Source organism: Marinobacter guineae, from assembly GCF_002744735.1.
GTDB classification, from domain to species: domain Bacteria; phylum Pseudomonadota; class Gammaproteobacteria; order Pseudomonadales; family Oleiphilaceae; genus Marinobacter; species Marinobacter guineae.
In genome coordinates, this window is record NZ_KZ319339.1 from 1,612,563 (window position 1) to 1,668,983 (window position 56,421).

The 56,421-nt window shown below is 56.4% G+C and carries 57 protein-coding genes and 1 tRNA gene (1 of these 58 cut by a window edge); 20 read left to right on the plus strand and 38 right to left on the minus strand.

Going from position 1 to position 56,421, the window contains the following annotated elements; genetic code table 11:
• The 4 genes from CLH62_RS07520 to CLH62_RS07535 all read left to right on the plus strand — a co-directional run.
• Window positions 1-1,257: the 3' portion of an AsmA family protein gene (locus CLH62_RS07520; RefSeq protein WP_099617469.1), read on the plus strand. It extends 906 nt beyond the left edge of the window; only the last 1,257 of its 2,163 coding nucleotides appear in the window; its start codon lies off the left edge, out of view; its stop codon occupies window positions 1,255-1,257.
• Entirely contained in the window at window positions 1,257-2,324 is a 1,068-nt protein-coding gene (gene mutY, locus CLH62_RS07525; RefSeq protein WP_099617470.1) for an A/G-specific adenine glycosylase, read from the plus strand. The genes CLH62_RS07520 and mutY overlap by 1 nt, the downstream gene beginning before the upstream one ends.
• 75 nt (window positions 2,325-2,399) lie before the next feature.
• Window positions 2,400-2,672 (plus strand): oxidative damage protection protein, encoded by a 273-nt coding sequence (locus CLH62_RS07530; RefSeq protein ID WP_099617471.1) that lies wholly within the window; start codon window positions 2,400-2,402, stop codon window positions 2,670-2,672.
• 121 nt (window positions 2,673-2,793) lie between these two features.
• Window positions 2,794-2,869: transfer RNA gene (locus tag CLH62_RS07535), tRNA-Phe, on the plus strand.
• Window positions 2,870-2,939: 70 nt separating this feature from the next.
• Here the strand turns inward: CLH62_RS07535 and CLH62_RS07540 are convergent.
• From CLH62_RS07540 to CLH62_RS07605, 14 genes are all read right to left on the minus strand, one after another.
• Window positions 2,940-3,122 (minus strand): hypothetical protein, encoded by a 183-nt coding sequence (locus CLH62_RS07540; RefSeq protein WP_099617472.1) that lies wholly within the window; start codon window positions 3,120-3,122, stop codon window positions 2,940-2,942.
• Between the two features lie 33 nt (window positions 3,123-3,155).
• Window positions 3,156-4,130, minus strand: coding sequence for a phage integrase (locus CLH62_RS07545; protein WP_099617473.1), 975 nt, complete (start codon window positions 4,128-4,130; stop codon window positions 3,156-3,158).
• On the minus strand, window positions 4,127-5,392 hold the full coding sequence (locus CLH62_RS07550; RefSeq protein WP_099617474.1) for a hypothetical protein: 1,266 nt from the start codon (window positions 5,390-5,392) through the stop codon (window positions 4,127-4,129). The genes CLH62_RS07545 and CLH62_RS07550 overlap by 4 nt, the downstream gene beginning before the upstream one ends.
• Window positions 5,393-5,509: 117 nt before the next feature.
• Window positions 5,510-6,673, minus strand: a complete 1,164-nt coding sequence (locus tag CLH62_RS07555) for a zonular occludens toxin domain-containing protein (protein WP_099617475.1) — start codon at window positions 6,671-6,673, stop codon at window positions 5,510-5,512.
• Between the two features lie 18 nt (window positions 6,674-6,691).
• Window positions 6,692-6,955 carry a DUF2523 family protein gene (locus tag CLH62_RS07560; protein WP_099617476.1) on the minus strand — a complete coding sequence of 88 codons (264 nt, stop codon included), beginning with the start codon at window positions 6,953-6,955 and terminating at the stop codon, window positions 6,692-6,694.
• A gap of 2 nt (window positions 6,956-6,957) precedes the next feature.
• Window positions 6,958-8,379, minus strand: a complete 1,422-nt coding sequence (locus CLH62_RS07565) for a hypothetical protein (protein WP_143752362.1) — start codon at window positions 8,377-8,379, stop codon at window positions 6,958-6,960.
• Between the two features lie 57 nt (window positions 8,380-8,436).
• Window positions 8,437-8,679, minus strand: coding sequence for a hypothetical protein (locus CLH62_RS07570; protein WP_099617478.1), 243 nt, complete (start codon window positions 8,677-8,679; stop codon window positions 8,437-8,439).
• A gap of 5 nt (window positions 8,680-8,684) precedes the next feature.
• Entirely contained in the window at window positions 8,685-8,894 is a 210-nt protein-coding gene (locus CLH62_RS07575) for a hypothetical protein (RefSeq protein ID WP_099617479.1), read from the minus strand.
• A 20-nt stretch (window positions 8,895-8,914) separates the two neighbouring features.
• Complete coding sequence (locus CLH62_RS07580) at window positions 8,915-9,211, minus strand: hypothetical protein (RefSeq protein WP_048496293.1); 297 nt, start codon at window positions 9,209-9,211, stop codon at window positions 8,915-8,917.
• 404 nt (window positions 9,212-9,615) lie between these two features.
• Window positions 9,616-9,882, minus strand: a complete 267-nt coding sequence (locus CLH62_RS07585) for a hypothetical protein (protein ID WP_048496294.1) — start codon at window positions 9,880-9,882, stop codon at window positions 9,616-9,618.
• Window positions 9,879-10,208: a hypothetical protein gene (locus tag CLH62_RS07590; protein ID WP_099617480.1), complete on the minus strand. Its 330-nt coding sequence runs from the start codon at window positions 10,206-10,208 to the stop codon at window positions 9,879-9,881. The genes CLH62_RS07585 and CLH62_RS07590 overlap by 4 nt, the downstream gene beginning before the upstream one ends.
• Window positions 10,205-10,483 (minus strand): hypothetical protein, encoded by a 279-nt coding sequence (locus CLH62_RS07595; RefSeq protein ID WP_099617481.1) that lies wholly within the window; start codon window positions 10,481-10,483, stop codon window positions 10,205-10,207. Before CLH62_RS07595 ends, CLH62_RS07590 begins: the two co-directional genes overlap by 4 nt.
• Window positions 10,480-10,944 carry a hypothetical protein gene (locus CLH62_RS07600; RefSeq protein WP_099617482.1) on the minus strand — a complete coding sequence of 155 codons (465 nt, stop codon included), beginning with the start codon at window positions 10,942-10,944 and terminating at the stop codon, window positions 10,480-10,482. Before CLH62_RS07600 ends, CLH62_RS07595 begins: the two co-directional genes overlap by 4 nt.
• A complete protein-coding gene (locus CLH62_RS07605) occupies window positions 10,941-11,144 on the minus strand; it encodes a hypothetical protein (protein ID WP_099617483.1) in 204 nt (67 codons plus the stop codon). The genes CLH62_RS07600 and CLH62_RS07605 overlap by 4 nt, the downstream gene beginning before the upstream one ends.
• 94 nt (window positions 11,145-11,238) lie before the next feature.
• Here CLH62_RS07605 and CLH62_RS07610 point away from each other — a divergent pair, with 94 nt between their 5' ends.
• The 3 genes from CLH62_RS07610 to CLH62_RS07615 all read left to right on the plus strand — a co-directional run bounded on the left by CLH62_RS07610 (window position 11,239) and on the right by CLH62_RS07615 (window position 13,410).
• Window positions 11,239-11,514: a transcriptional regulator gene (locus tag CLH62_RS07610; RefSeq protein ID WP_143752363.1), complete on the plus strand. Its 276-nt coding sequence runs from the start codon at window positions 11,239-11,241 to the stop codon at window positions 11,512-11,514.
• Between the two features lie 308 nt (window positions 11,515-11,822).
• On the plus strand, window positions 11,823-12,197 hold the full coding sequence (locus CLH62_RS20950) for an SIR2 family protein (protein WP_143752364.1): 375 nt from the start codon (window positions 11,823-11,825) through the stop codon (window positions 12,195-12,197).
• Window positions 12,198-12,237: 40 nt separating this feature from the next.
• Window positions 12,238-13,410, plus strand: a complete 1,173-nt coding sequence (locus CLH62_RS07615; protein WP_170005765.1) for an SIR2 family NAD-dependent protein deacylase — start codon at window positions 12,238-12,240, stop codon at window positions 13,408-13,410.
• A 39-nt stretch (window positions 13,411-13,449) separates the two neighbouring features.
• On the opposite strand, the gene CLH62_RS07620 is transcribed toward CLH62_RS07615, so the two are convergent.
• Window positions 13,450-14,205, minus strand: a complete 756-nt coding sequence (locus tag CLH62_RS07620; RefSeq protein ID WP_099617486.1) for a DUF2726 domain-containing protein — start codon at window positions 14,203-14,205, stop codon at window positions 13,450-13,452.
• A 114-nt stretch (window positions 14,206-14,319) separates the two neighbouring features.
• Between CLH62_RS07620 and CLH62_RS07625 the strand changes: the two genes are divergently transcribed.
• Window positions 14,320-14,589, plus strand: a complete 270-nt coding sequence (locus tag CLH62_RS07625) for a type II toxin-antitoxin system Phd/YefM family antitoxin (RefSeq protein WP_099617658.1) — start codon at window positions 14,320-14,322, stop codon at window positions 14,587-14,589.
• 43 nt (window positions 14,590-14,632) lie between these two features.
• Here CLH62_RS07625 and CLH62_RS07630 read toward each other — a convergent pair whose 3' ends face one another.
• From CLH62_RS07630 to CLH62_RS07640, 3 genes are all read right to left on the minus strand, one after another.
• Complete coding sequence (locus tag CLH62_RS07630) at window positions 14,633-15,073, minus strand: type II toxin-antitoxin system death-on-curing family toxin (protein ID WP_170005766.1); 441 nt, start codon at window positions 15,071-15,073, stop codon at window positions 14,633-14,635.
• 602 nt (window positions 15,074-15,675) lie between these two features.
• A complete protein-coding gene (locus CLH62_RS07635; RefSeq protein WP_099617488.1) occupies window positions 15,676-16,665 on the minus strand; it encodes an aldo/keto reductase in 990 nt (329 codons plus the stop codon).
• 168 nt (window positions 16,666-16,833) lie between these two features.
• Entirely contained in the window at window positions 16,834-17,274 is a 441-nt protein-coding gene (locus tag CLH62_RS07640) for a universal stress protein (protein ID WP_099617489.1), read from the minus strand.
• Between the two features lie 316 nt (window positions 17,275-17,590).
• Between CLH62_RS07640 and CLH62_RS07645 the strand changes: the two genes are divergently transcribed.
• Window positions 17,591-18,787, plus strand: coding sequence for a capsular polysaccharide export protein, LipB/KpsS family (locus CLH62_RS07645; protein WP_170005767.1), 1,197 nt, complete (start codon window positions 17,591-17,593; stop codon window positions 18,785-18,787).
• 9 nt (window positions 18,788-18,796) lie between these two features.
• Here the strand turns inward: CLH62_RS07645 and CLH62_RS21220 are convergent, their stop codons facing one another.
• Window positions 18,797-18,952, minus strand: a complete 156-nt coding sequence (locus CLH62_RS21220) for a hypothetical protein (protein WP_211285667.1) — start codon at window positions 18,950-18,952, stop codon at window positions 18,797-18,799.
• 197 nt (window positions 18,953-19,149) lie between these two features.
• Between CLH62_RS21220 and CLH62_RS07655 the strand changes: the two genes are divergently transcribed.
• Window positions 19,150-20,118, plus strand: a complete 969-nt coding sequence (locus tag CLH62_RS07655; protein ID WP_099617492.1) for a calcium/sodium antiporter — start codon at window positions 19,150-19,152, stop codon at window positions 20,116-20,118.
• A 3-nt stretch (window positions 20,119-20,121) separates the two neighbouring features.
• Window positions 20,122-20,742, plus strand: coding sequence for a homoserine/homoserine lactone efflux protein (gene rhtB / locus CLH62_RS07660; protein WP_099617493.1), 621 nt, complete (start codon window positions 20,122-20,124; stop codon window positions 20,740-20,742).
• Window positions 20,743-20,754: 12 nt separating this feature from the next.
• On the opposite strand, the gene CLH62_RS07665 is transcribed toward rhtB, so the two are convergent.
• From CLH62_RS07665 to dctP, 8 genes are all read right to left on the minus strand, one after another.
• Complete coding sequence (locus tag CLH62_RS07665) at window positions 20,755-21,198, minus strand: DUF4124 domain-containing protein (RefSeq protein ID WP_099617494.1); 444 nt, start codon at window positions 21,196-21,198, stop codon at window positions 20,755-20,757.
• Window positions 21,199-21,301: 103 nt separating this feature from the next.
• Window positions 21,302-22,510: a glycolate oxidase subunit GlcF gene (glcF, locus tag CLH62_RS07670; protein WP_099617495.1), complete on the minus strand. Its 1,209-nt coding sequence runs from the start codon at window positions 22,508-22,510 to the stop codon at window positions 21,302-21,304.
• A 2-nt stretch (window positions 22,511-22,512) separates the two neighbouring features.
• Window positions 22,513-23,580 (minus strand): glycolate oxidase subunit GlcE, encoded by a 1,068-nt coding sequence (glcE, locus tag CLH62_RS07675; RefSeq protein WP_099617496.1) that lies wholly within the window; start codon window positions 23,578-23,580, stop codon window positions 22,513-22,515.
• Window positions 23,573-25,045, minus strand: a complete 1,473-nt coding sequence (locus CLH62_RS07680; RefSeq protein WP_099617497.1) for an FAD-linked oxidase C-terminal domain-containing protein — start codon at window positions 25,043-25,045, stop codon at window positions 23,573-23,575. Before CLH62_RS07680 ends, glcE begins: the two co-directional genes overlap by 8 nt.
• Window positions 25,046-25,085: 40 nt before the next feature.
• Window positions 25,086-25,511: a GlcG/HbpS family heme-binding protein gene (locus CLH62_RS07685; RefSeq protein WP_099617498.1), complete on the minus strand. Its 426-nt coding sequence runs from the start codon at window positions 25,509-25,511 to the stop codon at window positions 25,086-25,088.
• Between the two features lie 22 nt (window positions 25,512-25,533).
• Window positions 25,534-27,069 (minus strand): TRAP transporter large permease, encoded by a 1,536-nt coding sequence (locus tag CLH62_RS07690; protein ID WP_099617499.1) that lies wholly within the window; start codon window positions 27,067-27,069, stop codon window positions 25,534-25,536.
• On the minus strand, window positions 27,066-27,770 hold the full coding sequence (locus tag CLH62_RS07695; protein ID WP_099617500.1) for a TRAP transporter small permease subunit: 705 nt from the start codon (window positions 27,768-27,770) through the stop codon (window positions 27,066-27,068). The genes CLH62_RS07690 and CLH62_RS07695 overlap by 4 nt, the downstream gene beginning before the upstream one ends.
• A gap of 100 nt (window positions 27,771-27,870) precedes the next feature.
• Complete coding sequence (gene dctP / locus CLH62_RS07700) at window positions 27,871-28,896, minus strand: TRAP transporter substrate-binding protein DctP (protein ID WP_211285709.1); 1,026 nt, start codon at window positions 28,894-28,896, stop codon at window positions 27,871-27,873.
• Window positions 28,897-29,269: 373 nt separating this feature from the next.
• On the opposite strand from dctP, the gene CLH62_RS07705 reads away from it, so the two are divergent.
• From CLH62_RS07705 to CLH62_RS07730, 6 genes are all read left to right on the plus strand, one after another.
• Window positions 29,270-30,028 (plus strand): FCD domain-containing protein, encoded by a 759-nt coding sequence (locus CLH62_RS07705; protein WP_099617502.1) that lies wholly within the window; start codon window positions 29,270-29,272, stop codon window positions 30,026-30,028.
• 153 nt (window positions 30,029-30,181) lie between these two features.
• Window positions 30,182-30,952: an ABC transporter ATP-binding protein gene (locus CLH62_RS07710; protein WP_099617503.1), complete on the plus strand. Its 771-nt coding sequence runs from the start codon at window positions 30,182-30,184 to the stop codon at window positions 30,950-30,952.
• Window positions 30,953-31,053: 101 nt separating this feature from the next.
• The gene (locus CLH62_RS07715) at window positions 31,054-31,806 is read left to right on the plus strand and encodes an ABC transporter substrate-binding protein (protein WP_099617504.1); all 753 of its coding nucleotides are present in this window, start codon (window positions 31,054-31,056) and stop codon (window positions 31,804-31,806) included.
• Window positions 31,807-31,873: 67 nt separating this feature from the next.
• On the plus strand, window positions 31,874-32,578 hold the full coding sequence (locus tag CLH62_RS07720) for an ABC transporter permease (RefSeq protein ID WP_099617505.1): 705 nt from the start codon (window positions 31,874-31,876) through the stop codon (window positions 32,576-32,578).
• Between the two features lie 3 nt (window positions 32,579-32,581).
• Entirely contained in the window at window positions 32,582-33,304 is a 723-nt protein-coding gene (locus CLH62_RS07725; RefSeq protein WP_099617506.1) for an ABC transporter permease, read from the plus strand.
• Window positions 33,301-34,329 (plus strand): succinylglutamate desuccinylase, encoded by a 1,029-nt coding sequence (locus tag CLH62_RS07730; RefSeq protein WP_099617507.1) that lies wholly within the window; start codon window positions 33,301-33,303, stop codon window positions 34,327-34,329. Before CLH62_RS07725 ends, CLH62_RS07730 begins: the two co-directional genes overlap by 4 nt.
• Before the next feature lie 25 nt (window positions 34,330-34,354).
• Here the strand turns inward: CLH62_RS07730 and CLH62_RS07735 are convergent, their stop codons facing one another.
• Together CLH62_RS07735 and CLH62_RS07740 are read right to left on the minus strand one after the other, a co-directional pair.
• Window positions 34,355-37,381 (minus strand): efflux RND transporter permease subunit, encoded by a 3,027-nt coding sequence (locus CLH62_RS07735; protein WP_099617508.1) that lies wholly within the window; start codon window positions 37,379-37,381, stop codon window positions 34,355-34,357.
• A complete protein-coding gene (locus tag CLH62_RS07740; protein ID WP_099617509.1) occupies window positions 37,381-38,460 on the minus strand; it encodes an efflux RND transporter periplasmic adaptor subunit in 1,080 nt (359 codons plus the stop codon). The genes CLH62_RS07735 and CLH62_RS07740 overlap by 1 nt, the downstream gene beginning before the upstream one ends.
• A 166-nt stretch (window positions 38,461-38,626) precedes the next feature.
• Here CLH62_RS07740 and CLH62_RS07745 point away from each other — a divergent pair, with 166 nt between their 5' ends.
• Complete coding sequence (locus CLH62_RS07745) at window positions 38,627-39,262, plus strand: TetR/AcrR family transcriptional regulator (protein WP_099617510.1); 636 nt, start codon at window positions 38,627-38,629, stop codon at window positions 39,260-39,262.
• Between the two features lie 22 nt (window positions 39,263-39,284).
• On the opposite strand, the gene astB is transcribed toward CLH62_RS07745, so the two are convergent.
• From astB to CLH62_RS07775, 6 genes are all read right to left on the minus strand, one after another.
• Window positions 39,285-40,625 (minus strand): N-succinylarginine dihydrolase, encoded by a 1,341-nt coding sequence (gene astB, locus CLH62_RS07750; RefSeq protein ID WP_099617511.1) that lies wholly within the window; start codon window positions 40,623-40,625, stop codon window positions 39,285-39,287.
• Between the two features lie 14 nt (window positions 40,626-40,639).
• Complete coding sequence (gene astD / locus CLH62_RS07755; protein ID WP_099617512.1) at window positions 40,640-42,115, minus strand: succinylglutamate-semialdehyde dehydrogenase; 1,476 nt, start codon at window positions 42,113-42,115, stop codon at window positions 40,640-40,642.
• Entirely contained in the window at window positions 42,103-43,203 is a 1,101-nt protein-coding gene (gene astA / locus CLH62_RS07760) for an arginine N-succinyltransferase (RefSeq protein WP_099617513.1), read from the minus strand. The genes astD and astA overlap by 13 nt, the downstream gene beginning before the upstream one ends.
• A gap of 64 nt (window positions 43,204-43,267) precedes the next feature.
• Window positions 43,268-44,287, minus strand: a complete 1,020-nt coding sequence (locus tag CLH62_RS07765; protein ID WP_099617514.1) for an arginine N-succinyltransferase — start codon at window positions 44,285-44,287, stop codon at window positions 43,268-43,270.
• 9 nt (window positions 44,288-44,296) lie between these two features.
• Window positions 44,297-45,511: an aspartate aminotransferase family protein gene (locus CLH62_RS07770; RefSeq protein WP_099617515.1), complete on the minus strand. Its 1,215-nt coding sequence runs from the start codon at window positions 45,509-45,511 to the stop codon at window positions 44,297-44,299.
• A 99-nt stretch (window positions 45,512-45,610) separates the two neighbouring features.
• On the minus strand, window positions 45,611-47,089 hold the full coding sequence (locus CLH62_RS07775) for an exonuclease domain-containing protein (protein WP_099617516.1): 1,479 nt from the start codon (window positions 47,087-47,089) through the stop codon (window positions 45,611-45,613).
• Window positions 47,090-47,251: 162 nt separating this feature from the next.
• Between CLH62_RS07775 and CLH62_RS07780 the strand changes: the two genes are divergently transcribed.
• On the plus strand, window positions 47,252-48,379 hold the full coding sequence (locus tag CLH62_RS07780) for a DcaP family trimeric outer membrane transporter (RefSeq protein ID WP_099617517.1): 1,128 nt from the start codon (window positions 47,252-47,254) through the stop codon (window positions 48,377-48,379).
• A gap of 78 nt (window positions 48,380-48,457) precedes the next feature.
• On the opposite strand, the gene CLH62_RS07785 is transcribed toward CLH62_RS07780, so the two are convergent.
• The 3 genes from CLH62_RS07785 to aceE form a co-directional block, all read right to left on the minus strand.
• Entirely contained in the window at window positions 48,458-49,723 is a 1,266-nt protein-coding gene (locus CLH62_RS07785) for an NADH:flavin oxidoreductase/NADH oxidase family protein (protein WP_099617518.1), read from the minus strand.
• Window positions 49,724-49,987: 264 nt separating this feature from the next.
• Window positions 49,988-51,661, minus strand: coding sequence for a dihydrolipoyllysine-residue acetyltransferase (aceF, locus tag CLH62_RS07790; protein WP_099617519.1), 1,674 nt, complete (start codon window positions 51,659-51,661; stop codon window positions 49,988-49,990).
• A gap of 10 nt (window positions 51,662-51,671) precedes the next feature.
• On the minus strand, window positions 51,672-54,335 hold the full coding sequence (aceE, locus tag CLH62_RS07795; RefSeq protein ID WP_099617520.1) for a pyruvate dehydrogenase (acetyl-transferring), homodimeric type: 2,664 nt from the start codon (window positions 54,333-54,335) through the stop codon (window positions 51,672-51,674).
• 662 nt (window positions 54,336-54,997) lie between these two features.
• On the opposite strand from aceE, the gene CLH62_RS07800 reads away from it, so the two are divergent.
• A complete protein-coding gene (locus CLH62_RS07800) occupies window positions 54,998-56,362 on the plus strand; it encodes a KamA family radical SAM protein (RefSeq protein WP_099617521.1) in 1,365 nt (454 codons plus the stop codon).
• The last annotated feature ends 59 nt before the right edge of the window (window positions 56,363-56,421 follow it).

Here is a 56,421-nt window from a genome sequence, read left to right on the forward strand (position 1 = left end):
AGCGGTGAAGTAACGATCGCGGAGTTCTCCCTCAGGGAACTGCTGGATAACCTCGGCCAGCCGGCCGTTGAAACCAGCGACCCGGAGGTACTGAAAGCACTTGCCTTCTCCACCAAAATTGGCGGGCCGGCCGGCAAGGTGGAACTTTCCGACCTGACTTTCATGCTGGATGACACTACCTTCCAAGGCTCTGGCAGCTACACCCTCGCCGACACCGGCATCGTGTTCGATCTGCAGGGCGACCAGCTGAACGCAGACCGCTACCTCCCGCCTGAAGCAGAGGGTGAAGCAGAGCAGGCGCCAGCTGCAGAAGATACCGCAGGCGGCCCCGAAAGCGATCTGCTGCCACTGGAAACGCTCCGAAGCCTGCTGCTGGACATTGATCTGGGGCTTGGCCAACTGGTCGTCAGCAACCTGACCATCAACGAGATTAAAGCCAGCACCACCGCGAAGAGTGGACTCCTGAAAGTGGATGAATTCAGCGGCAAGCTCTACGAAGGCAGCTTCGGCGCCAACGTCACCATCGATGCCCGGAGCGACAACCCGAAGTGGACCATTGGTTCAGACGTTACCAGTGTGCAGACTCTGCCCCTGCTCGCCGATCTGGCTGAAGTGACCATGCTTGCCGGTGGCGCCAACCTGAAAGTGAACGCCACCACCACTGGTAACCGCATCTCGGCCCTGCGCCGCAATGCCGATGGCCAGATCAGCTTCAACCTGGCGGAGGGCGAGTTCCGCCGGCTGAACCTGACCCGCATGGCCTGCCAGGGTATTGCCCTGGCCAACCAGGAAGAGCTGACCACAACAGACTGGGGCACCAGCACACCGTTCAATGACATGCGCGGAACGCTCGACATCAATGGCAACACCCTGAATAACACTGACCTGCTGGCCTCACTGGCCGGCATGCGGCTCGAAGGCGAAGGCACCATCGACATGCAGCAAAGCCTGCTGGATTACGAGGCTGGGCTTCGCGTCGTGGGCGAGATTCACCGGGATAACGCCTGCCGGGTGACCGAGTATGTGAAAAATGCGGTTATACCGGTGGAGTGCCGTGGCAACTTCTCGGAAGACCCCGCCAGCCTGTGCTCCTTCGATGGTTCCCGCTTCCGGGATACCCTGCAGACCATAGCCAAAAACGCCGCCAGGGCGAAAGTTGATGAAAAAGTAGACGAGGCAAAGGACAAAGCCGAGGAAAAGGTGAAAGAGAAGCTGCAGGACAAGGTTGGCGACAAACTCAAGGGCCTGTTCAACTGATGCCCGACCGCGTCGCCGGAAAACTGCTGCAATGGTACGACAGTCACGGCAGGCATGACCTGCCGTGGCACCACAACCGGAATGCCTACCGGGTGTGGGTTTCGGAAATCATGTTGCAGCAAACCCAGGTAACCACCGTTATCCCCTACTTTGAAGCGTTTATGGAACGTTTCCCGGACGTACACGCCCTGGCTGGGGCACCGGTAGACGACGTGCTCAGCCACTGGTCTGGCCTTGGCTATTACGCCCGGGCCCGGAACCTGCAAAAAGCCGCACAAGCGGTCGTTCATGACTTCGGTGGTGAGTTTCCCCAAACCCAGGAAGAACTGCAGTCTTTAGCCGGAATCGGTCGCTCAACCGCAGCCGCGATACTGGCCCAGGCGTTCGGCATTCGCGCCGCCATCCTGGACGGCAACGTAAAACGGGTGCTGGCCCGCTATCACGCCATCCCCGGCTGGCCTGGCCAGACCGCCGTGCTAAACCAACTCTGGCAACGGGCCGAGGAACATACTCCGGAACAACGGGTGCGTGATTACACCCAGGGCATCATGGATCTGGGCGCCATGGTGTGCACCCGCAGGCGTCCTTCCTGCGACAGCTGCCCTTTGCAATTCGGCTGCAGCGCCTTTGCCCAGGGCGAAACTGCTCTCTACCCGGGCTCCAAACCCAGGAAGGCCAAACCGGAAAAGACCACCTGGATGGTGATCCTGGAAGACGGCGAAGGACGCATCCTGCTGGAACGCCGGCCCCCGAACGGCATCTGGGGTGGCCTATGGAGCCTTCCCGAAATCGACCCGGCCTATGGGGCCGATGAGCTTCAGGAAGCCTGCGAGCAGAGCCTGGGGCTCGATTGCGGAGAGCCGGAGCTGGTCAGCGGCTTCCGGCACACCTTCTCCCATTACCACCTGCACATTCAGCCGGCCCGCCTGAGCGTAACTGGCGGAGCCAACACCGTTGCAGACAGGGATCACCTGAAGTGGCTGCACCGCCATGAAGCCCTGAATCTCGGGCTACCGGCACCGATTCGCTCGCTGCTCACAGAGCCTGAGCAAGCCGCCCTGCTTTGAGGTGGCCCGCTTGCGCCTTCAGCCGCAACGATCTGTTATCATCACCGCCAGTACCATTTGCCAACAGGAGCCAAAATGAGCCGTACCGTTTTCTGCCGCAAATACCAGAAAGAACTGGAAGGCCTGGATTTCCCGCCCATGCCCGGCGCAAAGGGCCAGGACATTTTCGAGAACGTATCCAAGCAGGCCTGGGAAGAATGGCAGGCCCAGCAGACCATGCTCATCAACGAAAAACACCTGAGCCTGATGGACCCGAACACCCGCAAATACCTGCAGGCGCAAATGCAGCACTTTTTCAACAACGAGCCTTTCGACAAGGCCGAAGGCTACGTGCCGCCAGAGCAGTAAAGCCGGATTGATCAAAGCCTGAGCAACCCTGAAAAGATTCAGAAATTTTTGTGGCTCAGCCTTGACTCAAAACATCGAAACCGGTTTAATAGCGCCCCGTTGCATAGCAGTCGCGCAACACGCCCGGATAGCTCAGTTGGTAGAGCAGGGGATTGAAAATCCCCGTGTCGGTGGTTCGATTCCGCCTCCGGGCACCAAGATTCAATGACTTAGCCCGCCTTGTGCGGGCTTTGTTGTTTCTGGTGTCCACGAAGTGTCCACGCAGAATTATGGCCTGTGTGAATGGCTAGCATCAGAGTCCATTTCTTCCTCCATAAGCCCGCGCTCATAAAGAGCTTTCTGAAGTGCAGAGTAATTGGTGGGCGTTGGATCTTCGTTGTAGGTCTCTTGCGCAATGTGGGCCTCCTCACACTTCCGGTGCCACTTCTCAAGACTTTCTGATGTGCTCATTTTCACCTCCGCGTTTTTAACTACCTATTAACCCTAACTGATCACCAATGGGTTTATCTCAACAACTTTCTGCATGAATTGTGGCGAAAGATGACTGTACCTCATGGTGAGCTTGATATCGGAGTGCCCGAGGATTTTTTGAAGGGTAAGAATATCACCACCTCTCATAATGAAATGACTGGCGAACGTGTGCCGGCAGACGTGAGTTAGCTGACCTTTCGGGAGATCGATTCCGGCCCTCTCGATAGCTTTTCTGAATGCAGCGCTGCAGCTGACGAAAGGCACTTCTTCTGTTAACTCTTCATAGAGCCACTTCGAGATAGGAACGCTCCTGGACTTTCCGGACTTCGTGTAGTTGTAAGTTACCCGGTAAGGCGTGAAGTTTGACCTGGTAACGCCCTCCGCTTCTGACCACCTGGCACCAGTTGCCAGAGCCAGTCGGGTGACGTGGTAAAGGCTGGGATTTGAAGATGCCTTGCACTCTTCCAAGAGGCGGGTTATTTGCTCCTGGGAAAGAAACGCCAGCTCTTGCTCATCCAGTTTGTACTTCCGCAGCTTTTTTAACGGGTTTTCGTGTTTCCATTCGCCTTGTCGGATCAGCTCATTAAAGACCGCGCTCAGGTAAGTGTGTTCGTGATTCAAGGTGTTCTCCCCTACCCCGTCGTTTTCCATCCTGAGACGGCGATAGGTGGCGAAATCGGAGACCTTGAAAGACGTTGCCCTTGGGTTGCGTAGCCGATCAGCCATCGCATCCAGTTTCCGTTTTCGTTTTTCTCCATCCTTCAGGGTGTGGCCGTGGGCGTCGTACCATTGCTGAATAAGATCTTTGAGGCGCCGGCGATCCTTTGAAGGATTCCAGATCTGATCCTCCGATTTCCGAAGCAACAGGTGTTGTTCATAGCGCTTGGCTTCTGCCTTGCTATCGAAGCTTTTTCTGATGCGCTTGGAACCGCGTCCATCCTGGCGGATATCAACCTGCCATCGTCCCGACGGTAGTTTCCTGATCATGCGGCCACCTTGGTCAGCAGTCGTCGCCTTATGAGCCCATCCTGGACGAGCTGGAACAGCTCATTCTCGTAGATCTCCCTTCTCCGGTAGTAGTTGCAGAGATCCTCCCATAGTCCGGATTTCTTGAGGCAGTCCCAGGCCTGGCGTGGGTTAAACCGGTTGCGTGCGTAAATGGACAGGAGATTGCCAAAGGCCAGGGAGACGTTCTTTTCGTTGCCGCAACCGGGTTCCTTTTTTGCGCGTTTGTACAGCAGATCCGGGGCTGAATAGCCGAAGCCGATGTCTTCCCGGAGCTTGGTCCAGATGGGATGCACCCATTCCCGTTTGACCTCGTAGCGGTTGCTCTGAAGGGCATACTTCCAGAGACCGGTGAGGTGCGGTACCGCATCCATGTAGGTGTAGATGGGCTTCATGTTCGGCGTGCCCTGGGAGATCTCATTGACGATCCGGTGATGGAACCGGATTTCCAGACGCCAGACGGGCTTTTCAGGGTCATAGCAGGTGTCCGGGAAACACTCTTCGTTGCTGGCGCATTCCCAGATACTTTCCATGAAGGCGCGTTTGTCGGAGACGTCGATTTCCCTGGACTTGTCGTACAGACACACCTGCAGGCTGTTGGCCTTGCCGAAGGTGTAGGTTTCGCCTCGTCCGTTGACAGTGGAGCCTTCCAGGCCTTTGAAGTGCAGGTCACTGATGCCGTTGTGAACGCTGACGGTTTTGGCGCGGGTGACGAAGTGCTGCGGCAGATCCTGGGATGGTTCCCAGCCCTGGAAGTCGACGGCCAGGTGTAGGGCAATGCCAACGGGTTTGATCCCTTTCAGGAAGTACATGCCCCACTCTGCCAGCTCGTCGTGAATCTCCTGGCTGGAGCGCTCGTAGAGCCATCGGGGGGACGTTTCAATCTTGACGTGCGTGCCCTGGGTGTCCGCTTCGGCGTAGAAGTTCTGCAGCAGGATCGTTAAGCCATACTCCCGATTCTGGAGAATGTACTTAAAACCCCCTCGTCGGCCGGACTGGAGCCGGAACGGGATGTTTCGGATGGTGAGGGTGGCGTCGTAGCCGGACTCGTATTCGGTGGCGATGTCAGCAAGGATTTCCGGTTTCAGTCTGCCCTGGAACAATTGTCTTACTGTGTCGGTGCCGGTCCAGAGGACGTTGACGTTTTTCAGGTTCACCTGCTGGCCTTCGGGACCGATGAACAGGTCCCCTTTGCCGATTTCTCCGGTGGTGGTATCGATTCGTTCGAAGTCTTTGATTTTCATCTGTGGCTCACTGTGGTTCAAAGTGGTTAAAAATCGACTACCGTCGTTTTCTATGAGACGTGTTACAGGGACGTCTCCAAGCCGCTGCGCGGCGCGTGGTGGTCGCTCCGCTCGCACTCACGCGCCGTCGCCTTCCTTGTGGGGCAGTGCTGACTCCAGGTAAGAAGACCGGGATTGCCGGTCATCATCGGTCCGCGCAGGTTCCCGGAAGCTGTAATAGGTCACGAGCTTGCCCTGGATCACGCAGAAGGGTTCCCCGGTTTTAAGGAACCGGGCGCAGTTCCTGGAATGGATCTTCCGGGTGCCGGTTTCGCCCCAGATCCAGTAAACGTTGTTCACTTCGCCGACGATCCGCCATTGGTTGGAGAGCGGAAGCCAGCCGGGTTCGATTTCGTGCCTGACCTGGTGTGGTGCCCTGCCCTCAAGGCTGGCCCTGGCGGCCCGGGTTTGTTGGGCCAGCTGGGCGTTCTGGGTGGCGCTGACCGGTTGCTGATTGGTACCTGGTATTGATGGTTGGGTTGCCCGTGTTGCTTCGTCGGTGTGTTCTTCGGGGCTGAAGTAGGCAACGGCCTTCCAGACACCGGCGACCATGATCAGGATCGCCAGCGGAATGCCGAACTTGATTAAGGGGTGTTTGAGGACGTTGGCCCGGTCGTCGGCTTTCTCTTCCATGCCGGCGGCGAAGTCGGTTTTGTTCCGGGTGTGGCTCTTGTAGTACTGGTAGATGTCCGGCTTGTAGGAGCCGTAGAGCTGGCGCATGGGTTTGCCGGGCTTCTGGCCGGTGGCGGCCCCCATGTAGACATCGACCCGGTATTTGTTCTTCTGGCCGATGGCGGTGAGTTTGACCGCTCGATAGGTTTCTTCCACCAGGCCACGCACGAAGGCACAGAGCTGAGCGAGGTCCTGGGTGACGAGGACAATTTCGTTGGTGCGCCCGTCAGGCCCTACGTTGTGCCGGTGTTCGGTGAAGAACTCTTTCTGGCATTGCGGGATGTTGGTGGCCTTCATGCCGCTTTTCCAGAAACGCCAGGCTTCATCGATGATCCAGATCACCCCGGCCGGGTGGCGTTCCAGGTCGAAGAAGGTGGGGTCGTCTTCGGCCTCTTTGTTGTCGAAGATCGTGACTTTGCCTTTCGGGTAGTCATCCGAGAGGCGGCCCAGTTTTAGCGGGATGTTGGTGATGATGTGTCTTCCGGCTTCCAGGGACGGGATCACGACGTTTTCGACGACGCCGTAACTCTTCCCCGATCCTGGTAGGCCTGAGTAACCGACGATGGACATGGCTTTCTCTGACCTCCCTTACCCGATGAACGGGATTCTGCGGAGGATGAAGCGGGCCATCAGCGCGGTCATCATGGCGGTGATGCCGTAATCGAATTCGAAGATCGTGAGGAAGTACAGCAACTGGCCGCCGAGGCCGTCGAAAAGGCCCTGGAGATCCACAATGTCGATTTCCGGTATCCAGGTGAGCATGAGTTCGACGGCATCGACCAGCAGGCCGTACAGCTGGCGCGGTATCCACAGAACGATATCAATGAGTGCGTCGAGCAGTTTCTGGATCATGGTCAGGCCCTCAGGAAGACGAAGACGGCGGCCAGGGTCCAGACGGCGACAAAGAGCATGGACAACAGGCCGCGATGGTCGTCCAGGATCTGGCAGTGGCTATCAATGGGCATGGCCTGCCAGTAGTCGGTCGCCGGGATGGTCCACACCGGACAGGTGTTGTTGCTGGCCACGGTGGGGATGGTGGTGACGGCGTTGATGGTCGGGTTGTTGGTGATGGCCAGCTGCAGGCGTTCGCTGCTTTCGGCGAAGGTGGGGGCATCCCCGAGACCGTCGGTGCTGTAACCGCCGTCGGGGCCATCGTTCATTTCTTTCAGGGTATCGGCGGTGTCTTTGGTGTTTTGTTTGATGTCGGCCAGGTCGCCCAGGTAATCCTCGCCGTCGGGGTTCTTGAGGCCTTCACCGGAACCGGAGGAGCCACCACCGGCCAGTTCGCCGTTCTTGCCCATCTGTTCCAGGGAGGAGACGTTCTTTGCGATGTCCTTGACGGCATTTTCGATCTTGCCCAGGTGTTCGTTGGAGGTGTCGGTTTTGGCGTTGCCCTCCTGGATGGCCTTCTCGACGTTATCCAGGCCCTTCTCCACCGATTCCGGATCGTTCTCGCGCTGGTATTCGTCGGGTTCGCCGTCGCCATCGGTATCGGTGTTCGGTTCTTCCGGGGTGTCGGGTTCTTCGGGTTTGTTGGTCAGGGGCTCACAGACGAATCCGTAGTCGTCGACCACGGAGATGGAGTCCCCCTTGCACTCGGGGACGCCGTAGTCTTTGGGCAGGCAACGGACTTCCCCGTTAACAATACCGATCTGGCCTTCGGCACTGCCGCTGCACTGGTCGATGTCTCCGCAGAAGGAGACCGGTGGTTTGCCGTAACCCAGGACGATTTCGCCCCGGTAGTTGTCGCTTCCGGCATTGCATTCGTTATCGTCTTCGGGGGGTGGTAGGCAGGCGCCGTTGAGCATGCCGTGTTCGCATTCGGGCTGGCAGATCCCGGAGACGGGGTCATGAGCCAGGCCGTTCTCTTTACATTGTTCCGGGGTCTGATCCTCAACTTCACAACGGGGCTGGGCGTCTTCGCCGGCATCGGTCCAGCCCGTCTCGCATTGACATTCTCCTAGCGGCTGTTCCCCGGTGATGTGGTTTTTTTCGTGCATGAACGCCGCGGTGCATTCTTCCTTTTTATAGAAATACTGGTTTCGGACACCCCAGCCATCCGCAAAAAAATCATAAAAGGCGGGGTAAATATCGGAGGTGTTTTCTGTATTTTGCTTCTGAACACAATCAACCTCCGGAGTACCATAACTCGAGGCTGAATAGTCCTGGCAAGCGGCCAGCGCATCGGCGCTGTTCTCGAAATAAAACTGCAACGCTTGCGCCGGCAGGGGGCAGCAGAGCCACAGGATCAGACATCCTTGAACAGATAGACGCATAGTGCGGCTCCCATCATGAAGAATGTCCAGTCCCACAGCTCTGCCATTGGTGCTCTCCTACTTGATCATGCTCAGCAGGAGTCGGGCACCCTTGCGCACGACGTAGAAGCCGGCCAGGACACCCACGACCGCGATCACGCCGGTGATTTCACCGGAGAAGTCGAGGCCACCGGTAACGGTGGACCAGTCGGCGGCGTTGGCGGCGGAAGCGCCCAGGAAGGTCATGGGCACGGCTGCGAATTTGGCAGCGGGTTTTACGAAGCGGCGGGCTTGAGCCGCCTGGAACTTGATGGCATTCATAGTGTTTACCTCAGCATTTTCAGGAGTTGACGGCCGCCCCATGCGACCGCCATGAGTGGCAAGGTCACGGTGAAGCCCTGGAAGATGGCTTCAGTGATCATTGCCGCGGTGTACTCGACGGGGGCCGTGTACACCACCTGGGTGATGGCGCCGGTGCAGTCCCAGCCTGAAGCTGTGAGTGTCCAGTCGCCGTCACACAGGATTGCTTTGCTCACGGGTCAGTCTCCTGTTCCCGTTAAGCGGATTTCTTGATGGGTTCCTGGGGCTTGAGCTCCAGGGCCTTGAAGGTGATCTTGCCGCCCTGCCCGGCTTTCATTTGGGCCTTGACGGTGAACATGGCCGGGAGGCGTTCGGCGTGGTTGCGCAGCTGGTCGATGTGCTTCCAGTCGCAGGCGATTTTCATGACTTCGTTGCCGACGCGGTTGTCGTCGTCCGCTTCAGCGGGGGAATAGGCCCACAGGGAGCCACCACGGTTGCCGTCAATGTCGTAGCGGGTGGCGCCGATGATCATGAGGTTCAGGTAGTTTTCCATTGCTTGTGTCCTCTGGTTTCGTTGGGTGTTGCTGTTGCTTGGGTTGCTGTTGGCCTTCCATTTCCAGGTGGGAAATCAGGAAGGATGTTGAATATTCGACATTAGTTTTCGTTGCTGCCTTTCCTGGTGGTGATGGTGAAAAGGGTTTGAGCTGTGTGTTGCGACCCCTTCGGGGCGGGCTCTACTCGCTGCGCTCCTGGCCACTAAGGTGGCCACCCTTACGGGTAACGATCCCTGTCGCCTGCCGCGCTCCGCTTGCCTCCTGTGCTCATGGTTCGGAATCAAGGGGCGGGCGTCCTCCCCCGACATCCTCACCACTCCGGATGCGCACTGTGGACCAGCCAGAGCCCGCCACAAGGCCAGGGGGCCTGCGGCCCTGGCGCTGCGCGCCAGCCTTGCAGCGGTCACTGCCCGGCCCCCTTTTCGTGCGCGAGTGGTGACGATGACGGGGGCGGACTCGAAGGCTTTTCAGGGGGTTGGTCCTGAGTGCCAAAGGTCGGGCAGCCAGCCTCCAGCCAGGCCGTCAGGACGGAACCGCCGAGGGTCCAGAGATCCGTTCCCCGTTGGATGGCTTCCTGTTGCAGCTGGAGGTAGATGGAGGACGGGGCGCAGACGTAGAAACGGCGCTCTTTGTCTTCCACCTGGTCTTTTCTGGGTGGGATATGGCTCATGGTTGCGTCTCCGTGACGTTGGGAAGATCCAGGTGGCCACAGTCCCAGGCGTCCCGCAGTTGTATAAGGCGGTCAAAGGCCGGGCTGTGATGGCCGCTGGCTTCCAGTTCGTGGATCAGGGCGTCGGTGAAGCCGGCTTTGCAGCGGGCCATGTAGTCGCACGGGTAATCGGTGCGCACTTCCTGCAGGTGGCTTAGCTGGTGCAGGAGATTGTCAAAAAGGCCTTCCAGGGCCTGGGCAGTGAGCGCAGAGGACGGACGAGGGCCCTGGAAGGCAAAACTGGCCGCGTTGATGGCTTTGGTGGCGTCGTGGCGGTGGAATCTCATGCGGCGGCCCTCAGTGCCTGGCAGGCTTGGCCGAGCGCCCAGGCTTCGAAATCCACAACGGTGTGCTGCAGCGTGAAGCGGGACAGGGCGTTGACGCAGTCCATGGTGTAGTTGAACAGGTCGTCGTCGAGCTCGTTGAAGGCGTCGGCCATGCCGAGCAGTTTGGTGATGCTGTCGCAATAGGCATCCCACTCACCGGCTTTGTGGAGGTGTACGGCGACGCTGACGACGGACTGAATGCTTTGCTGTTTGCGCTGACGGAGGGCCGGAGTCATACGTAGGCCTCCAGGCGAATGCCTTTATAGAGTTGACCCGGTAACGCACCGCAGGCGAACAGCTGTTCACGACGAAGCACCACCGACTCCGGGAGAGAACCTTTGACGCTTTGGAAGTAGTCCAGGTAGGCATCGAGCCTGGCGCGGATCTTGAGGGACTTCGCGTTGTCGTTGAAGCGGACGGCGTCGCCGTTCACTGGACGCTGTTCTATATAAGGAGAGACGAAGGACCAGCCAGCGGCACCGTTGACACGATCACCGCCAACCGCCATCCACTGACGGCCTGAGGCGCTGACAGCCAGCGTACCAGGAGCGACCATGCGGGCCGGGCCGAGGCGATCGGCGCGGGCTACACACTTAGCGCCATCGAAGAAGAAGATCTTGCCCCATTCGATACCAGTAGAGGCGCTGAGCTCAAGGTATTCGGCCCTGATCTGGCCAGCACGGTTAAGACGCTTCATTGCCAGTCCTCCTGTTCGAGTGCCGCCTGAGAGAGCAAGGCGATGTTCACCATCCGAACCCGGCCCACCTTCAGAGACGGGAGGTGGCCTTTTTCGATCTGGCCCCGGACCTGCCCTTCCGTTAAACCGGTGAGCTGGGCGTATCGGTCCTGGGTCATGACCGGGGTTGCTAGCAAGATGATTGGTTTCTGCTCGTCCACTGTTTTGCACTCTGCTACACTGAATTACACACTCATTTGTGGTGACCTCATTTTTAGGTACACCTTATTTCTAAGTATACTTAGGGCTAAGTACATGTCAAGCGAACTAGCAAAAAAAGTTCGACTGATTCGGGAGGCCGAGACGAGCGGAAGAGCCGAATTCTGCGAAATTATTGGCGTTGCGAAAAAGACGCTCGAGGGAATGGAGCAAACAGGACGAATACCGCGAGGAGATTTGCTCGAGAAGGTTTGTCAGACCTGGCCGAAATACACACTTTGGCTAATGACCGGCAAGACCGACGAGTCATGCGGCCAGATCGACCCAGAAACGGAAGTTGCTAGAAGAGAACACAGCCTGAAAACAGGATAGGTTTCAGCCTGGCGGCAAGAATCGCCAGCGCTTGGTATGTAAACCGAAGAAGGGAAGTACAAAAACAAGAGGGCTGGCCGTCGTAGTGTGCGGTGGCGGTTTCAGGCGACATATTAACAAAGCGAACTTAGACCTGAGCTAGATTTCAATACTGATGAGTGATCAGCTCTATAAATTTCATAATTAAATAGTGTAAAAATATAACCTCCAGGAAATTAAAAGTAAGGTTCGGATAATCATTGAGATAAAAAAGTTTCGTTTGTGTTGGTAAAAACCTTAAAAAACCAACTATGAAAGGACGGCAGAGGATGGATTTCGAAGAAGATTTGGCTAGACACCTATCAGTATTCCCAAGCTCCCCTATTTTATTCATTGGATCCGGAATGTCACGCAGATATCTGGGACTTGACGATTGGGAAGGTCTACTAAAGCGATTCTGTGAGCTTACCCAAAAGAGCTATCATTTCTATAAATCCTCCGCAAATGGAAGTCTCCCACTAGCAGCAACTGAACTGGCAAAAGACTTTAATACTATCTGGTTTTCCGAGGACGAATACTCTGAAAGCAGAAAAAATTTTGAAGAAGAGTGCGACAGAATAGACTCCCCTTTAAAATATGAAATATCCAAATACATTTTAGCAAACAGCAAACAGCAAACCAAAAGATCTTCCAGTAAACCTTGAACGTGAGATAACTCTATTATCGAAATCCGTAATTGACGGCGTGATAACCACAAACTGGGACACTTTTTTAGAAGAAACTTTCCAAAAAAGCAAAACATTTATAGGTCAAGATGAATTAATATTCGGAAATCCTCAGGGAATAAGTGAAATCTACAAAATCCACGGTAGCGCAACAAACCCCAATTCGCTTATCCTTACCGAAGAGGATTATAAAAATTTCGAAGATAGAAATGCGTATCTAGCATCAAAGCTACTAACTATATTTGTAGAGCATCCGATTATATTCTTGGGATATTCGTTATCAGACCCAAACATACAGAGAATCATCAAGGAAATAGTAAGATGCATCCCAAGTGATAAAACAGACGAACTCAGGGATCGGTTCATTTTCGTAGAGTATACTCCCGGCCAAAAGCCTAAGCTTGAGAACTCAACATATCACGTCGAATCAACACCAATTATAATAAAACAAATAAAAACTGAATCTTTTGAAGAAATATTCTCTGCACTAACATCTCTTAGAAGAAGATTTCCTGCACATATACTTAGACAACTTAAAGAGCAGGTTTATGATTTAGTAATACACAATGATCCCCAGGGAAAACTATTCGTAAAAGACATTGATGGAACGGATGAAGATCGACCTAAGGAAGTAGTATTTGGCGTTGGTGCAATATCTAAAATGCAGGCAACTGGATACAAAGGTTTAGACCGGCTAGACTTGATTAGAGACTGCGTTTTCAACACAAACGGGTATGATCCTTTCAGTGTCGTCACAGACACTCTGCAAAAGATATGCAAGGGAAATGCATACATACCTATATTTAAATACCTAAAAGAATCAAATCTTGTAGAACGTAACGGAAAACTCAAAGATCCTTACAATATCTACAAAGGAATAGCCGACAGATTCTATGTTTCTCCAAGCCAGTTTAGATCTAAAGGATATCTAGAAAATCAGGCCAATAAGCTCGATATAGAAAATACCAAACTAATCGAAATAGAAAGATCAGAGGGCCCAGAAACAATGGTCAAGCTAGCGCCTTACAAAAGCCCGGATGAAATTGACCTAAAGTATCTTAAAGATTTTATGAAATCCCACTTCGAGGAATATAGCGAAGCCAAACATATGACCTCTCATTTTTGCAAGCTAGCTTGTTATCTTGACTATATAGAAAACTATTATAATATATTCAAAAAGCCTACAAACTAATACTGAGGACAAAAACTGGGACAGATTGATTTCTCCAGGCTAACCGCTACTCTTTAGCCAAGCAGTGTCAGCGATAGGAAGAAGCTTTCGGCATTTAGGATACCGAGAACACGCCATGACCTCGGTTCCAGCATGCTTACCTGAGCGAACCCGTTTCTTAACCATGGGAGCATAGCAGCGCGGGCAAAACCTTTCCGGTGCTTCCTCAACGCGAGACGCAGAAATAGACTCTACACCTGAACCTTTGCTTTCTTCACTTTGAGCGATCGTCTCGTCAGTGGGCAAATTAGCCTGATCTAACCCCATAGCTCTTTGGAGATCCGCAGTGGTATAGCTGCGTTTAGCTTTGAACCGAACGAGGGGCAATCCTGCAGCTTCGAACGCGTTATCTAGAAAGGAATCACGCTCCTTTCTCTTGGCCGAGTCATGCGACTTATCATCCAGCTCAACCGCCCAAACCGGCTTAAAGGTTTTGCGTTCCACTATGACAATGTCGATGTGCCGGCTTTTAATTCGATTTCGAAACGAGTGCCAGGCCTGCCGATCCAGCCCTGGTTTGACAGAGATAAGATCTTCAACTCTAACTTTCCCAAAAAGCCTGTAGCGATCTGCAGGTAGAGCAAGCTCAAGGACCTGATAGAAGGACCCTTCCGCTTCTGTCATTAAGCGTTCTCGACGTTGATAGGGATACTCAACTCGGACCTTTTTAGCGAGCGGTGACAGCGGAGAAGCGATTAAAAAGATAATGACCGCGAGCACGGCCAGGGGGATCAGATACAACAGTCCATCGAACACAGGATCACCTAAACCTTTTCAATTCCTTATAAGGCCATAGATAGTAGCCTATATTTCTTCCTGTTCGCCAACCGAATTAGGGTTGAACAGGTGTCAACAATGAGGAGAAAGGAGATGGAAAACCTACCTGCGACGCTTAAGGCCACAATTTCGGAATTGAAGGCAAATCCGAATAAGGTGCTCGACCAGGCCAGGCATGAGCCAGTTGTAATTTTAAGTAAGAACAAGCCCTGGGCATACCTGGTGCCCATCGAAACTTTCGAACAGATGCAAGAAGAGATTGACGACTACCGGCTTTTGAGAGTGGCCCACGAAAGACAGGGCGATGACGCGGTCTCGATAACACTGGATGAACTAAGAGCAGGAGTACCAAACAAGCGCTAAATCTAGACTGTGCAGTGATCAAGGATAGCGATCAAACACAGATCTAGAATATTAACCGGAGCTGTTCGCCGAGATCAGCACGCTCTTCATCAGATAGCTCCCTGGAGTAATCATCCAGGATCTGTGCTAGCGATTCCTGGTCAACAAGGTCGTTCGCTAACTTTTCGAAAATATCGACCAACTGCCATTGGCTTATTTCAAGCTGATAGCCATTAATCAGGAGAAAGACGTGTGTGCTAATAGCAGCGGTTCGTTTGTTCGCATTTGCAAACGCATGGTTTTTCGCTAGACCAAAACCGAGCGATGCAGCAAGGTCAAATATATCGCTTTCTTGGTCATAGTAGCGGGTAACGCCGGGACGGGAACATGCGGACTCAAGACTACCCCAGTCAGCAACGTGCTTCTGCTCGGCTGGAGTATATAAATCAATTTGTTCGTCGTGGAGTGTTCGGACTTGCTCAGCCGTGAGGTAACGAACTTCCAATGTCGCCTCCGGCAGAGATTAGCGTTTAGCTAGTTCCTTGTAAGCCTCAGAATACTGTTCATGAGACTTAGCAGATGCCGCTTTGATGAGGGCCAGGTGATCACCTGAGAGCGGCTTTGCATTCTTGAATGGGCGCCGTTTCCTAACGACCACTTCCTGGCAGTCGATTTGCTTAGCTACTGACATGACTGCACCTCCTGCTCACTGTGCCTAAATTAGCACAACACTAAATCGAGCCACAGATTCTGAAGGGTTACGGATCAAAAAACAACCACAACCGACCCATATCCACCACAGAATCACCGACTGGTCCTTTAATATATAGGCTCGTTGGCACCTGAATACAATACGTAGAAGGTGACAGAATGTGTCCCCAAGGCGTCCACGCAATTGCGCTTTTAAGTGGTTATATATGGGTCTGATTTTCTGTAAGTGACTGATTGTGTAGTAAAGTGGTTTATTGAGTAGTTCTCACACAGGATTGAAAATCCCCGTGTCGGTGGTTCGATTCCGCCTCCGGGCACCAAGATTCAATAACTTAGCCCGCCCTTCTGCGGGCTTTGTTGTTTTCGTGCGGTAATTTCCAAGCAATAAACCGGAAACTACCGTGTTGGCGGCGCCATGAACTCAGGCCCGACCGGATCTTCAATGCATCGCGCCAGAATCTCATCGATCGCGTCAAACGCTTCCCGGTCCAGAGACCAGCCGTCGATGTCATCAACCGGATCGAGTTGCTCAGGCCTGCGTGCGCCCCAAAGTGCTGTTGTGACACCGGGCTGATCAACAAGCCAGCGAAGTGCCAATGCCAGTACGTTCTTCTGATAACGTTCGCGGGCAAACGCATCCAGTTCCGTCACGGCTCTCAGGTATTGGCGATAGCGCTCGCCCTGGAACTTGGGGTCGTTCTGCCGCAGATCGTCGCCGTTGAACTGCGTATCATCACGCATTTTGCCCGTCAGCAGCCCGCGGCAAAGTCCGCCGTAAGTAATGGTCGCAATACCCTGTTCACGGCAAAATGGCAGGATATCCTTTTCGATCTCCCGCTCAAACAGATTATAAGGCGGTTGAGCGCTATGCAGGGGTGCACTCTTGCGGAATTCTTCCATCTGAGCGGGGGTAAAATTACTGACACCGATTGCTCGGATCTTCCCCGCACGGTAGAGATTTTCCAGCGCCCGGGCGGTTTCTTCCATGGGTGTCTGCGGGTCTGGCCAATGGACTTGATAAATGTCGATCCGATCCGTCTGGAGGCGTTTCAGGGAATCCTCAACCTCCTGCTCAATACGAGCCGCAGTCGCATCGCGCCAGACCTTGTCATGGTCGGCGTTCCAGTTCAGCGCCACCTTCGTGGCGAGGGCAACCTGATCACGCTTACCGCCAGCCAGAGCCTTGCCGACAATCTCTTCCGAGCGGCCAAACCCGTAGACCGGGGCGGTATCGATCAGGCCAATGCCCTTGTCGATCGCCCTGTGAATGGTATCGATAGACTGGGTTTCATCTGTACCGCCCCACATCCAGCCACCAATGGCCCAGGTCCCCAGGCCAACCGGTGTCACCTCGATATCCGTGTTTCCGAACGTTCGGGTATCCATACATCCTCCCGTTTCAGTTGAATGATTGTCTGTTTTGCGAGCAGCAGCGTACTCACGGCCGCATCTTAACTGGTTACCAGGCAGCGCCCATCACCAAATAAATAAACCTGTGCCGGGAAACAAAAAACCGCGATCAAAGTCGCGGTTTTTTGGGCAGCAGAACTGGTGTTATTCGCTTACAACGGTCACCGGCCCAGAGGCATGCCGAACAACCTTTTCGCTGATACTACCCAGAGTGAGGCTTCGCACCAGGGAGTGGCCGCGCCGCCCCAAAAACAGGTGAGTGCCGGGGTTATTTTCCATATATTCGATGATTTCCTTGGCAGGGTCACCTTTAAGAAGGACCTCTTCGGCAGGGTCGACCATCCCATTTACAGCCTTTTTCGCAGCATCGAATACTTCGCGCCCGTAACTTTTCGCCTCTTCCTCGAGCTCACTCGGCCAAACGCCACTGACCACCAGTTTCTCTACCTTTGTACCCGGAAACACGGCTAACAACTTGAGTGTTTGACCGGTAGCTTGAGCCAGTTCGGCTGCCATTCTTGCAGCGTGTAACGAATGTTCTGAACCGTCACAAGCGACCACAATGCTCGGAGTCCCGTTGGCCATGGTCCCCTCTCCTTTTGTATTGGATGTGCAATCAACATAACATTGATGCGAAGGTCGGATGGTTGACTCACGTCATACCCCCGGATGAATCCTTAAGAGCTGTAGACTCTGATGAACACCATTCACTCCTTTGAATACTCAGCCTGAGTGTAGATTACTGTGCTCGAAAGTCCATGCACACTGTCTGGCAAGAGTTATGACAAGGTCCGGGTCGATGCTATCCTTTCACGTCTCCTCTAGTCAGGAAGCAAACAGTCGGCTTGGTCCAGGGCAATTTTCCCATATGCGAAACCAAAACAAGAAAGGTCGTTCTCGCATGGCCATCCATGGCATTGCTTACCCTGTGGAAAACGCGAATATCATTGCTTTCAACCCTCGCAAGAAGCGTGTGCGGGCAATACTGAGAGGCCTTGCAAACCAACGCCACCTCACAGTGTTCGAGTCTGTCGGACTGGATCTACGTTCAGCCCCTCTCTCCGAGCACGAATTACGCTCCGCAATATTCTCCGCGGAGAAGCGCCCAATTAATGGATTGATGCACACGGCCAAGCGTCTCTTCCTGCGATGGCAATATAACTGGTGCTACCGTCGCCTACAGCCTACTCGCCCTGGAGTTGTTGTGTGCTGGAACGGGGTGAAAGGTCACCGTTTTCTGGCTCTTGTAGCAGCACAGCGTCAATGCCATTCAACGCTTTATCTTGAAGAGGCACCTCTACCCGGCCGGTTGACTGTCGATTTCTCCGGCATCAACTATGGCAGCAGCCTGCCTCGCAGATCTGATTTTTACCAACGATGGCTTGCCGGGAATCCTGCTATTGACTCGACTGCGTGGCGAGCAATGCGATCCGGGTTGAACGCCAGGAAAACGTCGCGGCGGCAAAAGGTAAAGCGGAGACCAGATGACACCGACCTGTCTCGACAAAAATTTATTTTCTGCCCACTCCAGGTGCCTGGAGACAGCCAGATTACGGTGTACGGGGATTGGGTTAAATCGATTGACGATTTAATTGAACATCTGGAAAAAGCTGCAGACTGTTTGCCTGAAGGCTGGCACTTGCGCGTGAAAGAACATCCAAGTGCTCGCGTCTCCTTTACCGAGAGGCTCTCAGAAGCGACGAAACACCGGATCATCCTGGACAATGAAACGGATACTTTCGAGCAGGTTGCAGCATCTCGCGCCGTGCTTACCGTTAACTCTTCAGTCGGTCTTGAAAGCTTCTTTTTCGAAAAACCGGTCCTTGTTCTTGGCCATGCATTCTATGCGTTTGACCAGATAGCCACCAAAGTGCATTCGAGTAAACAGCTGTCAGAGTATCTGGCGGCTCCAGAGGAACTCTCTTTTGATCCCGTCGCCCGGGACGCTTTTATGAGCTATCTGGTAGAGCAGCACTTCCCAAGCGAGACAGACATCGTGGCCGGCAAGATTACACTTGATAATATCCTTGCTCGGGACCGTTCCCGTGATGAGCTATTGCGGCAGTTGGAAGAAAACCATCACCGAGGATTTTCGTAAAACCACCAATCAGGCGGCCTTGCGAAAATCCTCGGCTCGAACGGCCTTGCCTCGCTGGCGCTTATACCTGGTTTTGTCCTCAACTACTCGCATCTGGTATTTCGGGGTTTTCAGGTCGCGCTTGATGGCGCTTTCCTGTGTGGGCTTTGCCCTTTTTTTGGCCATGGCAATTGTGCCTCCTTTGGCGTTTTCATGGGTCTGTCTCACCACCTTCAGTTTAGCAGGTTCCGTCAATACTTCGGCGCGGGCGACATACGGAATATCACGCACGCCATCAGGGAATTTATACCTATTGCCGGAACCTGTGGCACCATCGATTCTTGTGCCGCCGAGACGGCGATTGACGATAAGGAGTTCTTGAAATGCTGATGGCCATTGGGGCAATCATTGCGGGTCTGGTTCTACTGGTGTGGAGCGCGGACAAGTTCGTGGAGGGCTCAGCCACCACGGCCAGCCATTTCGGGATGCCGCCGTTGCTGATCGGTATGGTTGTGGTGGGCTTTGGCACCTCCGCGCCGGAGATGGCGGTTTCAGCTCTGGCAGCTTCCCAGGGAAATCCCGGGCTGGCCCTGGGCAATGCTTATGGCTCAAACATCACGAACATTGCATTGATTCTCGGTATCACAGCTTTGCTGGCGCCTATTGCGGTGCATTCGCAGGTCATGCGAAAAGAGCTGCCCGTTCTGATTCTGGTGACGGCCTTTGCAGGTTGGCAGCTGTGGGACGGCGAGCTCTCCCGACTGGACGCCGTTGGCCTGATCGTGGTTTTCGTGGCGCTGCTTGGCTGGAGTATCTACCAGGGTATCAAACAGCCCGGAGACGCCATGGCCAATAACATGACAGATGAGCTCAAGGCCCACGCAAAGCCCCTGCGTAAGGCAATACTGTGGCTGGTTATCGGTCTTCTGCTTCTGATTGTCAGCTCCCGCATTCTGGTATGGGGAGCCGTGGATCTGGCGACCGCGTTCGGAATCAGTGATCTGGTCATTGGGCTGACCATCGTGGCAATCGGCACCTCTCTGCCGGAGCTGGCGTCATCCATTATTGCGGCCCGAAAGGGTGAGCATGATCTCGCCCTGGGTAACATTCTGGGGTCCAATCTTTTCAACACACTCGCGGTTGTGAGTATTGCCGGCCTGATTGCGCCGATGTCGGTAGCGCCGGAAGTTCTTTCCCGGGATTTCCCCATAATGGCAGCACTTACCCTGGTCCTGTTTGCCATGGGTTATGGTTTCCGTCGTCCGGGGCGTATTAACCGGTTGGAGGGTGCGGCTCTCCTGCTTGCCTTCGTGGGTTATACGGTGTATCTCTTAGGGTTTTCAGGAGCTTAAGTTATGTCACTCACAGCCTGGCTCACTTTCCTGGTTGCAGCCATACTGATCAGCGTTTCCCCGGGCGCCGGGGCCATCAATACCATGAGCAATGGCATGCGCTACGGTGTTCGCCGTTCATTGCCCGCAATCATGGGCCTGCAGTTGGGGTTCGGTATCCAGATTCTGTTGGTCGGTGCCGGGCTGGGCGCCATTATTGCCTCCTCGAACATCGCTCTGTCCGTGATCAAGTGGCTGGGTGTTGCTTACCTGGTCTGGCTCGGCATTTCCAAATGGCGCGAGCCGGTGATGGAATCCATGGAAGATGACCGTCAGCCTGTGAGCGGACGCAAACGGTTCTGGAACGCGACATTTGTAAACCTTACCAACCCCAAGGCGACGGTCTTCCTGGTTGCCCTGTTTCCGCAATTTCTGGTGGCCAACGCACCCCACGGCCCCCAGCTGATCACCATGGGAACCACACTGATTCTGGTGGATTGTCTGGTGATGCTGGGCTATGCCCTGCTGGCCAGCCAGCTGTTCCGGTTTATGACCACGGCCCGGCGTCAGCAGCAGATGAACCGGGTATTCGGCGGTCTGTTCGTCACCGCCGCCGTGGCGCTGGCCAGCTTCAAGCGGGCTTAGCAAACAAATGCACTAACGCAGGATGCATTCCCGGCTCAGTTTCTGACTTAATGTCCGGCGCTGACGCCTGAGGCTGTTACCTCTGTCATTGCTGTAGCCTGCCCGTAACCTGGACTGAATCTGGTCCAGCTTGCGCCGGTACTTTCCGCAGGTTTTCTCCAGCTTGGCGTCGGCTCTTTCCCGGGAACTGGTAACCGGTTTGCCGGGACGACTGGAGGACGACAGCAGGCTACTCACCTCTTCACGAATCCCGGAAATTCGCTGGCCCTGTCGCAGGTTTTCAGACATGGGCACGGTGGCAGGCTCCTGCACCTGAATCTGCTTGTGAGGAATTTTCCCGGGCGGGTAATCCGAGAAGTGGGCCACGCCGCGGCTGTCTATCCAGGTGTAGACATCAGCATGGGCGCCAGTGGTGATTAAGAAAGAAACAACAAGACTCGCCAGTATCCTTGGCATACAGTTCCACTCCCTGTGGTTTGGTAATCTGGTGCGGCAGTATAACGAAAAAGTCGTGAAATCGGGGTCAGATGAAATTCTCATCTGACCCCGATTTCAGGTCCTACTGATCCAGTAATTCGATCCAGTGCTGCACCGGCACCGGTGATCTGGTCTCGAGGTGCATCTGGCAACCGATGTTGGCAGTTACGATGCGGTCAGGATTATCAATGGTCAGTGCCTTGAGCTTGTTACCAAGCAGCTTCTGGCTCATCTCCGGCTGGGTAACCGAATAGGTGCCGGCCGAACCGCAGCAAAGGTGCTTGTCCTTGGTGGCGGCCAGATTGACACCGGCACGGGTCAGCACCTGTTCAACCACGCCGTTCTGCTTCATCGCGTGCTGCAGGGTGCAGGGGCAGTGGAACGCCACTTTGCCCGGATTCTGGCGCACCTTGAGCAGCTCCAGGTCCTGTTTCAACAGGAAGGCGCCAAGATCGGTGCACAGTTCGCTGACCTTCTGCGCCTTGGCGGCATAGACCGGATCGTCTTTCAGCAGATGGCCGTAATCCTGAACCATGGCGCCGCAGCCGGAGGCGGTCATGACGATCGCCTCCGCGCCAGCTTCGATAGCCGGCCACCAGGCATCAATGTTCTGGCGCATTCTTTCCAGGCCTTTCTCATGCTCGGAAAGGTGATAGTTCACGGCGCCGCAGCAGCCGGCCTCTGGCGCTTCCACCATGGTAATGCCCAACCGGTCCAGTACCCGTGCGGCAGCTGCGTTGGTGTTGGGCGTTGCGGACGGCTGAACACAGCCAGCCAGCGCCAGCACGATCCGGCTGTGACTTGCTGCCGGCCAGGGATTGGCCTGCTTTCTGGGGGGCACCTTGGTGCGCAGTTTTTCCGGCAGCACGGGGCGAAAGATCTGCCCGAGGCGCAGGAACAGGCCGAACAACTGGCGATTGGGAATTACCCTCGCCAGAGTCCAGCGCAACCACTTGTCTTTCGGGTCCCGGGGCATTTCCTTTTCCATCAGGCCACGGCTGATATCCACCAGGCGGCCATACTGAACGCCGGAAGGGCAGGTGGTCTCGCAGCTACGACAGGTCAGGCAGCGATCCAGATGCTCCCGGGTTTTTTCGGTCACTTCCGCGCCTTCCAGGAACATTTTCATCAGATAGATGCGACCACGGGGGCCGTCACGTTCGTCGTTCAGCTCCTGGTAGGTCGGGCAGGTTGCGGTGCAGAAGCCACAGTGCACGCACGCCCGCAGAATCGACTCGGCTTCCTGGCCTTCCGCGGTATTGGCAAATTGTTGAACCAGATTAGTTTGCATAGTTACAACCAGCTGTATAAGCGTCCGGGATTGAAGATGTTATCCGGATCAAACGCATTCTTGATTCGGCGCTGAATGCCTTTCAGGGCCTCCGGCTGATGGTGCATCACCTCACCGTTGCGGTCGCCGCCCCGGAACAGGCTGACCTGGCCGCCCGCAGCACGCGCCATTGGCTCGAGCTCCTTCAGTTCACCAGCACCCCGGAACCAGCGCTGGGAACCGGCCCAGTCTATGAACCAGTTGCCTTCCAGATTTGGCGTAGCGGCAGTTGAGCCAACCGAAAAGCGCCACAAGGGTACGTCGTTGCCAGCGAAAAACTCGTGCTGCATGTCCTGCACCTGCTGCCAGAACTGATCGCCGTTCTCCATCACGTCACCGGACCATTTTTCGGCGGTGGCCTCGACACCCGATTTAGCGCCGGACAGGCGCAGGTATACCTTGCCGTCCACCCAGCAGGCGGCGGTAATGGGCTTGGGCTCGGCGGCGCGGCTGTTCATGTAATGAATCACCTCGTCCATGCCCATCTCCTGCACCAGGGTGAGGGACGCGGCAGGCCTGGGCATGACCTTCATACTGATTTCGGTGATCAGCCCGAGCGTACCCAGGGCGCCGGCCTGAAGCCGCGATACGTCATAGCCGGCCACGTTTTTCATGACCTGGCCGCCGAAGCGAAGGTGTTCACCCTTACCGTTCAGCAAACGGATACCCAGCACCTGATCCCGTACCGATCCCGCCCAGGGACGACCCGGGCCGGAAAGGTTGCAGGCCAGGGTGCCGCCGATGGTCGAGGCGTCGCCAAATCTGGGCGGCTCAAAATGCAGGCACTGGCCCTGTTCGGCCAGGGTCGCCTCGATTTCACTCAGGGGTGTACCAGCACGAACGGTCAGGACCAGCTCTACCGGATGGTAATCGACAATGCCGGTGTGCTCGCCCACGTTGAGGGTTCCGGCATCAGGGTCGGCTTCCCGGCCCATGAAGGTCTTGGTTCCACCACCGACAATATTGAGTTTGTGCCCGCTGTCCCGGGCCTGGAGCACCTGCTCCTTTAACTGTTGGGAAATATCAGCCATGGGCGGCTTCCGTATGTTCGTGCGTGTGTTGTTTGTGCTCAAGGGAGCGGTATTCCTGGCAGAATTTCAGAGCCGGAACGCCCTTGCCGGGGTTCAGAATACCGGCGGGGTCGAAGGCAGCCTTCACATCGTGGAACTGCTGAAGTTCCTCATCGTTGAACTGCACGGCCATCTGGCGGATTTTTTCCACGCCAACGCCATGCTCACCGGTGATGCAGCCGCCCACCTCCACACACATTTCCAGAATGCGGGAGCCAAACGCCTCGGTGCGCTCGAACTCGCCGGGGACGTTGGCATCAAACAGGATCAGCGGGTGCAGGTTGCCGTCACCGGCATGGAAAACATTGGCCACACGCAGGCCAAACTCTTCGGACATTTTCTCCATTTCCGTCAGAACGTAGGCGATCTCACGGCGGGGAATGGTACCGTCCATGCAGTAGTAGTCCGGCGAAATCCGGCCTACTGCCGGGAACGCGGATTTACGGCCTTTCCACAACAGAGCCCGCTCTTCCTCACTCTGGGAAGTACGCACCGACGTGGCGCCCAGTTTGCGGAATACTTCCTCGGCCTGGGCGATGTGCTCATGCACCTCTTCTTCGGTACCGTCTACTTCGCACAGCAGCAATGCCTTGGCGTCCCGCGGGTAGCCCGCCTGGGCAAAGTCATCGGCCGCGACAATGGCGTGGCCATCCATCATTTCCAAACCGCCGGGAATAATTCCATGGGAAATAATGCCACCCACGGCATCACCGCCCTTCTGCACATCATCAAAGCCGGCCATGACCACCTGGGCCACTTCCGGCTTGGGCAGCAGCTTGACCTTTACTTCCGTCACCACACCTAGCAGGCCCTCAGAGCCCGTCATCAGTGCCAGCAGATCCATGCCACAGCTATCCAGGCCATCGCTGCCCACGGTAACCACATCACCCTCAGCGGTGACCATTTCAACGCTGAGGATGTTGTGAACGGTCAGACCGTACTTGAGGCAATGCACACCCCCGGAGTTCTCCGCCACATTGCCACCGATGGTGCAGGCAATCTGGGAGGATGGGTCCGGGCCGTAATAGAGACCGAACTGGGCCGCCTCTTCACTGATGGCCAGGTTGCGAACGCCGGGCTGAAGCCGTGCCGCTCGTGCCAGGGGATCAATCTCGATGATCCGATTGAACTTGGCCAGCGACAATACCACGCCCTCCTTGTTGGGCATGGCGCCGGCACTGAGCCCGGTTCCGGCGCCACGGGCCACCACCGGCACTGCGTTCTCGTTGCAGATGCGCATCACTCGCTGCACCTGTTCAACGGTCTCCGGCAGCACCACCAGCAACGGCATCTCGCAGTACATCGACATGCCGTCGCATTCGTAGGGCTTCATGGTTTCGTCATCAGTGATGACATATTCCGGATCGATAAACGACCGGAACTGTTCCGCCAGCTCGGCTTTGCTGACTTTCGGCTTGGTAGTCATAGCGTTCTCTGGGTATGAATTACGTCAAGTGTGACAGTCATCAACCGCGTTTTGTTTCAAAGTGGTCAAGACCGGCCTGGGCACAATCCATGTCCTGCTGGGGGGTACCGGAACTGATTCCGATTCCACCCACCACTTCGCCATCAACAATCACCGGCAAACCACCACCAACTGAGCTGATCCGGCCGCCTACTTCGGTATGAATACCGAAGGCCAGGCTGCCGGGCACATTCACCTTGTTGTAGTCGTGGGTGGCCTTCTTGGCCGCCGCCGCCGTGAATGCCTTGTCCTGGGCAATGGTCACACTGGTGATCTTGCCGCCGTCCATGCGCTCGAAAGCCACCAGGTTGCCGGATTCATCCACGATAGCAATACACATGGGCACACCGATTTCCTGGGCCTTGTTCGCAGCGCCTTCAATGAGAATTCGTGCTTCAGCCAGATCCAGCCGATTGATTGTCAACATAACGTATTACTCCTTGAATTGATTAACCGTAGACCAGCCCTGGCAGCCAGGTTACGAGGCCGGGAATCAGGATACACAAGAACAGACCGAGCGCCTGAATCGCCAGGAACACCAGGGACGACTTGAAAATCGTGGCCATGGATATTTCCGGCGGGCATACGCCGCGGAGGTAGAACAATGCGTAACCGAATGGCGGACTGAGGAACGACATCTGCATATTGACCAGATAGAGCACGCCGAACCAGAGGACAACGTCTTCACCTCCCACAGGCGGGAAGCCCAGCAACCCCGGGAACTCCAGAGCTTTAACAATAGGAATGAAGATAGGAACTGCCAGCAGCAGAATACCCACCCAGTCCAGGAACATACCCAGAACCACCAGCAGGAACATCAGCAGGAACAGAATGCCGTAAGGCGACATGCCAGTACCCAGAATGGAATCCGTCACAAATTGCTGGCCACCCTGAAGGATATAGAAGCCAACAAAGACAGAAGCACCGAACATAATCCACAGCACCATGGCAGATGCCTTGGTCGTGGTTACAGATGCTTCCCGCAGCCCACCAATAGAGAATTTACCGTGCATCATGGCCACCACGATGGCGCCAAAGGAGCCGATACCAGCTGCTTCTACCGGCGTTGCGATGCCACCAAACAGCAGACCCAGCACCAGGAACACCAGAATCAGTGGAGCAATCAGGTTTTTCGTGAGAAGGAGCTTTTCCTTCAGGGAAATCCGCTCTTCCACCGGTACAGGCGGCCCCAGCTTCGGATTAATCCAACTGCGGATCAGCACATAGGCAATGTACAGGGAAGACAGCATCAGGCCCGGGATCACGGAGCCGAGGTACAACTCACCGACCGATTGCTGCGCGACAACCGCGTAGAGAATCGCCAGGATTGAGGGAGGAATCAGTATGCCCAGAGTACCACCAGCCATGATCGAACCCAGCGCGATCTTCTGGTCGTAACCGCGCTTGAGCATCGCCGGCAGAGCGATGATGCCCATGGTGACAACGGCAGCACCGATAACACCCACCATGGCTGCAAGCAGAGTAGAGGCCAGAATGGTTGCTGTCGCCAGACCACCGCTCAGGCCACCCATCCACTTGTAGACCACACTGAACATTTCCTCAATCAGGCCAGCGCGCTCAAGCATCGAGGCCATGAAGATAAACAGCGGTATCGCAGCCAGATCTGAGTTGGTCATCATCGGGAAGATACGACCCGGCACGAGGTTCAGCATCATCGCGTCGCCCACCAGGTAGATGAACATCACACCCAGTCCACCGGTCACGAAAGCCAGCGGCAGGCCCATCATCAGGGCCACGGCGAGGGAACCGAACATCAGATAGGTCAAAGGCCCGATCTTGACGTCAGAAAGGCTACCGGAGAGCTTGAACAGGAATTTCTCATCGCTCCACGGATCGTAGAAAAGAATGTTGATCATTTCGACACAGATGACAAACGCCAGTGCCACTGTGGCGATAATCATCAGCCAGGTACTCAGCTTCCCGACAAGGTTACTACCCGGCGCAGTTGTTGTATTTGTAGTCATGCGGTGCGCTCCCGGCCAAGACGGACGAACAGAACAATATCTTTGGTCAGTTTGGATATGCCTGCGAGTAAGAGAAGGGTTGAACCAACCACCATCATGCCTTTGACCGGCCAGTGCTGGATGCCCCAGGTCTCAACCGTGGTTTCATTCATGGCGTAGGCATCCTGGAAGAAGGTCCAGGAGGTAACCAGCAGAATCAGGGCAAAAATGAAGAAGAACATGGAAGTAAAGATGTCCAGGCCAATTCTTCCCCGCACTGGCAGCATGTTGTACATCACATCCACGCGCACATGGGCGCCATGAAGCATGGCAAATGCGCCAGCCAGCATGTATTGCATACCCAGCAGCAGGAAGCTGGCTTCGTGGACCCAGATGCTCGGCATGTCGAAGATATAGCGCATGACCACACCATAGAAATAGAACATAACGGCATTGATCGTCCAGAACGACACGAACAGGCCGGATTTGTCGCAAATCCAGTCCACTACCTTGGTAAACCAGTTCCCTTCGAACTGAAGATAAATCAGGGGATCATCCTCTTCCGCCTGTAATTCCCCCGGTGTCAATTCCGGTTCTGCAGCCTCGCCTCCGTGACCACTGCTCCACTTGTCCCAGGCCATCATGATCAGCGGCATAACCGCAAGCCAGCCCCAATAGAACCAGTGCGGCATTACGAATCCGAAACCTTCAAGATCAGACATGTTGTTGCTTCCTCAGCCACAAAACGGGGAAGGCGGAACGCCTCTTTCGGAGTCGTCCCTGACCTTCCCCCTGTTTCTTATTTATTGGTTCAGGAAGGTGTTACCGGCCCGGCACACCTTCAAGGTCAGACTCCTCGATATAGCCGACGGTGTCGTTCATCATATACTCGACCTGGATATCGAAGATGGCACGGGCATCTTCGTCCTTGTTCGCCCACTTGTACCAGATCGGAATGGCTCTGCGGCGCCATTCATCCACGTCATCCTGGCTCAGACGGCTCACGGTATCGCCCGCATCCTTGAACTTCTTCATGGCCTCGACGTTGCGTTTCTGGATGGTCAGGTAGTGCTTCTGGGAATAGATGCGCACTTCATCCTCAACCAGTTGCTGGAGTTTCGGGTCCAAAGCGTTCCAGGCACGCAGGTTCACGGTCAGATCCATCAGGTCCACCGGCTGGTAGATAGACATCACGCCCGGAGGTCCGAACAGGATGTAATCAGTCACCTGGGAGAAGCCCAGTTCCCAGTTCACCGCCGGGCCCACATAGTCGGCTGCGTCGATGGTGCCCTTTTCCAGGGCCGGGAAGATGTCAGAACCCGGCATGCTCACAGTAGAAGCACCGAATGCCTGGAACACCTCGGCGACCATGCCACCGGGAACCCGGAGCTTCAGGCCTTTAAGGTCTTCGAGGCTGTTAACCGGCTGCTTGGAGTGGATGATATTCGCATCGTGCTGGATCGGGCCAACGTAGAACAGCCCGAACTTTTTGTAGATTTCCCGGGTCTTCTCCAGCATGCCCATGGAATAGAACATTATATCCCACTGGTGGGGCTGGTCAGGACCGGCCGGGTAAGAAGACAGGAACACTGACGCGGGAATCTTGCCCGACCAGTACAGGGTGAACGGGTTCATGCCCTGAAGAACGCCACTGCGAACCGAATCGAACAGTGAATTGCTATCTGCAGCGACAGCCTTGGCAGGGAAACACTTGAAGACCAGCTCACCGCCGGACTTCTCTTCCATGCCATTACACCAGTCCTCGAACAGGTCGTAGCCGACCGTACCCGCGTCCCATACAGACTGGATCTTCCAGGTTGTTGCGGCATGGGCCTGGCCCGCACCCATCAGCATCGCGCCTGCGAATGCTGCGCCGACAGCGGCGGTTTTGAGAAAGCTTCTGCGAGGTGGGGTCTCGGCAGTGTCACATTGATTACGGATGTTATTGTTGGAATCCATCGAAACGTCTCCGTTGGCTTTGTTGTTATGAGCGTCATAGCAACGCCGGCACAGACCGGCATTACAATGATACTCGTAGCCAGCGCCGGTTTAGTCCAGCACGGAAGCCACTGGTCAGACCAGTTTTTTAAGCATCAAAAATGGACGAAACACGCTGAATCAGCCATATTTAACGGGCTCGAACGCGTATCGGTTGGCAGATTAACCAACAACAAACAGAACCATTGACTGGTCAGACCACAGAGCATAAACAGGCACCCAAATGGCAATCTCCCAGGAAATTTCTTACCGGCTGGAACGCCTTATCCTTGATGGCGGGCTCGCCCCGGAACACAAAATACCCTCCGAGCGGCAACTGGCAGCGCGGCTGAGTGTTTCCCGCGCGGTCATTCGCGAAGCCCTGCACGAGCTTCAGGGGCGCGGGGTTATCGAAACCCGGCATGGCAAAGGCTCGTTTGTGGCCAGCATGGTTCCCGGCGCCAACGATCTGGGCGAACAGAGCCCGCTGATGCATCTTTTCGAAGGCCATCCCCGAACGCTCTACGACTTGCTGGAAGTGCGGGAGCAACTTGAAGGTCAGGCAGCCTATCTGGCAGCACAACGGGCCACCCGACTCGACCGGCACCGGATCACCAAGGCGTTCCAGGCCCTTGAAGAAACCGATCCGCTCAGTAATGCCCGCCCAGACCACGGATTTCACCTGGCCATTGTGGAAGCGTCGCACAACCCGATTCTGGTGCATGTGCTCAACAGTCTGAAAAAGATGATGCTGTTGACCGTTCAGGCCTCCGTTGCCAACCTGAACCCGAGGGAGGAGATGCGTAAGAAAATTGTCCGTCAGCACCGGCAACTCTACGAAGCGGTGGTTTCCGGCAAAGCCGCCGCTGCCCAGAAAGCCGCCACGGCCCACGTGCGGTTCGTCAGCGAAGCCATGCGGGAGATGGAAAAGGAAGGCAGTACGCTGATCCGCCTGCCCGTAGGCCCGGAGACCGGCGCGCAGTACCCGCAGGCTACCATCTGAGGATGGCAAAACTTGCATTGATCACTCATTTGCCCACAATGATATGCAGCGAACGGCGGTGAAAAGCGGTAAAACACCCTGCTGAAGGTATTGATTTCCGCATCCACAGTCCGTAAAACATGCGCCTTTGAATTTCAGCTCCGGGAGTCACCCATGGCGGACCAAGCGCCTTTGATCTGCAGGGACATTCACAAGACCTTTGATCAGCTTGAAGTGCTCAAGGGCATTTCACTGGAGACACGAAAAGGCGACGTGGTCTCCCTGATCGGCAGCTCAGGCTCCGGCAAGAGTACTTTCCTGCGTTGCATTAACCTGCTGGAAACACCCACATCCGGCGACATTATCGTGCACGGCGACCCAATACGGTTCACCACCAACCGCAAAGGCGAGCGCATTCCCGCGGATAACAAGCAGGTTGAACTGATCCGGGCAAAGCTTTCCATGGTGTTCCAGAGCTTCAATCTGTGGTCTCACATGACCGTGCTCGAGAACATCATTGAGGCGCCCATCCATGTGCTCAAGGTTCCCAAAAAAGAAGCCATCGAGCGAGCCGAAGCCTACCTGAACAAGGTCGGCATCTACGAACGCAAAGACTACTATCCGGCCCAGATGTCAGGCGGTCAGCAGCAACGCGCCGCCATTGCCCGTGCCCTCGCCATGGAGCCGGAAGTGATGCTGTTTGACGAGCCCACCTCGGCCCTGGATCCGGAGCTGGTGGGTGAAGTACTCAAGGTAATGCAAAGCCTGGCCGAGGAAGGCCGGACCATGATCGTGGTCACCCACGAGATGGCATTTGCACGGGATGTGTCCACTCAGGTCCTGTTCTTGCATCAGGGCGTGATTGAGGAGCAGGGAACCCCGGACAAGGTGTTCGACAACCCCGATTCGGAACGCATGAAGCATTTCCTGGCTCCCAACTTCTGACACTCGGTGCTATCTTGAACCGGTGCAGACAAGAAAACGTTGGATAAACCGATATCCACAAAAAATAAAGCCCACAAGGCAAACCACTGGAGAAGTGACACATGAAAAAACTGATTGTTGCAGCAAGCTGTGCCCTGGCCCTGATCGCCGGTGGCGCCAGCGCCCAGGAACGTAATCTGCGTATCGCCTTCGACGTACCCTACGAACCATTCGAGTACAAGGACGAAAATGGCGAACTGACAGGCTTTGAAGTCGAGCTGGCGGAAGCCATGTGTGAAGAAATGAACGCCAACTGCGAATTCGTAATCCAGGCGTGGGACGGCATGATTCCGGGCCTGCTGGCACGCAAGTTCGATCTGATCATGTCTTCCATGTCCATCACCCCGGAGCGCGCCGAGCGGGTTCTGTTCTCCGAGCCGTACTACAACACCCCAGGTGGTTGGTTTGCTCGTAACGATTTCAGCAGCGACGTTACCGACATGGACGCCATGAAGGGTAAAACCGTGGGCGTTCAGCGTGGCACCACCATGGACACCTACGTTACCGAGAACATGGGTGGCATCGTGACCATCAAGCGTTACACCACTGCTGACGACATGGTACTGGACCTTGAAGGCGAGCGTCTGGACGCAGTCTTTGTCGATTACCCTGTCGGCGAGCAGACCATCCTTACCAAAGAAGGCTTCAAGGAAGTTGGCGAGTCCGTCAAGCTGGGCGAAGGCGTGGGCGTAGCCATGCGCCAGCGCGATGCGGATCTGGCGGAAGAGGTTAACGCTGCCCTGGCGACGCTGAAGGAAGACGGCACCTACGACGAGATCATGAACAAATACTTCAACTACGACATCAAGATGTAAATACCTGCTCGGGGCGGCTCTTCGGGGCCGCCCCTGATCACCGGACTTTCGATTACCGGACATTCCCATGATTGATCTGAAAGGCTATGGACCGGAACTGCTGGACGGGGCGGTGGTTACCATAGAACTCGCATTTCTTTCCCTGGCCCTTGCGCTGGCCCTCGGCCTGATAGGCGCTTCTGCCAAACTCTCCGGCAACCGCCTTGCCACCGGTATTGCGACCACTTACACCACATTGATTCGGGGTGTCCCTGATCTTGTGATGATGATGCTGTTCTACTATGGCGGCCAGGTGGTGGTGAACATGCTCTCGGACTATATCTGGGAAACCTACGAAATTGACTTCTTCTTTCAGTTCGATCCTTTCATCTCCGGCGTCATCACGATCGGACTGATCTTCGGGGCTTACATGACGGAAACCTTCCGGGGAGCCTTCCTCGCGGTGGAGACCGGCCAGATTGAAGCGGCCCGGGCTTATGGCTTTACCCGCCTGCACACCTTCCGGCGCATCATGATTCCCCAAATGATGCGCCATGCCCTGCCCGGTATCGGCAATAACTGGCAGGTATTGCTCAAAACCACAGCCCTGGTCTCGATTATCGGCCTGACCGACATGGTCCGAGTGGCCGAAGAGGCTGCCAAGGCCGAGCGCATGCCGTTTCACTTTTTCATCCCGGTGGCGTTTGTGTACCTGTCGCTGACAGCCATTTCCGAGCTGTTTATCAAATGGCTCGACAAGCGCGCCAACGTTGGCGTCATCCAGGGGGGATAAAACATGCCTGAGTTTATCGCCCAATGGCTGAACCAGAACGAAATCTTCACCGCCATGACCATCATGGAATACTGGAACGGCCTGGTGAATACCGTACAACTGGTGTTCCTGTCTCTGGTGATCGGCCTTATCTGTGCGGTGCCCCTGGCCATTCTGCGGACGGTAAGAAACCCGTTCGTCTCCGGCCCTGTGTGGCTGTACACCTATCTGTTCCGTGGCACACCACTGCTGATTCAGCTTTACATCATTTATTACGGCCTTGCCCAGATTCCCGGCATTCAGGAAACCTTCTGGTGGGAAATATTCCGGGAGCCTTTCTACCCGGCCCTGCTGGCTTTCGCCCTGAATACCGCCGCCTACACCACGGAAATCATCCGGGGCGCGATTGTCTCCACGCCCCACGGTGAGATTGAAGCGGCCAAGGCCTACGGCATGAACTGGATGATGCGGATGCGGCGTATCGTGCTGCCGAGCGCTGCCCGGCGGGCGGTTCAGGCCTACTCCAACGAAGTGATTTTCATGCTGCACTCCAGCGCGATTGCCAGCGTGGTCACCATAGTTGACCTCACCGGGGCGGCGCGGAATATCTACTCGCGGTTTTATGCGCCGTTTGACGCGTTCATCTTTGTGGCGCTGTGCTACATGGCACTGACGTTTATCCTCGTGTTTGCCTTCCGCAAACTCGAAAACCACTTGCTCAAGCATCAGAGGCCAGTCACTTCGTGAGTCTTTTCGGATCTCACCCGGACTGGCTCTCTCATACCCTCGACCATGCCGGTGTGGATCTTCCCGAAATCAAGACCCATCTCCCGGATGGCACCCGCGTCAGCCGCAAGGCCGTTGGGGTGCTGGACATTGTTCCTCCGGCTAGCCGTGCCAATCCGAACGCCGAGGCAATCATTGTTTCGGCAGGAGTGCATGGCAACGAAACCGCGCCGATTGAAGTACTGAACGGGCTGGTCATCGAGTTACTTGAAGGTGCGTGGGAATTGTCCTGCCCTGTGCTGCTGGTTCTGGGCAATCCGCCGGCGATGGTGGCCGGGGACCGGTTCATGGAAGTGAACCTGAACCGGCTGTTCCACGGAGCCCATGGGCGATCAGAGTACGCCGGCCTTGCAGAAGCACAGCGGGCGCAGTTTCTGGAAGAGGCCTGCCGGCAGTTTGCCATGGCGAATCCACAGGCTTTGCGCCATTACGATCTGCACACAGCGATCCGGCCTTCGCATAGGGAGCGGTTTGCGCTCTATCCGTTTGTCGAGGGGCGGCAGGTTCCAGTCAGTGAACGGGATTTTCTGCTGGAGGCAGAAGTGGAAACCCTGTTGTTGCAGCATAAAGCCGGCACGACGTTTTCGTCATTTTCCTCGTCGCTGCTGAAGGCCGAGAGTTTTACCGTGGAGCTGGGTAAGGTAAAGCCCTTTGGCCAGAATGATCTTCGGCGTTTCGACGGCATCCGGGATGCCTTGCGACGCAGGTTCCGGGGGCAACCCGCGCCGTCACGAAAACCGCCGTTCGACCACCTCACGGTGTTTGAGGTGGTGCATGAAATCCTCAACACCGGAAAGAATTTCCGGTTTCACATTCCGGATGACGTCGCCAACTTCACGGAATACCAACCCGGCACCTTAATCTGGGAAGATGACGAAACCAGCTACCGGGTCGGGCATTCGCCGGAGGCGATTGTGTTCCCCAACCCGGAGGTTCCTGTGGGCCAGAGGGTTGGCCTGATGATCCGTGAAGGCGGGGTCAGGTGAAATTTTCATCTGACCCATTTTGACTTCACGCCGGGGCGTTTTCAGGTTCCGGAACGCTGACCCTGATCAGCTGGGTGCAGACTGCCGGTATCACCAGCAAGGTCAGCATCGTGGAAGCCAGCAGGCCTGAGATAATGGCCCAGGCCATCGGCGGCCACAGCGTGGAACTGGAGAACGCCAGAGGCAGCAGGCCGGCCACGGTGGTTGCCGTCGTCAACAGGATCGGCCGGGTACGCTGCTCAACCGCAATGCGCACGGCCTCCCGGATTTGCTTTCCTTTATCAAGCTCCCTGTCCATCACATCCAGCAGTACGATGGCGTTGTTCACCACGATACCCACCAGGGCAATCACGCCCAGCAGGGACTGGAAGCCGAAAGGCGAACCGGACAACACCAGCCCCGGAAAGATGCCGACGGTAGCCAGCGGTACAGTCAGTAATATGATCCCTACCCGGCGGAACGAATTGAACTGCAGCAGCAGGAAAAACAGCAGTAGCAGCATGCCGATGGGTGCGGCTGTCAAAAGGGCGTTGTTGGCCTCGCCGGAGCCTTCGGCATCGCCGCCCATTTCCATGCGGGTGCCCGGCGGCAGGGGCGTTTTTTCAAGTGTGGCATAAAGTCCTTCGAGGGCCTGGCTGAAGCTGTAACCGGCTTCCAGGTTGGCGGTTACTGTGTTCATTCGCACGCCATCCCGCAGGTAACGGACCGCCGGCTCCCAGGTGGTTTCCACGCTGGCAACTGCCACCAGGGGCACGGCATCGCCACGGTTGTTGTAGATATTGACGGACAGCAGACGCGACAGGGAAAGCGAGGTGCCTTCACGGGATCTGAGTACCAGAGGTATCGGGTCATCTTCCTGCCTGTACTGCTCGGCAACGATGCCGAAACTCTGACCATACAGGCTGCGAGCCACATCGGCCCGGGTCAGTCCGTATCGGGCCGCGGTGGCATCGTCGACATTGATCGCAATGCTCGGCACTCCGATGTCCAGATCATGCCGGACATCAACAGTTCCCTCGACTCGCCGCAAAATGCTGAATATCTGTTCCACAGCCCGGATCCGGGTGCCTTCGCTGGCATGATAGACGCGAACAACCACCGGCGCAGCCCGGGGTGGCCCCTGCCCGAGAATACCCACGGTTACATCCAGCCCGGGCATCTGTTCGTTCACATGGGCGCGAATCCAGCGAATCATCTCCGTGGTGTCTTCCAGGGTGGGCGTGGTCACCACCAGCCGGGCCCGGTTAGGAGCCTGTGGCGCCCGCTGGAGATTGTAATAGAAAGCTGGCCCGGTGTAGCCCACGAACCGGTGCACTTCCAGGGCATCGGGCCGGGTGCGAATGGCCTGCTCAAGGTTCGCCGTTGCTTCGGCCGTGCGGGACTGATCAGTGCCCTCCGGCAGATAGACTTCAACAATGACTCGAGGCCGGTCAGCATTCGGGAAAAACTGCTGGGCCATAAACGGTGTCATGGCCAGGCTGATCCCGACCAGAATAGCGCCGGCAGCGATAAGACGGCCGGGATACCGGGACACCAGGCCACCCAGGAACCGGGCCAGGCCGATCAGTCGATCCTCTCCGCCATTACGTCTGGGCTTCAGGAACTTCGCTGCCAACAGGGGAACCGCGGAGATGGCCAGCAGGTAGCTGACCGACAGGGTCAGCATGATCATCACCGGCACGCCCCGGGTAAAATCGGCCGCGCCCCCCTTGGACAGCAACAGGGGCGCAAACGCCGCCAGGGTGGTCCCGGTGGAGGCCCCCAGTGGCCCGGCCAGTTCACTCACCGCGGTACGCAGGGCATCAAGGCGGCGCATTCCTTCATCCAGGTGGCCCTGGATGTTTTCCACAATCACAATGGCGTTGTCGATCAGGATGCCGAGGGATATCACCATACCGATCACGGCAATCTGATGCAGAACCCCGCCGCCGAGGTCATAGAGCCCGACACTGATCAACGCGACCATGGGCAGGATGGAAGCGACCAGCAGCCCCATGCGGATACCCATGCCGGTGAACACCACCGCAACGATGATCAGTACGGAGAGCACCAGACTCCAGGCCAGGTCATCCAAGCGCTCTTCCACCTTGTCTGGCTGAAAAAACATTTCCCGGATATCATAAGGCTCGAAATCCCCGCGAATCCGCTCCAATCGTTCCCGCACCCGCTCTCCGAACCGGATCGCGTCTGTGGTGCCCTCTTCCATGATGATGGAAACCAGCACCACCCGCTCGCCGTCATACCAGGTTTCCGGCTGCCGGGGCTCCGCCGGTCCTCGCCAGACCTGCGCCGCGGCCGCAAGTGGTACTTGCGAACCATCGGGCAACTCAATGGGCGTGGCACGGATGGCATCGATATCGGCAAATTCGCTGTTGGGAAGCACCGACAACCGCCGACCATTCACCACCACGAAGCCGCCGGGAATGGTCTGGTTGCGCATAGCCAGGGTATCCATCACCCGGGCCGGGGAAATCCCCAGCCGAAACAGGGCGGCATCATCCAGCGCCAGGGTTATCTGCTCGTCGGCATCGCCTTCCAGCTCAATTCGGGACACCCCGGGAATATCCGACAGGTTCTGCTTCAGCCGTTCGGCCACGCCCGACAGTTCGGTAACCGAGGGGGAGCCGCTCACGGCCATGACAATAGCGGGAATATCGATCAGGCGGTCATCGAGCACCATCCTGCCCACATCGTCAGGAAAATCCTGCCTTGCCCTCTCCATGGCCTGGCGCACACGGTCCCAGGCGGGGTCCGTGTCGTAGATCGCGTCGTTCAATCGCAGCCGGACAATGGCGACGCCAGTTCGAGCCGTTGCCTGGGAGAAATCCACCTCCTCCACCTGCCGGAGTTCGTCCACCAGGGGCTGCAACACAAGCCGCTCCACGGCATCGGCACTGGCGCCCGGATAATTAATGCTGATCAGCCCTGCGCGGTAGGGAAACGATGGGTCTTCCTGGCGTGGCATGGTGCTGTAGGCCGCGATGCCCAGAAGGCAGAGCATGGTAACGACCATGCCAAGCAGTCGCTGGCAGTTCAGAAGCCGGCGGGTCATCAGCGTACCCCCACAGCATCACCGTCTGCCAGACGGGTCATGCCGGCATAAACCACCTGGTCACCGGGCGCCAGGTCGCCGGATTTGACCACAACCCGTTCACCTACAATCCGATCCACGTCCATGGAAACCCGGCGGGCAACATTCCCACGCACCCGAAAAACGCTGGTGCCATCGGCATTCCTGATCACAGAAAGCAGCGGAACGGTGAGTGCCGATTCGTTTACCGGCGTAATGCCCACCTCTACCGCTTCCCCCGGTTCCAGGGTGTTGACCGGCAGGCTGACCAGTACCGGGTGCAACTCTCCGCGAATGGCGCCTGCCTGGGCAATCTCTACCACGGAACCGGATTGTGGAGGCAGGCTCCGGTCCTGCACCGACCAGACGAGCAGGGTCTGCTCCAGTTGCACGTGGTCCAGCAGAAAAGCGGGCATTCGCACTTCCACTTCCCGGCCTTCCGGCGAAGACAGGCGCATTACCGGCTGGCCTGCGGCCACAAATTCGTCCTGTTCCACCAGCAGTGCTTCCACACGCCCGGAAAAAGGCGCCCGCAAGGTACTTTCTTCGAGCATTTGCGTGGCCTCGGCCAGGGAGGCCCGGGCGGTGGCGACACTGGCGTTCAGGGAATCGCGCCGGGCGGCAAGCTGTTCCAGGGTCTGTTCGGAAACCACGCCACGTTCATGCAGCTGGCTGGAACGTTCCCACTCACGCTTCGCCTGTTCGTAGCGGGTTGTCAGCTCCTCCAGTCGGGCTTTGGCGGAATCCCGCGCTGGTTCCAGGGCAGGGTTGTAAACCCGGGCCAGAACCTCACCAGCCTGCACCTTCCGGCCCAACTCCACCGCCCTCTCCTTCAGGGTGCCGCTGACCTGAAAGGTCAGAGTTGCACGCTGGGTGGCGCGGACAATACCGGAAAACCTGAGGGGCATATCCCGGCTTTCACCACCGGTAACTTCCGACACTCGCACGGACACGGCCTGGTGCTCAGGCTCCGATGACATGTCACTGACTTTGCAGCCAGAGAGGAGTAGTGACAAGAACGCGAGGAAAACAGTGGCAACGGGCATACGAAGTGGCGTCATGATTCATCCTTTCATCCATGCTTATGTTGTTGGCGGGGGCCAGTCCATGGGGATTCCCGATGGCTTTTGTGGACATAATGTCATTTTTTGACATTATGTCAATAATCGGGTTTGATCCAGTTTCAGGTATCATGTATTAGCCGTTGCAACCTAACCGGAAGATTGAATGAGCGAACCTCTGAAAACCCGCCGGGAGCGGGAAAAACAGGCCCGTTACGACACTATTCTGGACGCCGCCGAACTGGTGTTTTCAGAAAAGGGTTACGACCGCACCTCCATGGATGACATTGCCCGCACTGCCAGTCTTAGCCGGGCTCTGCTGTATGTGTATTTCAAGGATAAGGCGGCGATACAGCGGGGCATCATGCTCAGAGCCGGCCACAGCCTGTTCCGGCGGTTTGAGGAGGCGCGGCAAACCGCAGACACCGGCCTGGCCCAGATCCGGGCTATGGGAGAATCCTACTACCGCTTCTATCTGGATGAACCGGATTACTTCTCTGCGCTCACCAAGGCATCCACAGCCATGGCCGAGGCCGACGAAAACCAGGCCACGGAAATGCTGTGCTCCAAGTCAGACCTGATGGAGCTGATGGTGGGGGCGATTGAACAGGGGCTTCAGGACGGCACTATGAACCGGGAGCGGATTGCCGATCCGGTACAAACTGCCCTGTATCTGCGAGGCGCGCTCCATGGCGTGATTCTGTTGTGCCAGTCAGAGATGGGCGAAGGCAACACGGAGTTTCCGGCCCAGCAACTGATCCGGCACACCATGGACATGCTGACTTCATCGATTTCAGCCTAGGGCTCCCGGCGGGACAACAGCACTAAAGCTGGAAATCGTAGATTGAGCCCAGCCCCAGAATACCGGTGAGTTCGTCCAGGGCTTTGCGGACTTCCGCCAGTAGCATGGGATCTGCCAGATCATCCTGGCTCAGCTCATCCCGATAATGGGCCTCCACCCAGGTGGTCAGGCGCTCGTAGAGTGCATCGGTGAGAATCACGCCCCGGTGCATGGCCTTGAGCTCGTCATCATCCAGAACTACCCGCAACCGCAGGCAAGCCGGGCCACCACCATTGCGCATGGACTGCTTGACGTCGAACACTTCCACCGACGTGATCGGCCCACCGGATTTCACCAGGTCATCCAGATACCGGCTCACCGAAGCCACTTCCCTGCACTCACCAGGCACCGCAAGCAGCATACCGTCAGGCGTGTTCAGTAACTGGCTATTGAACAGGTAAGAGGCCACCGCATCTTCAACAGGCACCTCGGCACTACTGACCCGGACGGCTTCAAGTTCTGCGCTGCTCAGACGCTCACGGATATCCGCCAGCACCCGGTCTTCGTTCAGGAACGCCATCTCGTGATAGAACAGGGTGTTGCCATTGCCCACGGCGATGACATCGTTGTGGAAAACGCCGGCATCGATTGCATCCGGGTTTTGCTGGGCAAACACCACATGCTGATCCTGCAGGCCATGCAGTCTTGCAATCGCCTCCGAGGCCTCCAAAGTCTGCCGTGCCGGGTATTTTTTCGGGGCCGGTGCCTGCTCGTTAAAGGCAATCTGGCCGTAGACAAACAGCTCCACGCCGGGCTCCCCATAACCGGCACACAACCGGGTGTGGTTGGCAGCGCCCTCATCACCAAAATGACTGACCGAGGGCAGTGCCGGGTGATGGGCAAAATAGCTCTCATCGGCAAAGATCGCTTTCAGGGAACGGCCGGTTACCTTGTGCTCAATGGAGCGATGAAACTTGGCGCTCAGGTTGGCCGGGGTGAAATGCACCCGGTGGTCTGTGGTATCGGCACTGGGCGAAACCGTGGCGGCATTGGCTGTCCACATGGACGATGCGGAGGACACCGCCGCCAGGATGGACGGGCTGGCTTTCGCAGCCTGCTCCAGTACCCGGGCATCCGGGTCCTCAAAGCCCAGAGCCCGGAGCGTTGGAATGTGCGGACGCTCATGGGGCGGCAGAATACCCTGCACATAGCCCCGGTCCGCCAGCCGCTTCATCTTCGCCAGCCCCTGCAAGGCGGCCTCTTTCGGGTTGGACGCCGAGCGCACATTGGACTTGGACGCCACGTTCCCCCAGGACAGCCCGGCGTAATTGTGGGTGGGGCCAACCAGGCCATCGAAGTTTGCTTCTACCGCGTGTTTCGCCATGGCAGTCGGTTCCGTTAATCGAAGTTCAGGCCAGGGGCAAGGGTATCTGGCAGCTCACTCTTGCCGGCTTCAAGTGACGCCATGGGCCAGGCGCAGTAATCGGCGGCGTAATAAGCGCTGGGGCGATGGTTGCCGCTGGCACCAACACCGCCGAAAGGCGCTGCACTGCTGGCGCCCGTGAGCGGCCGGTTCCAGTTCACGATACCTGCCCGCACCTCTTCCACCAGCCGGTCATAGAGCTTCCTGTCATCACTCAGAATGCCCGCCGAGAGCCCGTACCGGGTATCGTTCGCCAGCTCCAGGGCGTCATCAAAGCTCTTATAGCGGTGGACCGTGAGCAGAGGCCCGAAGAATTCCTCATCGGTCAGTTCAAGCCCTGTCACATCGACAATACCCGGCGACAGCAGGCCGGTATCCGGTTTGAGGGATTTCATCTCGAGCAGGGATTTACCACCCTTCTCCAGCATGCTGGCCTGAGCCGCCAGGAGTTTGTCCGCCGCTTCGGCTGAGATCACCGACCCCATGAACGGCTGGGGGTCGGCATCGAACTCACCCACCTTGATCCGGGATGCGACCTGCACCAGCCGATCCAGGAACGCATCACCCTTTTTGCCCTTGGGAACCAGCAGCCGCCGGGCGCAGGTGCAGCGCTGCCCGGCCGAGAGAAACGCCGACTGCAGGGCATGGTGAACAGCGCCGTCCAGATCGTGAACATCCTGGACAATCAGCGGGTTGTTGCCACCCATTTCCAGGGCCAGTATCTTCTCAGGCTGCCCGCCGAACTGTTTGTGCAGCAGGTGGCCAACGGTTGAGCTGCCGGTAAAGAACAGGCCATCGATCATCGGATGGCTGGCCAGCGACTTCCCGGTATCCGCTCCGCCCTGCACCAGGTTAATCACGCCATCGGGTATTCCTGCCTTCTCCCATAGCTTCACGATCACCTCGGCAACCCCGGGGGTCAGCTCGCTGGGTTTGAACACCACGGTATTACCTGCCAGCACTGCAGGTACAATGTGGCCGTTGGGCAAATGCCCCGGGAAATTATAGGGGCCGAATACAGCCACCACGCCATGGGGGCGGTGGCGCAGCACCGCGTGACCGCCGGCAACGTCCGATTCGGAGTGGCCGGTACGGTCGTTATAGGCTTTCACGGAAATGCCGATCTTGCCGATCATGGCTGCCACTTCCGTACGGGATTCCCATAAGGGCTTACCCGTTTCCAGGCCGATCTGATGGGCCAGGTCTTCCTTGTTAGCCTCAAGCAGTTCGCCGAACGCCTCGACAACCGCCTGGCGCTCGGCAAAACTTTTCCGCTGCCACTTCAGGAAGGCGTTACGCGCCTCACGAACTGCCGCATCAACGTCTTCCAGGTTAGCGCTCTCACCATCCCAGACGGTTTCGCCGGTAACGGGCTGGACAGATTCGAAGGGGATACCGTGGCCCTGAAGCCATAATCCGTCGATAAACAGTTCGCCTGTCAGCTTTGCCATTTCGATGCACCTCCCGGTACTGAACTTCTGTATATATGTTTGGTCAGCATCCCCGACTCTTTCAAGGGGGCCAGACGAACGGGATCACCAGACTCAACCTGCAGGGCGTCGGCAACTTCTGGCGGCAAACTGACCGTATCCGGGCCAATGCAATGCATTGGCAGGGTCGTTACCCGGAAATCCCGGAACGAGCGGTTCGACACCATGACACGCTCATCAGCTGGAACGTCCAGATTCACCGATTTACGGATGACCATGGCATGCCGGTTGATGCTCTCTCTAATGGTGCGGATATTGTGGACAAAGGCCTCTACCACCGGGCCGCCATCAAAGATGTCCACCAGACCGTTGAAATTGAACCCCTCCGCCTGAAGCATCCTGAGTGCCGGTGCCGTGTTGCCATGCACCCGGCTGATCACTGCCCGGGCCGAGTCCGGCAGCATGGGCAGATAGATCGGGTATTTGGGCATCAGCTCGGCAATAAACGACTTGTTACCAAGCCCGGAAAGCATGTCCGCCTCACTGAATTCCATGTCGAAGAACTTGGCGCCAAGAGCATCCCATAACGGGCTGCGCCCCTGGCCATCGGAAACTCCGCGCATTTCCGCAAAGACCTTTTCCGAAAAGTGCTTGTGAAAATCGTCCAGATACATGAACCGGCAACGGGACAGAAGCAGCCCGTTACCCCCACCCTTGTACTCGTCAGAAAGCAACAGCGAGCAGATCTCGCTGGTGTCGGTCATGTCGTTGGACAGATGCAGCGTCGGGGTGCGCACGTGCACTCCGAGCTCCTTTGAGGCGTTCACCGCAACACTCAGCCGGTAGTTGTAAAACACCTCATCCAGACCAACCCGAGCCTGGATACCACTGATTCCAACGGCCTTCTTACGCTGGGTATCCTCAAGGGCAAACAGGTAAAGGCCAGCCTCCGGCGCACAGCGCTGGTTGAAGGTTTCCCGGGCGTGGCTGATCTTCTTCTCCAAAAGCTCACGGTCCGCAGGCAGTGTGGTAAGCCCCTTGCCGGCGTTCTGCGCCATGGTGTAAAGATCGTCCAGATCATTTTCCTGCAGCGGGCGGATTACCAGCATGGTGTCGCCTCTCTGTTTTCCCGGTTTGACTGAATACCTGCCCGGCTCCCTGTTCGAATCACGGTCATAACGGCGCAATCCTTACCCGGTCACCCGCGGTCTTGTTCAGCACCTTCCAGGTGTTGACCGGCACCTTGAGCGTGTCTTCCAGAGTTTCCGAAACCGGTGTCAGGGTGCATCGGAACTGGTCCCGCTCCCCTGCCGCAATCAGGCAGGTTTCCCCGAGGTCACGGTTGGCGGCGTGCAGGGATTTCGGGTGGCTGGTCACCAGGGTTCTGAGGCTGTCAGTACGGGCTTCCAGTACCGGCCCGGCGTCAAAAATATCCAGGTAACAACCTGGCTGGAATCCCTCCCGCTGGAGCAACTCGAAATTGGGCACGGTCATGGGGTGCGGCTGCCCCAGCGCTTCCTGGGCTGCCTCACTCAACAGGGTGACGTAGATCGGGTTGGGCGGCATCAGTTCGGCGATGAAGGTTTTACTCAACTGGCCGGAATACTGGTCCGCCGTTTCAAAATCCATATCGAAGAAATGCCGACCCAGGCTGTCCCAGAACGGCACGCTGCCGCTGTCCAGTTGCACACCCTGGATTTCCACAGTCACGCGCTGGGTAAACCATTCCCGGTGATCGGCGATGAACAGAATCCGGGCTCTCGACAGCAGCTCGAACGCATCGCTTTCCCGGAGTTCGGGCCGGATGGAGAACGAACACAGCAAGGTGTTATCGGTGAGTGAATGGGAGGGATACAACACCTCTACCCGCCTTGATACGCCCAGCTCATGGGAAGCGTGGATCAGGGCATCGCGCCTATAGTTATAGAAAGGCTGGCCATTGCCGGCACGGGCATCGATACCGGCAGTGCCGACGATCTCACCCGTTCCGGTGTTTTCCAGCACAAAAAGGAACCTCGGCGGGTCATCCTCTGTACTGATTTTTCCAGCGAAAGACGCCAGCGAATGCTCTATCTTGTATGCGAGGGCATCGCTTTGCTTGGGCAGGGTGGAGGAAAGGCGGGCACTCTGGGTGCCCGCGATGGCAAGAATCTGGTCCAGATCATCCGGCTGCGCCGGACGTACCAGCCACATAGGAACTCCTTAGGCCGTCAGCTTTTTAACCGCCGCTTCGAAACGCTCGAGGGCTTCATCGATATCCGGCTCGGGAATGATCAGGGAAGGCGCCAGACGAATCACATTAGCGCCAGCAATCAGAACCATCACGCCCTCATCGAGGCCGGCATTGAGGAAATCCTTGGCCTTGCCCTGCCATTGCTCGGTGAGCACACAGCCAAGCAATAAGCCGGCTCCGCGAACTTCGCTGAACACGCCATAGCGCTCACCAATATCCATCATGCCCTTGCGGAGCTTGTCGGAGCGCGACTTCACACCCTTGAGAATCTCCGGCTGGCTGACGGTATCCACCACCTTCTGGCCAACGGCGCAGGCCAGGGCGTTACCACCATAGGTGCTGCCGTGGGTTCCGACTACGAGACTGGCTGCAACCTTTGCGGTTGTCAGCATCGCCGCTATCGGGAAACCACCGCCCAGACCCTTGGCACTGGAGAGAATATCCGGCACCACATTGTACATCTGGTACGCGTAGAGATGGCCGGTTCTTCCAACGCCGGACTGCACCTCGTCGAACACCAGCAGGGCGTCATTGTCGTCACACAGCTGGCGCAGACCTTCAAGGAACGCCTGATCGCCCGGCATAACACCGCCCTCACCCTGAATAGGCTCTACCACCACGGCGCAGGTCTTGCCTTTTGAAATCAGCTTTTTCACCGATTCCAGATCGTTGAAATCAGCGTGGTGAATACCACCCGGAGCCGGCTCAAAACCTTCCAGATATTTGGACTGGCCACCGACACTGACGGTAAACAAGGTGCGCCCGTGGAAGGAATTCCTGAATGAAATGATTTCATTCTTTTCGGGGCCGTAATGCTCCCATGCATACCGCCGTGCCAGCTTGAACGCCGCTTCATTGGCCTCGGCACCGGAGTTGGCAAAGAACACCCGCTCGGCAAAGGTAAGATCACACAGGGTTTTCGCCAGACGCAACGCCGGCTCATTGGTCATCACGTTGGACAGATGCCAGATTTTCTCGGCCTGATCGTGCAACGCTCCTACAAGTCCCGGATGGCAGTGCCCGAGACAGGTCACCGCAATACCACCCTGGAGATCAATAAACTCGCGGCCTTCCTGATCCCAGATCCGGGAGCCCTCGCCTCGCACCGGGATTATCGAACCGGGGGCGTAGTTGGGCACCATGACTTCATCGAACAGTTCGCGGCTGACGGGTTCTTTATTCATAGATCTCTCTCGGGAAAGCGGCTAAACATTTAAAAATAGTAGAGTTACCGAACCGGGCAAGTACGTAGGTATGCGGACTCTAACACCATAATACGCCACTCAGGGCATAAGAACATCCGGTTCCCCGATTGCCGGCAGTTCGATGAAGCTCGGCCGCATCTCTCTGTCCTTATTACCTTTGCCGCCCTTGCCCCGGTCCATCAATGCGCTGATCAGCAGCTTGTAGGAGTCCAGATCAAAGGTGACTGCCTGGCCCCGCAGAGAGAGGTCGTGCAGTTCATCCTCATGGTGAAGGGTGGCCACATGCATCCAATTGTAGACCACCAGAATGTCTGTCCGGCCCGACCGGGCATTCTGCTCGACAATGCCCACCGGTCCCTTCCAGGGCCAGGTTTTCAGGCGCAGGCCATGGAACGCTATCTGCACCCGCAGATTGTACCGTTCAACATTCTCCCACCCCTCACAGGCGCCCATGCAGCGCCCCAGTGCGCACTGAAAACACGCGCCCTCATGCTCCGGCTCAAGACCCAGCAGCTTGTTACACAATTCATTCTTCGCCGTGATGCCACTCAGCGCCCTTTCCGCATCGCGCTTGCTTCGGAACAACCCGAAGTAATCGCCAAGCCGATGCGGCTCAATTTCACGGACCAGCCGCGCCTGCAAATAGCCGGCATCATTTTTGGACAAATCGATGCTGACCAGGTTCTTGGCGGCACGGGAGCGCCGGTTGAACATTGGCTTCAGGGTTTTGATCTGCTTCAGCTCCAGCAGCAGCGCCCCCAGCTCGCCGGCGGTCTCTGTCCAGTCGACCCGTCGAAGGCTCTCGGAGATTCGCACGCCACGGGCAGAGTTGTGGTCCCCGGAAAAATGGGAGGCCACCCGCTGGGCGATATTGGTGCTTTTGCCCACGTACAGAAGCACATCGTTCTCGCCGTAGAACCGATAGACACCCGGCCCCCGGGGCAGTTCCTGCAGCGTATCCGGCGGCAGATGGGAAGGAATACTCGGGCTTTGCAGCAGTTCCCGAACCGCACTCTCGAACCGCTCATCCCCTCTCTCTGCCCGGGCGTGCTCAAAAAACGCCAGCATCGCGGAGACATCCCCCATGGCCCGGTGCCGCTGAACCTGGGCGAGGCCGTGGCGGGCAATCAGCGCATCCATATTGTGCCGGCGAAACTCCGGGTACAGACGCCGGGAAAGCTTGACCGTACACAGCACCTTCCCCGAGAAAAGCCGACCCAGACGACGGAACTCCGCCTTGATAAAGCCGTAATCGAAACGGGCATTGTGGGCGACAAACACCGTGCCCTTGAGCTGCGCCTCCAGATCATCCGCAATTTCTTCAAACCGCGGTGCCGCAGAGACCATCTCATTGGAAATACCGGTCAAGTGCTCGATAAACGGCGAAATACGGGTTTCCGGATTCAGCAGCGTCTGCCACTCACCCACAACCTCACCCGCCCGCCAGAACCGGATACCAATCTCGGTAACCCGGTCCCAGGATGCATTGCCACCGGTAGTTTCAATATCGAGAAACGCGAAGGTGGCTGTGTTTAGAACTGTACTTTTGGACGTCATGGAACAAGTTTACACCCCGTTGGCAACCGCAGATGTCTGTATATGAACGAAAAGCCGCCATAGACATTCGTCTAACTTATGCACGAAATTATTTGAATTGTCACAGATTCGTAACTACCTTGTCCTTGGGTCCAACAACAAAAATGTGTGGAGACAACAACGATGCAAAGCAACAAACTGAGATTGGCAATTCGTGCGACGGCAGCAACAGTAGTAATGGGGGTTGCCTCTCAAGCAAGCGCACTTACTCTGAGCGTAGGCGACGACACCGAAGCTAGCCTGTATGGCTACGCTCGTCTGAACATGAGTTATGACCTCGACGCTGACAGAGCAGCTTCTACTCGTGCAGGTAAATTCAGTGGTGGCGATGAGGATATAACAGGCCACTTCGGCGCAGACGTCCAGCAAAGCCGTATAGGCGTAAAAGTCAAGCACGCCTCGGGCGTGGCTATCAACGTCGAGGGTGACTTCCGCGGCTCCGGCAACAGCGCCGGAAGTCTTCGCATGCGTCATGCTTATGGCACGTACATGGGCTTTCTGGCTGGTCGCACTTGGTCCAACTCAATAAGCTTCGTAAGCAACACCCCGACTCTGGATTTCGACGGCATCGCAGGTAGCTTCGGCAGCTGGGATCGTACCGAGCAGCTTCGTTACACCACTGGCCCGATGTCCTTCTCTATCGAGGATCCGAGCGCGCAAGCAACTCTTGGCGGTTCACCTCGCACTTCGGCGCCAGCGCTAACGGCCCGTTTTGAGCAGTCTGCAGACGCACTCTCCTTTGCTGCATCAGCAGTTGTCAACCAAGTCACATCCGATGACGGCACCACCGATGACAGCGCCATGGGCTACGCGGTAGCCGGTGGAGCCAAGCTTAAACTGAGCGATATGTTTTCTGTTCAGGGTACGCTTAACTACACCGATGGCGCTACCGGCTATTTGTGGCGTTCAGGCAGCAACTACTACGGCCCAAGCGCGTACATGGATGGCACCAGCATTGAAACCATCTCGGCTTACGGCGGTAACGTCGGTGTCAGCATGGCACTTGGTGGCGGCCGCAGCATCAACGTGGCTTATGGCATGACTTCTATGGACCTGGACGATGCAGTGGCTGCTGGTGCAGCTGCTAACTCAGATCCGGAAACCAACCAGAACGTCTTCGTCAACTATATGTGGACACCGGTTAAAAACGTCATGATGGGCGTTGAATACGGTTACTTCGATCAGGAGTCCGTTGCAGGTGATTCTGTAGACGCTAACCGTCTGATGTTCGCAGCACAGTACAACTTCTAATCCTTCCTTTTAGAAGTTAACTCGGAAAGGCCCCGGCATCTGCCGGGGCTTTTTCGTTTCACCCAGGCAAAAAGCGCCCTACTCCCCAGCGCGAAAACGAGTTCTCACACCACGGCTCGCCATTACACCAAGTACCTCCAGCAGAGATAACATTCCACGATCATGCGTGCGGGGTTTCTTGCCCCTCCCCATTCGAGCCAACTGGCGCGTGTACCAGCTCACTTCCATCAACGCCATGTTGTCGATCATGCGAACTCCGGTCTTGATTGGCCTGACGGCACTGACAAAGAATTCGCCCGCCAGAATCCGATTAGGCAGATCCGGCTCAACCGCCAGCGGCCTCGCCAACCCCACCAGATCAGTTGCACCAGACTCAACCGCGCTTGCCATGCCCTCCCCTATACGGAAACCACCTGTGACCATCAGAGGCACGGCTACGCGCTCACGAACCTTCTCCGCAAACTCCAGAAAATAGGCCTCCCGCGCCAGAGTGCTCTGCTTGATCTCACTCTTCACTTTACCCTTCTCGGCCCCCTTCGCCATGGCCGGGTTCTCGTAGTTGCCACCAGAAATTTCCACCAGATCAATTCCCTCGGCACTCAGCACATCAATAACCGCCAGCGACTCTTCTTCCGTAAAACCGCCCCGCTGGAAATCTGCAGAGTTCAACTTGATCCCCACACAAAAATCCGGCTTCGTTGCACCGCGGATCGCCCGGTAAACCTCCAACACAAACCGCATACGCTTCTCAGCCGACCCACCCCATTCATCAGTTCGCTGATTGTGATGCGGCGACAGAAACTGACTCACCAGATAACCATGGGCACCATGAATCTGCACCCCATCAAACCCGGCCTTCTCGGCAATCGCAGCACTTCGGGCAAACCGCTGCACAATGTCCTCGATCTCCTGCCCCGTCAGCGCTCGTGGCGTGGCAAACATTCCTCGCAGCTCCTTCCTGAACGGAATCGCACTCGGCGACACCGGATCCTTGTTCAGCATCTTCGGGCTCTGCTTGCCGGGATGGTTCAACTGCATCCAGATCTGACTACCTCCCGCCTTACCCGCCTCGGCCCAGGCTTTCAGAAGCTCGATATCCCGATCATCATCCAGCACCACATTCTGCGGCTCACCAATATGGCACTTGTCCACCATCACGTTCCCGGTAATCGACAACCCGACACCACCCTCGGCCCAGGTACGATAAAGCGTGACCAGATCTTTCGTAACCCGGTTATCAATCGTGCCCAGAGTTTCGCTCATGGCGGACTTGGCAAAACGGTTTGGGATTACCGATCCGTTCCGGAGCTCTAACGGCTTGGAAAGAATGTCAGCGGGATTCATGGCAGGCCTCTCTGATTGTTTTTGCATCAGAGAGATAGTGAACAGCGAAAAGCGCAAGACCATTGGCCGACCTGACGCAGCCAGAATGATGCGAGTACCGAGGAGCCAGAACGACAAAGGCCGGCGCGACTTTTCAGAACTGTAGAGGGCCATGGATGGCCCGGAACAAGCGCACAGGGATGTGCTTGTAGCGTGTTCTGAAAAGTCGTGCCGGCCTTTGTCGCACCACCCAACTAGCAGGCCGGGTGGACAACTCACCTCATATCAAAGCAACAGGGACCGAATATCCCCAAGAAGCTGACTCAGCAGCGTTGTGAAGCGCGCCGCATCTGCCCCGTTCACCGCCCGGTGATCGTAGGACAGCGACAACGGCAGCATCAACCGGGGCTGGAACTCCTTGCCATCCCAAACCGGCTTCATGGCCGCCTTGGAAACCCCCAGAATCGCCACCTCCGGCGTATTCACAATCGGCGTAAACGCCGTGCCCCCGATACCACCCAAGCTGGTGATGGTAAAACAGGCACCCTGCATCTCTGCCGGCTTTAATTGCTTGTCCCGGGCCTTCTGGGCCAGCTCGGCGCTTTCCGCCGCCAGCTCCCACAAGCCCTTCTGGTCCACATCCCGGATCACCGGCACCATCAGCCCGTTGGGCGTATCCACCGCAATCCCGATGTGAATGTACTTCTTGCGGACAACCTCCTTGCGCTCCATATCCAACGACACATTGAACTGAGGCAGCTCCGCCAGCGCCGTGGCACAGGCCTTCAGCAGGAACGGCAGTGGCGTCATCTTCACGCCCTTCTTTTCGCCGGCTGCTTTCTGGGCCTTGCGGAAATCCTCCATATCGGTGATATCCGCATCCTCGAACTGGGTCACATGAGGCACGTTCAGCCAGCTGCGCTGCATGTTGTTCGCGGTTGCGAACATCATCCGCGACATGGCCTCGCGCTTGACCTCACCAAACTGGCTGAAGTCCGGCAGCTTGACGCCAGGGATACCAGAGCCGGTAGCAACGCCACCGCCTTGCTGGGCCTGCTTCAGCTGGCTCTTCACGTAAGCCTGGACGTCGTCTTTGATAATCCGGTTTTTCGGGCCTGTGCCCTTGATCCGGGCCAGATCCGCACCCAGTTCCCGGGCCAGTTTACGCACGGCAGGGCCAGCGTGAACCTTGGCACCCGGTGTGGGCGGCTCATAGGTTGCGCCCTGAGGCTCCGGCGCTGGCTCAGCCTGCTTCGGCTTATCTTCGGATTTCGGCTCAGTCTTCTCTTTCTCTTCCTTGCCGGAATCCTCAGAGGTCCCTTCCTCCTCACCACCGTCTTCCTGAACGGTCATTTCCAGCAGCTTATGGCCTTCCGAAAGCTTGTCGCCTTCGGACACCAGGATCTTGCCCACCTTGCCCGCATAGGGCGAGGGAATTTCCATGGTAGCCTTGTCGGATTCCACCGTTACCAGCGGATCGTCGGCCTCGATGGTGTCACCCTCGGAGACGTTGATCTCGATGACCGGTACATTGTCAAAGCCATCCAGCGCCGGAACCGTGACGGTTTCCTTACGGGAGCCACCGGAAGCCTTCTTGGGGGCCGGCTTGCTCTCTTCTGACTTTTCTTCCTGCTTGCCCTCGTCCTTTTCTTCGGATGTCTCTTTGGATTTCTCGTCAGACGTTTCCTCAGGCTCTTCACTGCCGGAATCGTCGGAGCCACCGCTGGGCTCCATCATCCCGACGACATCGCCTTCCTTAACCTTGTCACCCACCTTTACGGTGATTTTAGTGATCTTGCCGGCACCGGGTGACGGCAACTCAACAGAGGCTTTGTCTGACTCAACGGTCAGAATCGGATCTTCTTCCTCAACCGAATCCCCTTCGCTGACGGTGATTTCGATAATCTCGACCTCATCCGCGCCGCCGAGGTCCGGAACCTTGATTTCCTGTTCACTCATGGCGGTCTCCTTAGCTCAGCACCGGGTTCGTTTTGTTGCGATCGATTCCGTATTTGCGCATGGCTTCGAGAACCACATCGTTCTTCACCTCACCGTCCTGGGCCAGGGCAGACAGCGCGCTTACCGTCACATAGTAACGATCCACTTCAAAGAAGCTGCGCAGCTTTTCCCGGGTATCACTGCGGCCGAAGCCATCAGTACCGAGAGTCAGGTAGGTTTTGGGGATGAACGCCCGGAGCTGCTCGGAGTGCAGCTTGATGTAATCGGTTGAAGACACTACCGGCCCGTCATGCTTCTCCAGGCACTGGGTAACGTAGGCCTTCTTGGGCTTGTCATCCGGGTGCAGACGGTTCCAGCGCTCCACGTGCTGGCCTTCACGGGCGAGCTCGTTGAAGCTGGTTACGCTCCAGACATCAGAGGCCACGCCCCAGTCGTCTTTCAGCATCTGGGCTGCCGCACGCACCTCGTTCAGGATAGCGCCGGCACCAAGCAGCTGGACCCGGGGTGTTTTCTTATTACCCTTGGTTTCAACAGACTCGAACCGATACATACCCTTGATGATGCCGTCTTCAGAGTCCTTGGGCATCGCCGGCTGCTCGTAGTTTTCATTCTCGATTGTCAGGTAGTAGAAGACATTCTTGTTGTCCTCGAACATCTCTTTCATACCGTGACGAAGCACCACGGCCATTTCATAGCCGTAGGCCGGATCATAGGCCTTGCAGTTCGGAATGGTGTTGGCGAGAACATGGCTGTGCCCGTCCTGGTGCTGCAGGCCTTCACCGTTAAGAGTGGTCCGCCCGGCAGTGCCACCGATCAGGAAACCACGGGCCTGAATGTCACCGGATGCCCATGCCAGATCGCCCACCCGCTGGAAGCCGAACATGGAATAGAAGATATAGAATGGAATCAGCGGGAAGTTATTGGTGCTGTAGGAGGTTGCAGCCGCCATCCAGGCCGCCATGGAGCCAGCTTCGTTGATACCTTCCTCAAGAATCTGGCCCTTTTTGTCTTCCCGGTAGTACATGATCTGGTCCCGGTCTTCCGGAACGTACTTCTGCCCCTCGGCCGTGTAAATACCCAGCTGACGGAACATGCCCTCCATACCAAAGGTACGGGCTTCGTCCGGCACGATCGGTACCACGCGCTTTCCAATACGTTTGTCTTTGGTCAGAGCCGTCAGTATCCGGACAAAGGCCATGGTGGTTGAAATTTTCCGCTCACCGGAACCTTCCAACACCGCCTTGAAAATGTCCAGCTCGGGAACCTTCAATGGCTGACAGTCCTTGCGCCGTTTTGGATAGAAACCACCCAACTCCTGACGGCGTTTTTTCATGTAGACGATTTCCGGGCTATCCGGCGCCGGCCGGTAATAGGGAACGTCTTTGAGTTCTTCGTCCTTCAGCGGCACCGCAAACCGGTCCCGGAACGACTTCAGCTGCTCGATGTCCAGTTTCTTCAGAGAGTGCGCTGTGTTCTGCGCCTCACCAGCCTCACCAAACCCGTAGCCCTTGATGGTATGAGCCAGAATAACGGTCGGGCGCCCGCCGTTGTTGTGGATGGCGTGATGATAGGCCGCGTAAATCTTGTAGGGGTCATGGCCTCCGCGGTTGAGCTTGTTAATCTCCTCATCAGAGAGGCCCTCAACCAGCTTCGCTGTTTCGGGGTATTTGCCGAAGAAATGCTTGCGGGTATAGGCAGGACCGTTGCTCTTGTAGTTCTGCAACTCGCCATCACAGACTTCGTCCATGACATGCTGCATTTTGCCGTCCTTGTCATTCTCGAACAGGGGATCCCAGTGACGACCCCAAACCACTTTCAGCACGTTCCAGCCGGCACCCCGGAAGACGCCTTCAAGTTCCTGGATGATTTTACCGTTGCCACGAACAGGTCCGTCCAGGCGCTGGAGGTTGCAGTTCACCACGAAGATGAGGTTGCTGAGGTTTTCCCGACCGGCCATTGAAATGGAACCCAGGGTTTCCGGCTCATCAGTTTCACCGTCACCGACAAAACACCAGACTTTTCGGTCGCCCATCTCGATGAGTTCACGGCTGTCCAGGTACTTCATGACGTGAGCCTGGTAGATGGCCTGGATAGGGCCAAGACCCATGGAAACCGTCGGGAACTGCCAGTAATCCGGCATCAGCCAGGGGTGCGGATAAGAGGACAGGCCCGTGCCATCCACTTCCTCCCGGTATTTGTCCAGATCCTTCTCTTCGAAACGGCCTTCAAGGAAGGAGCGGGCATAGATGCCCGGCGAAGAATGGCCCTGGAAATAAATCAGATCCGATTCGCGTTTTTCATCGCCGCCATGGAAAAAGTAATTGAAGCCCACGTCATACAGCGTGGCTGCGGATGAGAACGAAGAAACGTGTCCACCCAGATCTCCGGGCCGTTGGTTGGCGCGCATGACCATGGCCATGGCATTCCAACGGATCAGGGAACGGATTCGGCGCTCCATAAACAAATCGCCAGGCATGGGTGCCTGCTGGGAAACAGGAATACTGTTTCGAAACGGCGTGGTTATGGAGTAAGGCAGCTGGGTGCCATCGCGGCTGGCTCGCTCGGAGAGCCTTTCAAGTATGTATTTGGCCCGGTCTACGCCTTCGTTCTCGATCAGAGATTCCAGCGCGTCCAGCCATTCACTGGTTTCAATGGGATCATCGTCCTGGTACATCAAACCCTCCCCTTGGCATCAAAAAGTGCAGCGCGGCCACGATCAGCAGCCTGGCGCGTTGCGGTGTCGGTAAGCTGCGATGAAATGCAGTATGTTGTTATGGGTATTGTCAGCCTGACAGGTGTACCGGCTTGCAGTACACAGAACCTGTATAAAGCATAGATCAGCTTTCACACTTTTCCTGCCTGATCGCCCCGATTCACGGGCTTTTGGCCTCGGATTGACCGGCACTCTGATTAAAGTGCACGGATCTGCCCACCCGATTACGTAGTATTTTTACTACATTTTGACTGTCAAGTTCAATTCAAGCCGCATTTAAATCCGTTTCAGACCGGATCCTTGCGGTTACTTACGGAAGAATGACCGTTTTCGGACCATCAGACAACCAGACTGCGACCAATGTCGTAGCATTCTTATCAAACGACATTTTCATTACCACGCTAAAAGATCAGACTTACTGATTTACCCGCAATTTCGTAGATTTTCACGTTTATTACTGAATTTTCAGTCAATTATTCTGAAATAGACGCCTGATTTCTCGATACTTTTTGATTAGACCTGAAAATAAATTCCTGTTTATGTATACTGCCTGACCGTTTTTTAACCACCCGAAAAAGTGGTCGGACCACTTTTATGACATGGCACTAATCAGAGGGCGATCTATGAACTCCATCGTCACCTTTCCGAACCGGATTCCCACTGCGGAGTTCGAGGAACGGCGTTTCAAGGTCTACACAGACCGCCAGCTCGACAAGATCGAAGTCATTCAGAATCTCCCTGAAGAGACCCTGTTTGAAATGAAGGTGGTAGCAAGCGTGCTGCCTTTCCGGGTCAACGAATATGTGATCAACGAACTGATCAACTGGGACAAGGTACCGAACGACCCGATCTATCAACTTGTCTTCCCTCAAAAAGGCATGTTGAAAGACGAGCATTACGAGCGTATGGCAAAAATGCACCGGGAAGGTGCCGACAAGAAAGAGATCCAGGCCGTTGCCAAGGAAATTCGGGATGAACTGAACCCGCATCCGGCTGGACAGATGGAAATGAACATGCCGGAACTGGACGGCGAGGTGTTGGACGGCGTTCAGCACAAGTACCGGGAAACGGTTCTGTTCTTCCCGGCTCAGGGTCAGACCTGTCACTCCTATTGCACCTTCTGCTTCCGCTGGGCGCAGTTTGTCGGTGACAAGGACCTGAAGATGTCCAGCACCGAAGCCGAGAAACTGCACGGCTATCTGCGGGAGCACACCGAGGTAACCGACCTGCTGGTGACAGGCGGCGACCCCATGGTGATGAAAACCAAGAACCTGGTGCAGTATCTGGAACCGCTGCTGCAGCCGGAGTTTGACCACATCCAGACCATCCGGATCGGCACCAAGGCCCTTACCTTCTGGCCGTACCGTTTTGTGACCGACAAGGATGCGGATGAACTCATCGACCTGTTCGCCCGCCTGGTGGAGGCTGGCAAGCATGTGGCCATCATGGCCCACTACAACCATTGGCAGGAAATCACCACCGAGATTGCCGAGGAGGCCATCCGGCGTATCCGCGCCACGGGTGCCGAAATCCGCGCCCAGGGCCCATTGATCAAGCACGTGAACGACAATGCCGATGCCTGGGCCAGGCTGTGGAAGAAGGAAGTGCAGCTCGGCATTATCCCCTACTACATGTTCGTAGAGCGCGACACCGGCGCCAAGAACTACTTCGAGGTACCACTTGCCGAGGCGTTCCAGATCTATCGGGAAGCCATGAAGAAGGTCAGCGGCCTGGCACGCACAGCCCGCGGTCCCTCCATGAGCGCCGGCCCCGGCAAGGTGGAAATCCAGGGTATTACCGAAATCCACGGCGAAAAGGTCTTCGTCCTGCGCTTCCTGCAGGGCCGCAACCCGGACTGGGTTCAGCGCCCGTTCTTTGCCAAATACAGCGAAACTGCCACCTGGCTGCATGAACTGGAGCCGGCTTTCGGAGAAGATAAGTTCTTTTTCGAGGATGAATTCGAGCAGATGAAAATGGGCAACGGCTGATTAGGCACTGGTTACCCCATTCTATTGGGCGAAAACGGGGGTGGGATGAAATTCTTCAT

Bases quoted from the DNA above. Each gene is read 5' to 3' on its own strand.
- mutY (WP_099617470.1), top strand. From the start codon at position 1,257: ATGCCCGACCGCGTCGCCGGAAAACTGCTGCAATGGTACGACAGTCAC.
- CLH62_RS07530 (WP_099617471.1), top strand. From the start codon at position 2,400: ATGAGCCGTACCGTTTTCTGCCGCAAATACCAGAAAGAACTGGAAGGC.
- CLH62_RS07540 (WP_099617472.1), bottom strand. From the start codon at position 3,122: ATGAGCACATCAGAAAGTCTTGAGAAGTGGCACCGGAAGTGTGAGGAG.
- CLH62_RS07545 (WP_099617473.1), bottom strand. From the start codon at position 4,130: ATGATCAGGAAACTACCGTCGGGACGATGGCAGGTTGATATCCGCCAG.
- CLH62_RS07550 (WP_099617474.1), bottom strand. From the start codon at position 5,392: ATGAAAATCAAAGACTTCGAACGAATCGATACCACCACCGGAGAAATC.
- CLH62_RS07555 (WP_099617475.1), bottom strand. From the start codon at position 6,673: ATGTCCATCGTCGGTTACTCAGGCCTACCAGGATCGGGGAAGAGTTAC.
- CLH62_RS07560 (WP_099617476.1), bottom strand. From the start codon at position 6,955: ATGATCCAGAAACTGCTCGACGCACTCATTGATATCGTTCTGTGGATA.
- CLH62_RS07565 (WP_143752362.1), bottom strand. From the start codon at position 8,379: ATGCGTCTATCTGTTCAAGGATGTCTGATCCTGTGGCTCTGCTGCCCC.
- CLH62_RS07570 (WP_099617478.1), bottom strand. From the start codon at position 8,679: ATGAATGCCATCAAGTTCCAGGCGGCTCAAGCCCGCCGCTTCGTAAAA.
- CLH62_RS07580 (WP_048496293.1), bottom strand. From the start codon at position 9,211: ATGGAAAACTACCTGAACCTCATGATCATCGGCGCCACCCGCTACGAC.
- CLH62_RS07585 (WP_048496294.1), bottom strand. From the start codon at position 9,882: ATGAGCCATATCCCACCCAGAAAAGACCAGGTGGAAGACAAAGAGCGC.
- CLH62_RS07590 (WP_099617480.1), bottom strand. From the start codon at position 10,208: ATGAGATTCCACCGCCACGACGCCACCAAAGCCATCAACGCGGCCAGT.
- CLH62_RS07595 (WP_099617481.1), bottom strand. From the start codon at position 10,483: ATGACTCCGGCCCTCCGTCAGCGCAAACAGCAAAGCATTCAGTCCGTC.
- CLH62_RS07600 (WP_099617482.1), bottom strand. From the start codon at position 10,944: ATGAAGCGTCTTAACCGTGCTGGCCAGATCAGGGCCGAATACCTTGAG.
- CLH62_RS07610 (WP_143752363.1), top strand. From the start codon at position 11,239: ATGTCAAGCGAACTAGCAAAAAAAGTTCGACTGATTCGGGAGGCCGAG.
- CLH62_RS20950 (WP_143752364.1), top strand. From the start codon at position 11,823: ATGGATTTCGAAGAAGATTTGGCTAGACACCTATCAGTATTCCCAAGC.
- CLH62_RS07625 (WP_099617658.1), top strand. From the start codon at position 14,320: ATGGAAAACCTACCTGCGACGCTTAAGGCCACAATTTCGGAATTGAAG.
- CLH62_RS07635 (WP_099617488.1), bottom strand. From the start codon at position 16,665: ATGGATACCCGAACGTTCGGAAACACGGATATCGAGGTGACACCGGTT.
- CLH62_RS07640 (WP_099617489.1), bottom strand. From the start codon at position 17,274: ATGGCCAACGGGACTCCGAGCATTGTGGTCGCTTGTGACGGTTCAGAA.
- CLH62_RS07645 (WP_170005767.1), top strand. From the start codon at position 17,591: ATGGCCATCCATGGCATTGCTTACCCTGTGGAAAACGCGAATATCATT.
- CLH62_RS21220 (WP_211285667.1), bottom strand. From the start codon at position 18,952: ATGGCCAAAAAAAGGGCAAAGCCCACACAGGAAAGCGCCATCAAGCGC.
- CLH62_RS07655 (WP_099617492.1), top strand. From the start codon at position 19,150: ATGCTGATGGCCATTGGGGCAATCATTGCGGGTCTGGTTCTACTGGTG.
- rhtB (WP_099617493.1), top strand. From the start codon at position 20,122: ATGTCACTCACAGCCTGGCTCACTTTCCTGGTTGCAGCCATACTGATC.
- CLH62_RS07665 (WP_099617494.1), bottom strand. From the start codon at position 21,198: ATGCCAAGGATACTGGCGAGTCTTGTTGTTTCTTTCTTAATCACCACT.
- glcF (WP_099617495.1), bottom strand. From the start codon at position 22,510: ATGCAAACTAATCTGGTTCAACAATTTGCCAATACCGCGGAAGGCCAG.
- glcE (WP_099617496.1), bottom strand. From the start codon at position 23,580: ATGGCTGATATTTCCCAACAGTTAAAGGAGCAGGTGCTCCAGGCCCGG.
- CLH62_RS07680 (WP_099617497.1), bottom strand. From the start codon at position 25,045: ATGACTACCAAGCCGAAAGTCAGCAAAGCCGAGCTGGCGGAACAGTTC.
- CLH62_RS07685 (WP_099617498.1), bottom strand. From the start codon at position 25,511: ATGTTGACAATCAATCGGCTGGATCTGGCTGAAGCACGAATTCTCATT.
- CLH62_RS07690 (WP_099617499.1), bottom strand. From the start codon at position 27,069: ATGACTACAAATACAACAACTGCGCCGGGTAGTAACCTTGTCGGGAAG.
- CLH62_RS07695 (WP_099617500.1), bottom strand. From the start codon at position 27,770: ATGTCTGATCTTGAAGGTTTCGGATTCGTAATGCCGCACTGGTTCTAT.
- dctP (WP_211285709.1), bottom strand. From the start codon at position 28,896: ATGGGTGCGGGCCAGGCCCATGCCGCAACAACCTGGAAGATCCAGTCT.
- CLH62_RS07705 (WP_099617502.1), top strand. From the start codon at position 29,270: ATGGCAATCTCCCAGGAAATTTCTTACCGGCTGGAACGCCTTATCCTT.
- CLH62_RS07710 (WP_099617503.1), top strand. From the start codon at position 30,182: ATGGCGGACCAAGCGCCTTTGATCTGCAGGGACATTCACAAGACCTTT.
- CLH62_RS07715 (WP_099617504.1), top strand. From the start codon at position 31,054: ATGAAAAAACTGATTGTTGCAGCAAGCTGTGCCCTGGCCCTGATCGCC.
- CLH62_RS07720 (WP_099617505.1), top strand. From the start codon at position 31,874: ATGATTGATCTGAAAGGCTATGGACCGGAACTGCTGGACGGGGCGGTG.
- CLH62_RS07725 (WP_099617506.1), top strand. From the start codon at position 32,582: ATGCCTGAGTTTATCGCCCAATGGCTGAACCAGAACGAAATCTTCACC.
- CLH62_RS07735 (WP_099617508.1), bottom strand. From the start codon at position 37,381: ATGACCCGCCGGCTTCTGAACTGCCAGCGACTGCTTGGCATGGTCGTT.
- CLH62_RS07740 (WP_099617509.1), bottom strand. From the start codon at position 38,460: ATGACGCCACTTCGTATGCCCGTTGCCACTGTTTTCCTCGCGTTCTTG.
- CLH62_RS07745 (WP_099617510.1), top strand. From the start codon at position 38,627: ATGAGCGAACCTCTGAAAACCCGCCGGGAGCGGGAAAAACAGGCCCGT.
- astB (WP_099617511.1), bottom strand. From the start codon at position 40,625: ATGGCGAAACACGCGGTAGAAGCAAACTTCGATGGCCTGGTTGGCCCC.
- astD (WP_099617512.1), bottom strand. From the start codon at position 42,115: ATGGCAAAGCTGACAGGCGAACTGTTTATCGACGGATTATGGCTTCAG.
- astA (WP_099617513.1), bottom strand. From the start codon at position 43,203: ATGCTGGTAATCCGCCCGCTGCAGGAAAATGATCTGGACGATCTTTAC.
- CLH62_RS07765 (WP_099617514.1), bottom strand. From the start codon at position 44,287: ATGTGGCTGGTACGTCCGGCGCAGCCGGATGATCTGGACCAGATTCTT.
- CLH62_RS07770 (WP_099617515.1), bottom strand. From the start codon at position 45,511: ATGAATAAAGAACCCGTCAGCCGCGAACTGTTCGATGAAGTCATGGTG.
- CLH62_RS07775 (WP_099617516.1), bottom strand. From the start codon at position 47,089: ATGACGTCCAAAAGTACAGTTCTAAACACAGCCACCTTCGCGTTTCTC.
- CLH62_RS07780 (WP_099617517.1), top strand. From the start codon at position 47,252: ATGCAAAGCAACAAACTGAGATTGGCAATTCGTGCGACGGCAGCAACA.
- CLH62_RS07785 (WP_099617518.1), bottom strand. From the start codon at position 49,723: ATGAATCCCGCTGACATTCTTTCCAAGCCGTTAGAGCTCCGGAACGGA.
- aceF (WP_099617519.1), bottom strand. From the start codon at position 51,661: ATGAGTGAACAGGAAATCAAGGTTCCGGACCTCGGCGGCGCGGATGAG.
- aceE (WP_099617520.1), bottom strand. From the start codon at position 54,335: ATGTACCAGGACGATGATCCCATTGAAACCAGTGAATGGCTGGACGCG.
- CLH62_RS07800 (WP_099617521.1), top strand. From the start codon at position 54,998: ATGAACTCCATCGTCACCTTTCCGAACCGGATTCCCACTGCGGAGTTC.